Source organism: Streptomyces sp. NPDC045955, from assembly GCF_056430805.1.
This window is the reverse complement of record NZ_JBWKKY010000022.1, coordinates 1-55,135: the sequence shown is the minus strand read 5'-3', so window position 1 is coordinate 55,135 and position 55,135 is coordinate 1. Positions and strand designations below refer to the sequence as shown.

53 protein-coding genes, 2 tRNA genes, 1 other RNA gene and 3 pseudogenes (1 of these 59 cut by a window edge) are annotated in these 55,135 nt (G+C 71.7%); 29 read left to right on the top strand and 30 right to left on the bottom strand.

Features of this window, described 5'->3' with window-relative positions:
- On the bottom strand, positions 1–2,206 hold the 5' portion of the coding sequence (locus AC07F0_RS33105; protein ID WP_478983646.1) for a DNA polymerase III subunit gamma and tau. Its footprint begins 287 nt before the window's first position; only the first 2,206 of its 2,493 coding nucleotides appear in the window; its start codon is at positions 2,204–2,206; its stop codon lies off the left edge, out of view.
- Positions 2,207–2,294: 88 nt separating this feature from the next.
- Positions 2,295–2,389, bottom strand: an RNA gene (ffs, locus tag AC07F0_RS33100) — signal recognition particle sRNA small type.
- Positions 2,390–2,462: 73 nt separating this feature from the next.
- On the opposite strand from ffs, the gene AC07F0_RS33095 reads away from it, so the two are divergent.
- A tRNA-Ser gene (locus tag AC07F0_RS33095) sits at positions 2,463–2,550 on the top strand.
- Between the two features lie 63 nt (positions 2,551–2,613).
- Here AC07F0_RS33095 and AC07F0_RS33090 read toward each other — a convergent pair.
- Positions 2,614–3,271, bottom strand: a pseudogene (locus AC07F0_RS33090) (tyrosine-type recombinase/integrase); the annotation flags it as partial.
- Positions 3,222–3,365 (bottom strand): annotated as a pseudogene (locus AC07F0_RS33085) (replication initiator); the annotation flags it as partial. The pseudogenes AC07F0_RS33090 and AC07F0_RS33085, both read right to left, overlap by 50 nt.
- A gap of 507 nt (positions 3,366–3,872) precedes the next feature.
- On the opposite strand from AC07F0_RS33085, the gene AC07F0_RS33080 reads away from it, so the two are divergent.
- Together AC07F0_RS33080 and AC07F0_RS33075 are read left to right on the top strand one after the other, a co-directional pair.
- Positions 3,873–4,682 carry a hypothetical protein gene (locus AC07F0_RS33080; RefSeq protein WP_478983645.1) on the top strand — a complete coding sequence of 270 codons (810 nt, stop codon included), beginning with the start codon at positions 3,873–3,875 and terminating at the stop codon, positions 4,680–4,682.
- A gap of 301 nt (positions 4,683–4,983) precedes the next feature.
- Positions 4,984–6,405 carry an ATP-binding protein gene (locus AC07F0_RS33075; protein WP_478983644.1) on the top strand — a complete coding sequence of 474 codons (1,422 nt, stop codon included), beginning with the start codon at positions 4,984–4,986 and terminating at the stop codon, positions 6,403–6,405.
- A gap of 40 nt (positions 6,406–6,445) precedes the next feature.
- On the opposite strand, the gene AC07F0_RS33070 is transcribed toward AC07F0_RS33075, so the two are convergent.
- A complete protein-coding gene (locus tag AC07F0_RS33070) occupies positions 6,446–7,078 on the bottom strand; it encodes a TetR/AcrR family transcriptional regulator (protein ID WP_478983643.1) in 633 nt (210 codons plus the stop codon).
- A 102-nt stretch (positions 7,079–7,180) separates the two neighbouring features.
- On the opposite strand from AC07F0_RS33070, the gene AC07F0_RS33065 reads away from it, so the two are divergent.
- Positions 7,181–8,119: an alpha/beta fold hydrolase gene (locus AC07F0_RS33065; protein WP_478983642.1), complete on the top strand. Its 939-nt coding sequence runs from the start codon at positions 7,181–7,183 to the stop codon at positions 8,117–8,119.
- Between the two features lie 202 nt (positions 8,120–8,321).
- Here AC07F0_RS33065 and AC07F0_RS33060 read toward each other — a convergent pair whose 3' ends face one another.
- On the bottom strand, positions 8,322–8,753 hold the full coding sequence (locus AC07F0_RS33060) for an arsenate reductase ArsC (protein WP_478983641.1): 432 nt from the start codon (positions 8,751–8,753) through the stop codon (positions 8,322–8,324).
- A gap of 46 nt (positions 8,754–8,799) precedes the next feature.
- Here AC07F0_RS33060 and AC07F0_RS33055 point away from each other — a divergent pair, with 46 nt between their 5' ends.
- Together AC07F0_RS33055 and arsB are read left to right on the top strand one after the other, a co-directional pair.
- A complete protein-coding gene (locus AC07F0_RS33055; RefSeq protein WP_478983640.1) occupies positions 8,800–9,108 on the top strand; it encodes an ArsR/SmtB family transcription factor in 309 nt (102 codons plus the stop codon).
- Positions 9,105–10,193, top strand: a complete 1,089-nt coding sequence (gene arsB / locus AC07F0_RS33050) for an ACR3 family arsenite efflux transporter (protein WP_478983639.1) — start codon at positions 9,105–9,107, stop codon at positions 10,191–10,193. Before AC07F0_RS33055 ends, arsB begins: the two co-directional genes overlap by 4 nt.
- A 19-nt stretch (positions 10,194–10,212) precedes the next feature.
- Here arsB and AC07F0_RS33045 read toward each other — a convergent pair whose 3' ends face one another.
- On the bottom strand, positions 10,213–10,608 hold the full coding sequence (locus AC07F0_RS33045) for an ArsR/SmtB family transcription factor (protein WP_478983638.1): 396 nt from the start codon (positions 10,606–10,608) through the stop codon (positions 10,213–10,215).
- 135 nt (positions 10,609–10,743) lie between these two features.
- Here AC07F0_RS33045 and AC07F0_RS33040 point away from each other — a divergent pair, with 135 nt between their 5' ends.
- Positions 10,744–12,120: an NAD(P)-binding domain-containing protein gene (locus tag AC07F0_RS33040; RefSeq protein ID WP_478983637.1), complete on the top strand. Its 1,377-nt coding sequence runs from the start codon at positions 10,744–10,746 to the stop codon at positions 12,118–12,120.
- A 28-nt stretch (positions 12,121–12,148) separates the two neighbouring features.
- Entirely contained in the window at positions 12,149–12,616 is a 468-nt protein-coding gene (locus tag AC07F0_RS33035) for an ArsI/CadI family heavy metal resistance metalloenzyme (RefSeq protein ID WP_478983636.1), read from the top strand.
- 27 nt (positions 12,617–12,643) lie between these two features.
- Here the strand turns inward: AC07F0_RS33035 and AC07F0_RS33030 are convergent, their stop codons facing one another.
- The 3 genes from AC07F0_RS33030 to AC07F0_RS33020 all read right to left on the bottom strand — a co-directional run bounded on the left by AC07F0_RS33030 (position 12,644) and on the right by AC07F0_RS33020 (position 14,235).
- The gene (locus AC07F0_RS33030; RefSeq protein ID WP_478983635.1) at positions 12,644–13,381 is read right to left on the bottom strand and encodes a cation efflux transmembrane domain-containing protein; all 738 of its coding nucleotides are present in this window, start codon (positions 13,379–13,381) and stop codon (positions 12,644–12,646) included.
- On the bottom strand, positions 13,381–13,716 hold the full coding sequence (locus tag AC07F0_RS33025) for an ArsR/SmtB family transcription factor (protein WP_274817472.1): 336 nt from the start codon (positions 13,714–13,716) through the stop codon (positions 13,381–13,383). The genes AC07F0_RS33030 and AC07F0_RS33025 overlap by 1 nt, the downstream gene beginning before the upstream one ends.
- A 93-nt stretch (positions 13,717–13,809) precedes the next feature.
- Positions 13,810–14,235, bottom strand: a complete 426-nt coding sequence (locus AC07F0_RS33020) for a DUF1707 SHOCT-like domain-containing protein (RefSeq protein WP_478983634.1) — start codon at positions 14,233–14,235, stop codon at positions 13,810–13,812.
- 82 nt (positions 14,236–14,317) lie between these two features.
- On the opposite strand from AC07F0_RS33020, the gene AC07F0_RS33015 reads away from it, so the two are divergent.
- The gene (locus AC07F0_RS33015; RefSeq protein WP_436728172.1) at positions 14,318–14,911 is read left to right on the top strand and encodes a TetR/AcrR family transcriptional regulator; all 594 of its coding nucleotides are present in this window, start codon (positions 14,318–14,320) and stop codon (positions 14,909–14,911) included.
- Positions 14,912–14,955: 44 nt separating this feature from the next.
- Here the strand turns inward: AC07F0_RS33015 and AC07F0_RS33010 are convergent, their stop codons facing one another.
- The 5 genes and pseudogenes from AC07F0_RS33010 to AC07F0_RS32990 all read right to left on the bottom strand — a co-directional run bounded on the left by AC07F0_RS33010 (position 14,956) and on the right by AC07F0_RS32990 (position 22,850).
- Entirely contained in the window at positions 14,956–16,575 is a 1,620-nt protein-coding gene (locus AC07F0_RS33010) for an ABC transporter substrate-binding protein (RefSeq protein ID WP_478983633.1), read from the bottom strand.
- Between the two features lie 5 nt (positions 16,576–16,580).
- On the bottom strand, positions 16,581–19,193 hold the full coding sequence (locus tag AC07F0_RS33005; RefSeq protein ID WP_478983632.1) for a hypothetical protein: 2,613 nt from the start codon (positions 19,191–19,193) through the stop codon (positions 16,581–16,583).
- Positions 19,194–19,364: 171 nt separating this feature from the next.
- Positions 19,365–19,830 (bottom strand): annotated as a pseudogene (locus AC07F0_RS33000) (MSMEG_6728 family protein).
- Between the two features lie 19 nt (positions 19,831–19,849).
- Positions 19,850–20,317, bottom strand: a complete 468-nt coding sequence (locus tag AC07F0_RS32995) for a DUF4383 domain-containing protein (protein WP_478983631.1) — start codon at positions 20,315–20,317, stop codon at positions 19,850–19,852.
- Between the two features lie 13 nt (positions 20,318–20,330).
- The gene (locus AC07F0_RS32990; RefSeq protein ID WP_478983630.1) at positions 20,331–22,850 is read right to left on the bottom strand and encodes a SpoIIE family protein phosphatase; all 2,520 of its coding nucleotides are present in this window, start codon (positions 22,848–22,850) and stop codon (positions 20,331–20,333) included.
- A 187-nt stretch (positions 22,851–23,037) separates the two neighbouring features.
- Here AC07F0_RS32990 and AC07F0_RS32985 point away from each other — a divergent pair, with 187 nt between their 5' ends.
- On the top strand, positions 23,038–24,009 hold the full coding sequence (locus tag AC07F0_RS32985; RefSeq protein ID WP_478983629.1) for a DUF72 domain-containing protein: 972 nt from the start codon (positions 23,038–23,040) through the stop codon (positions 24,007–24,009).
- Here the strand turns inward: AC07F0_RS32985 and AC07F0_RS32980 are convergent.
- The 4 genes from AC07F0_RS32980 to AC07F0_RS32965 all read right to left on the bottom strand — a co-directional run bounded on the left by AC07F0_RS32980 (position 23,909) and on the right by AC07F0_RS32965 (position 29,158).
- Positions 23,909–25,759 (bottom strand): copper resistance CopC/CopD family protein, encoded by a 1,851-nt coding sequence (locus tag AC07F0_RS32980; protein WP_478983694.1) that lies wholly within the window; start codon positions 25,757–25,759, stop codon positions 23,909–23,911. The two genes, AC07F0_RS32985 and AC07F0_RS32980, sit on opposite strands and share 101 nt — an antisense overlap.
- A gap of 222 nt (positions 25,760–25,981) precedes the next feature.
- Positions 25,982–26,467, bottom strand: coding sequence for a cupin domain-containing protein (locus AC07F0_RS32975; protein ID WP_478983628.1), 486 nt, complete (start codon positions 26,465–26,467; stop codon positions 25,982–25,984).
- Positions 26,464–27,072, bottom strand: a complete 609-nt coding sequence (locus AC07F0_RS32970) for a GNAT family N-acetyltransferase (protein WP_478983627.1) — start codon at positions 27,070–27,072, stop codon at positions 26,464–26,466. Before AC07F0_RS32970 ends, AC07F0_RS32975 begins: the two co-directional genes overlap by 4 nt.
- Positions 27,065–29,158 carry a penicillin acylase family protein gene (locus AC07F0_RS32965; RefSeq protein WP_478983626.1) on the bottom strand — a complete coding sequence of 698 codons (2,094 nt, stop codon included), beginning with the start codon at positions 29,156–29,158 and terminating at the stop codon, positions 27,065–27,067. Before AC07F0_RS32965 ends, AC07F0_RS32970 begins: the two co-directional genes overlap by 8 nt.
- 80 nt (positions 29,159–29,238) lie before the next feature.
- Here AC07F0_RS32965 and AC07F0_RS32960 point away from each other — a divergent pair, with 80 nt between their 5' ends.
- The 6 genes from AC07F0_RS32960 to AC07F0_RS32935 all read left to right on the top strand — a co-directional run bounded on the left by AC07F0_RS32960 (position 29,239) and on the right by AC07F0_RS32935 (position 32,835).
- Positions 29,239–29,961 carry a siderophore-interacting protein gene (locus tag AC07F0_RS32960; protein WP_478983693.1) on the top strand — a complete coding sequence of 241 codons (723 nt, stop codon included), beginning with the start codon at positions 29,239–29,241 and terminating at the stop codon, positions 29,959–29,961.
- A gap of 56 nt (positions 29,962–30,017) precedes the next feature.
- The gene (locus AC07F0_RS32955) at positions 30,018–30,611 is read left to right on the top strand and encodes an HhH-GPD-type base excision DNA repair protein (RefSeq protein ID WP_478983625.1); all 594 of its coding nucleotides are present in this window, start codon (positions 30,018–30,020) and stop codon (positions 30,609–30,611) included.
- A gap of 283 nt (positions 30,612–30,894) precedes the next feature.
- On the top strand, positions 30,895–31,233 hold the full coding sequence (locus AC07F0_RS32950; protein ID WP_478983624.1) for a hypothetical protein: 339 nt from the start codon (positions 30,895–30,897) through the stop codon (positions 31,231–31,233).
- A 69-nt stretch (positions 31,234–31,302) separates the two neighbouring features.
- The gene (locus AC07F0_RS32945; protein ID WP_478983623.1) at positions 31,303–31,455 is read left to right on the top strand and encodes a hypothetical protein; all 153 of its coding nucleotides are present in this window, start codon (positions 31,303–31,305) and stop codon (positions 31,453–31,455) included.
- A 344-nt stretch (positions 31,456–31,799) separates the two neighbouring features.
- Complete coding sequence (locus AC07F0_RS32940; protein WP_003991361.1) at positions 31,800–32,096, top strand: type II toxin-antitoxin system VapB family antitoxin; 297 nt, start codon at positions 31,800–31,802, stop codon at positions 32,094–32,096.
- Positions 32,097–32,214: 118 nt separating this feature from the next.
- Positions 32,215–32,835, top strand: coding sequence for a LytR C-terminal domain-containing protein (locus AC07F0_RS32935; RefSeq protein ID WP_478983692.1), 621 nt, complete (start codon positions 32,215–32,217; stop codon positions 32,833–32,835).
- A 19-nt stretch (positions 32,836–32,854) separates the two neighbouring features.
- Here AC07F0_RS32935 and upp read toward each other — a convergent pair whose 3' ends face one another.
- Complete coding sequence (gene upp / locus AC07F0_RS32930) at positions 32,855–33,490, bottom strand: uracil phosphoribosyltransferase (protein ID WP_436728159.1); 636 nt, start codon at positions 33,488–33,490, stop codon at positions 32,855–32,857.
- A 132-nt stretch (positions 33,491–33,622) separates the two neighbouring features.
- On the opposite strand from upp, the gene AC07F0_RS32925 reads away from it, so the two are divergent.
- The 8 genes from AC07F0_RS32925 (at position 33,623) to AC07F0_RS32890 (ending at position 38,320) form a co-directional block, all read left to right on the top strand.
- A complete protein-coding gene (locus AC07F0_RS32925; protein ID WP_478983699.1) occupies positions 33,623–34,078 on the top strand; it encodes a hypothetical protein in 456 nt (151 codons plus the stop codon).
- Between the two features lie 288 nt (positions 34,079–34,366).
- Positions 34,367–34,903, top strand: a complete 537-nt coding sequence (locus tag AC07F0_RS32920; protein ID WP_356928273.1) for a tRNA adenosine deaminase-associated protein — start codon at positions 34,367–34,369, stop codon at positions 34,901–34,903.
- A 56-nt stretch (positions 34,904–34,959) separates the two neighbouring features.
- Entirely contained in the window at positions 34,960–35,391 is a 432-nt protein-coding gene (gene tadA / locus AC07F0_RS32915; RefSeq protein WP_478983622.1) for a tRNA adenosine(34) deaminase TadA, read from the top strand.
- 55 nt (positions 35,392–35,446) lie between these two features.
- A tRNA-Ser gene (locus AC07F0_RS32910) sits at positions 35,447–35,531 on the top strand.
- An 83-nt stretch (positions 35,532–35,614) separates the two neighbouring features.
- On the top strand, positions 35,615–35,791 hold the full coding sequence (locus AC07F0_RS32905) for a hypothetical protein (protein WP_478983621.1): 177 nt from the start codon (positions 35,615–35,617) through the stop codon (positions 35,789–35,791).
- Positions 35,791–36,084 (top strand): Dabb family protein, encoded by a 294-nt coding sequence (locus AC07F0_RS32900; RefSeq protein ID WP_478983620.1) that lies wholly within the window; start codon positions 35,791–35,793, stop codon positions 36,082–36,084. The genes AC07F0_RS32905 and AC07F0_RS32900 overlap by 1 nt, the downstream gene beginning before the upstream one ends.
- Before the next feature lie 197 nt (positions 36,085–36,281).
- The gene (locus tag AC07F0_RS32895) at positions 36,282–37,100 is read left to right on the top strand and encodes an RNA polymerase sigma factor SigF (protein WP_478983619.1); all 819 of its coding nucleotides are present in this window, start codon (positions 36,282–36,284) and stop codon (positions 37,098–37,100) included.
- Positions 37,101–37,414: 314 nt separating this feature from the next.
- Positions 37,415–38,320 (top strand): RNA polymerase sigma factor SigF, encoded by a 906-nt coding sequence (locus AC07F0_RS32890; RefSeq protein WP_478983618.1) that lies wholly within the window; start codon positions 37,415–37,417, stop codon positions 38,318–38,320.
- Between the two features lie 168 nt (positions 38,321–38,488).
- Here AC07F0_RS32890 and AC07F0_RS32885 read toward each other — a convergent pair whose 3' ends face one another.
- Entirely contained in the window at positions 38,489–38,686 is a 198-nt protein-coding gene (locus tag AC07F0_RS32885; RefSeq protein ID WP_356928199.1) for a hypothetical protein, read from the bottom strand.
- Between the two features lie 214 nt (positions 38,687–38,900).
- Between AC07F0_RS32885 and AC07F0_RS32880 the strand changes: the two genes are divergently transcribed.
- The 3 genes from AC07F0_RS32880 to AC07F0_RS32870 all read left to right on the top strand — a co-directional run bounded on the left by AC07F0_RS32880 (position 38,901) and on the right by AC07F0_RS32870 (position 42,872).
- A complete protein-coding gene (locus AC07F0_RS32880; protein ID WP_478983617.1) occupies positions 38,901–39,389 on the top strand; it encodes a MarR family winged helix-turn-helix transcriptional regulator in 489 nt (162 codons plus the stop codon).
- Positions 39,390–39,486: 97 nt separating this feature from the next.
- Complete coding sequence (locus AC07F0_RS32875) at positions 39,487–41,949, top strand: MFS transporter (RefSeq protein WP_478983691.1); 2,463 nt, start codon at positions 39,487–39,489, stop codon at positions 41,947–41,949.
- A gap of 101 nt (positions 41,950–42,050) precedes the next feature.
- The gene (locus AC07F0_RS32870) at positions 42,051–42,872 is read left to right on the top strand and encodes a YceI family protein (protein ID WP_478983616.1); all 822 of its coding nucleotides are present in this window, start codon (positions 42,051–42,053) and stop codon (positions 42,870–42,872) included.
- Here the strand turns inward: AC07F0_RS32870 and AC07F0_RS32865 are convergent.
- Positions 42,855–43,556, bottom strand: coding sequence for a GAF and ANTAR domain-containing protein (locus AC07F0_RS32865; protein WP_478983615.1), 702 nt, complete (start codon positions 43,554–43,556; stop codon positions 42,855–42,857). The two genes, AC07F0_RS32870 and AC07F0_RS32865, sit on opposite strands and share 18 nt — an antisense overlap.
- A gap of 57 nt (positions 43,557–43,613) precedes the next feature.
- Positions 43,614–44,336 (bottom strand): ANTAR domain-containing protein, encoded by a 723-nt coding sequence (locus AC07F0_RS32860; protein ID WP_478983614.1) that lies wholly within the window; start codon positions 44,334–44,336, stop codon positions 43,614–43,616.
- A 216-nt stretch (positions 44,337–44,552) separates the two neighbouring features.
- On the opposite strand from AC07F0_RS32860, the gene AC07F0_RS32855 reads away from it, so the two are divergent.
- On the top strand, positions 44,553–44,906 hold the full coding sequence (locus AC07F0_RS32855) for an STAS domain-containing protein (RefSeq protein ID WP_478983690.1): 354 nt from the start codon (positions 44,553–44,555) through the stop codon (positions 44,904–44,906).
- Between the two features lie 10 nt (positions 44,907–44,916).
- Positions 44,917–45,387, top strand: a complete 471-nt coding sequence (locus AC07F0_RS32850) for a PPOX class F420-dependent oxidoreductase (protein ID WP_306965611.1) — start codon at positions 44,917–44,919, stop codon at positions 45,385–45,387.
- A gap of 13 nt (positions 45,388–45,400) precedes the next feature.
- On the opposite strand, the gene AC07F0_RS32845 is transcribed toward AC07F0_RS32850, so the two are convergent.
- From AC07F0_RS32845 to AC07F0_RS32815, 7 genes are all read right to left on the bottom strand, one after another.
- Positions 45,401–46,168, bottom strand: a complete 768-nt coding sequence (locus AC07F0_RS32845) for a TetR/AcrR family transcriptional regulator (protein ID WP_478983613.1) — start codon at positions 46,166–46,168, stop codon at positions 45,401–45,403.
- A 135-nt stretch (positions 46,169–46,303) separates the two neighbouring features.
- Positions 46,304–47,800: an MFS transporter gene (locus AC07F0_RS32840; protein WP_478983612.1), complete on the bottom strand. Its 1,497-nt coding sequence runs from the start codon at positions 47,798–47,800 to the stop codon at positions 46,304–46,306.
- A 107-nt stretch (positions 47,801–47,907) separates the two neighbouring features.
- Positions 47,908–50,115: an ArnT family glycosyltransferase gene (locus tag AC07F0_RS32835; protein WP_478983611.1), complete on the bottom strand. Its 2,208-nt coding sequence runs from the start codon at positions 50,113–50,115 to the stop codon at positions 47,908–47,910.
- The gene (locus AC07F0_RS32830; RefSeq protein ID WP_478983610.1) at positions 50,112–51,536 is read right to left on the bottom strand and encodes a bifunctional glycosyltransferase family 2/GtrA family protein; all 1,425 of its coding nucleotides are present in this window, start codon (positions 51,534–51,536) and stop codon (positions 50,112–50,114) included. The genes AC07F0_RS32835 and AC07F0_RS32830 overlap by 4 nt, the downstream gene beginning before the upstream one ends.
- 14 nt (positions 51,537–51,550) lie before the next feature.
- Positions 51,551–53,227 carry a sensor histidine kinase gene (locus AC07F0_RS32825; RefSeq protein ID WP_478983609.1) on the bottom strand — a complete coding sequence of 559 codons (1,677 nt, stop codon included), beginning with the start codon at positions 53,225–53,227 and terminating at the stop codon, positions 51,551–51,553.
- Positions 53,224–53,964, bottom strand: coding sequence for a response regulator transcription factor (locus AC07F0_RS32820; RefSeq protein WP_399415800.1), 741 nt, complete (start codon positions 53,962–53,964; stop codon positions 53,224–53,226). Before AC07F0_RS32820 ends, AC07F0_RS32825 begins: the two co-directional genes overlap by 4 nt.
- Positions 53,965–54,146: 182 nt before the next feature.
- Positions 54,147–55,019, bottom strand: coding sequence for a DUF2797 domain-containing protein (locus tag AC07F0_RS32815; protein WP_478983608.1), 873 nt, complete (start codon positions 55,017–55,019; stop codon positions 54,147–54,149).
- Between the last annotated feature and the right edge of the window lie 116 nt (positions 55,020–55,135).

The following is a 55,135-nucleotide window of genomic DNA, read 5'->3' as shown; positions in this document are numbered from 1 at the left end:
CGTTGTAGCCGCCGCCTCCACCGCCGGTGCTGTAACCGCCACCGCCGCCACCGCCGTAACCACCGGTGCCGCCGCTGTGACCGCCCTGGCCGCCTCCGAATCCGGAAGGGCCGCCCGGTGCCTGCGGCGCGGAGCCGCCGGACGGGTCGACGATCGCCTCGATCTTCCACTGGACGTTGAACTGCTCGCCCAGCGCCTGCCGCAGCACGTCCTCGCTGCCGCTGCTCAGGAAGTTGTCGCGCGCACCGGCGTTGACGAAGCCGAGCTGGAGGGTGGTGCCGTCGAAGCCGGTCACCTGGGCGTTCTGGCTGAGCAGGATCCAGGTGAAGCGACGGCGGTTCTTGACCGCTTCCAGGATGTTCGGCCAGAGCATGCGGGGGTCGAGACCGCCGGGTGCCGGGGCGGGCGCGGCCGGTGCCGGGGCTGTGGGCGCCGGTGGGGGGCTGCTGGGTGTGGGCGCGCTCGGGGCAGGGGGGCTCGCTGCCGGGGGAGTCGAAGCGGGTGGGGGCGGGGATGCGGGTGCGGGTGCGGGTGCGCTCGAGGCCGCCGTGGGCCAGCCGCCGGGGCGACGGCCGCTGCCGGCGGAGGCCGCGGTGGGCCAGGCGCCGGGAGCCGGGGCGGAGGCGGCCGCGGGGGCGGGCGTCTGAGCGGGCGGCGTCTGGGGCGGCTGGGCAGGCTGGGCGTGGGCGGGCTGGGCGTGCCCGCCGTCGGCCGGGCTGCCGGTGGACGCGGGCTCGGCGGGAGCGGCAGGCCCGCTGGGAGAGGGCGTGCCCGTGGCCGCCGGCCGCTGCGCTTCCTGGCCCGCCGCAGCGGGGGTATACGCAGGCCCGCCCGCGGCCGCCGCATGACCGCCACTGCCGCTGCCACCACCGGGGCCCCCGGAGCCGACACCACCCGGCGCTCCCGAGGCCCGGACCGCCGCCCGGGCCGCGGCCGGACCGCCACCCGGCGGAACGGGAGCGGCCGGAGCGGCCGCCGCCCCATGCCCCTCGGGCCCCGGCGCGTACCCCATGGCGGGCATGCCGGCCGGGCCCTGGGAGGAGAAGTTCACACCGCGCTCGATCCGGTCCAGCCGGGCCATGACGGACCGCTCGTCGCCATAGGCGGCGGGGAGCAGGACGCGGGCGCAGATCAGCTCCAGCTGGAGGCGGGGCGAATGGGCTCCGCGCATCTCGGTCAGGCCCTGGTTGACGAGGTCGGCGGCCCGGCTCAGCTCGGCGGCGCCGAAGGTGCCGGCCTGGGCCTGCATGCGTTCGACGACGTCGGCGGGGGCGTCGATGAGCCCCTTCTCGGCCGCGTCCGGGACGGCGGCGAGGATCACCAGGTCGCGCAGCCGCTCCAGCAGGTCGGCGACGAACCGGCGGGGATCGTTCCCGCCCTCGATGACACGGTCGACGACCTCGAAGGCCGCGGCCCCGCCACCCGTGGCGAAGGCCTCGACGACGGAGTCGAGGAGGGAGCCGTCGGTGTATCCGAGCAGGGCGGTCGCCATGGCGTACGTCACACCGTCCGCGGCGGCGCCGGCCAGCAGCTGGTCCATGACGGACATGGAGTCACGCACGGACCCGCCACCGGCGCGCACGACGAGCGGGAGGACGCCGTCCTCGACCGGGATGGCCTCCTTCTGGCACACCTCGGCGAGGTACTCCCGCAAGGTCCCGGGCGGGACGAGCCGGAACGGATAGTGATGGGTCCGCGACCGGATGGTCCCGATGACCTTCTCGGGCTCCGTGGTCGCGAAGATGAACTTGAGATGCTCCGGCGGCTCCTCGACGACCTTCAGCAGCGCGTTGAAGCCGGCCGACGTGACCATGTGGGCCTCGTCGATGATGTAGATCTTGTACCGACTGCGCGCAGGCCCGAAGAAGGCCTTTTCGCGCAGGTCACGGGCGTCGTCCACGCCACCGTGGGAAGCCGCGTCGATCTCGATGACGTCGATGGAACCGGGGCCGTTGCGCGCGAGGTCCTGGCACGACTGGCACTCGCCGCAGGGCGTGGGCGTAGGGCCCTGCTCGCAGTTCAGACACCGCGCCAGGATGCGCGCACTGGTCGTCTTGCCGCAGCCGCGCGGCCCGCTGAACAGGTACGCGTGGTTGACCCGGTTGTTGCGCAGCGCCTGCTGCAAAGGGTCGGTGACGTGCTGCTGCCCGATGACCTCGGCGAAGGTCTCCGGGCGATAGCGGCGGTACAGAGCGAGAGACGACACGCATACGAGGTTATAGGCGCCCACTGACAACCGACCCCGCCACAGGAACCCCAGAACCCCGGACCCTGGAACCCCGGCCCCCTGGAACGCAGACGCCCCCCACGCACCCGCCAGAGCCAACCTACCCTTGCTGCCTTCCGGCCCTGGGGGAGTTCAGTCAGATAGCGCCGCGTGAGGGGCTGCGCCAAGGCTACCTGATGACCGGGGCAGGGAACGAGTTCGCGAGCACTCCTCTCGGTCATGTAATGTTTCCGGCGGAGGATTCGCCTAGAGGCCTAGGGCGCACGCTTGGAAAGCGTGTTGGGGGCAACCCCTCACGAGTTCGAATCTCGTATCCTCCGCCAGTGCCTCACCGGGCACGATGTCGAAGGGCCCCACCGTTCGCGGTGGGGCCCTTCGGCGTTGTCCCGAGCGCGCATACGGGCCGCTCCTCCAGGCTCCCAACCCGTGGTCGCGTCGACCACGACGTCCGGGGCGCCGAGGATGAGGAGGACGGTCGCGGCAGTGTGACGGGCGTCATGGAGGCGGCCGTCGCGCACTCCCGCGTCCCTCAGGAGCCGTTTCCAGGTGTGGAAGTCGGTGTTCGGGCTGAGGGGGCCGCCGGTCGGGGAGGCGAAGACGTAGCCCTTGTCCTCCCAGTCGGCTCCGGCCGCCACCCGTTCCTGGTCCTGCGCCTCCTGGTGCTGGCGGAGCCCGCGTCGCTTGGCCTCTCCGAGGGCGATCCGGATCATGCGGTGCGCGTGGTGGGCGGTGCCGGCGGAGCTTCCGGCTCCTGCATCTTCCGGTAGAAGCGCCCAAGTGCTCCGGCTCCAGCTTGTCGAGCTTGTGAGCGCCCAGGCCGGGCACGAGGTGTACGCGTACGTCGACCTCGTAGCCGTCGTACGTGTTCTCAGAGACGTACGGCTTCGCGATGTTCTCGACCCAGTGCTCAAGCCAGGTCTGGACGGGGTTCCAGTGAGGCTGCGAGCCGCTTCTCAGCGGCGCTGAGGTCCGCTCCGGCGAACACCCGGTGGGCGAGGACGAGCGTGGTTTCGCCGTCCTGCGGGACGGGTGGGGAGGTCTGGGCACGGCGCCATTCGGCGCGGGCGTAGCGGAGGGCGCCGAGGGTGGTGGAGTAGCGGCGGGACTTGGTGGAGAAGTGGCCGCGGAAGCCGAGCATGTGGGCCCAGGCCCGCAGGCGGAGGTCTGCCAGCGGTGCGAACGGCCTTCGATCTCAAGGCCGTTGACGCGCGCGGCGGTGGCGGCCCTGACGGTGTCGGACAGCAGCTCGGCGGACGCCCAAGGCGGGGGCATGGCGCCTCCACCCTCGGGGCCGTCAAGGCGGCTACCTGGCCTTTCCGTTGAGTTTTCGATGGAATGCAACAACTCAACGGAAAGGCCAGTAGGACCTCTTAGCGGAGAACCAAACGAGGGTGCTCAGTACGTGGCTCGCCGTGTGCACTGATCCAGATGCGCAGTCCTAACTGGCGTGGTTTCCTGATATCAGACGCGCCAGCGCTGCAGATGCGGCGAGCGAGCGCGCTTCCGCGACCATACGGCTGAGATATCGCCGTTAGCGGCACCTTCAACAGGCTGGCCAATGGCGATACTGCAACTCTGAATGCCTGCAAGGGGTTCAGATGGAGAGCTCTCACCGTTCAAGTGCTTCGGAAGATGAGGTCATTCCGTGCCAGTAATCCCTAACTTCCCGTCAGACCTGCTCAACCGGCATCATGCCTGGCATGTAGCAGGTGCGCATCCAGGCCTGCCGACGCGGACCATCCAGCCAGGGCTTCCTGGCTCCGGGATAGAGTTCCTGACGTTCCACGAGGGTTACGTCCGCGATTTCCGCAATTGGTATTTCCGTCAACCGTTCGCCGACGAGGCATTGGTGAGGCCCTGGACGGAGATCCCACCTGAGCTCAAGCGGTTTGATGGTGCGGAGGAAGCCTCGCAGGACGTCGAGCGCATCACCAACCAGCCTTTGTCGTTCGCTACGGCCGATGAGCTGGGCATCTTCATCGAGAACGGTGTGCACGCCTTCATGCACAACGCAGCGGCTGACGCGTTCAACGAGCCAGAACTCGCTACTTTCCACTCACCGCACCTCACAGAGTTTTACCAGATTCACGGGCTGGTGCAGCGATGGTGGGACGACTGGAAGCGGGTCACTGGCCAATGGCATCACAATGTGCCGGGCAACGTCTCCGACGTGGCCGTAGCTCCCGGCACCAGCCCCACCAGCTGGTACACCACGCCGGAAAACGTGCAGCACATCGCCTACGTCGGCACCGACCAGAAGATCCACGAACTCTTCTTCTTCATCGGCGGCGACGGCCAATGGCACCACAACGTGCCGGGCAACGTCTCCGACGTGGCAGTAGCCCCCGGCACCAGCCCCACCAGCTGGTACACCACACCAGAAAACGTGCAGCACGCCGCCTACGTCGGCACCGACCAGAAGATCCACGAACTGTTCTTCTTCATCCGGGCGTAACAACGGCTACCAGGCCTGCCGGCGGTGACCGAGTTCGAATCTCGCATCCTCCGCGGCCGCCTGAACAGGCGAAACGAAGGGCCGAGCCACAACTGTGGCTCGGCTCTTCGGAATGGACCGGTTGCGACGGTTGCCGGTGGCCAGGATCCACAAGTTGGGCCTCCTCACCGCAGGCTCGCCGCCTCATGACCCGCCCTACCTCGAAGCGTCATGAGCCGCATGCCCGAATGACAGGGATACGGATAGATGGTATCGATAGCGATAGTATCGCCGTCGATACTATCGCCGTCGGGAGCTTGCCATGCGTCGTTTCATCGGGCGGGACCGCGAGCTGAACGTGCTCGGCAATGCCTTGCAGGGGGTTCGCGATGCCGTCGGGTCAGCGCGACCGGGGCAGTGCATCCTCATGCGGGGAAGACGGCGGGTCGGCAAGTCCAGCCTCGTCGAGGAGTTCCTCCGGCGCACCGAGACGCCGTACCTCTTCTTCACCGCGGCGGGTGGCACAGCGGAGGACGAGCTGCCGGAGCTGCTCGACGCCGTCGCCAGATCCACCCTGCCGGAGCGGGGACTGTTCTCGGAGGAGACCCCAGCGCAGTGGAACGCGGCGTTCAGGCTGCTTGCGGAGATCCTGCCCGACGACAGCCCGAGCGTGGTCGTCATCGACGAGGTTCCGTACCTCATGCACCGTATCGACGCCTTCGAGGGCATGCTCCAGCGAGCATGGGACCGCCTGCTCAGTCGCAAGCCGGTCCTGCTCCTCCTGGTCGGGTCCGACCTGTCGATGATGGAGGCGCTGAACAGCTACGACCGCCCCTTCCACCAGCGCGGCCGCGAGATGACCGTGGGGCCCCTGAACCCGGCCGACATCGCCGAGATGCTCGACCTGCCTCCGGCGGCCGCGTTCGACGCCGCCCTGATCACGGGCGGCCTTCCACTGATCTGCGCCGAGTGGCGGGCCGGAGCCGATGTCTGGGAGTTCCTCCGCGACTCGCTGGACAACCCGATCTCGGCGCTGCTCGTCTCCGCCGAGCGCTCACTGGCAGCGGAGTTTCCACCGCAGGCGATGAGCAGGGAGGTCCTGCGGGCCATCGGGTCCGGGGAGCGAACCTTCACCAACATCGCTCGCGCGGCGGGCGGCATCGCCCACACCACGCTCACCCGAGCCACTGACGTCCTCACCGAGAAAAGGGTCGTGGCCGCCGAACTGCCGCTCTCGCTGAGGCCGTCGAAGGAACGCCGCTACCGGGTGGCCGACCCCTACCTGCGGTTCTGGCTCGCGTTTCTGGATCCGCACATGGCGGAGATCGAGCGGATGCGGGGAGACCTCACCCTGAGCCGGATCAAGGAGCAGTGGACGAGCTGGCGGGGCCGCGCGATCGAGCCCCTGGTCCGGGAATCCCTCGCCCGCCTCCTCCCGGACGGGCCCCTGCCCGCCGCCCCGGCGATCGGCGGGTACTGGACCCGCAACAACGACATCGAAATCGACTTGGTGGGCGCCGACCGGCAGCCGGTGGCCAAGGAGTTGCTCTTTCTCGGCTCGGTCAAGTGGCTGGAGAACTCCGCGTTCGACAGCCACGACCTGGCCGCACTGCAGAAGCACCGGGCAGCGATCACCGACGAGCCGGTACCGCTCGTGGCGGTCTCCCGCAGCGGGGTCGGCTGTTCCGGCCTTCAGGCGGCGTACGGCCCCGAGGCGCTCCTCGGCGCTTGGCCCAGAGCATGAGCAGGAACTGAGCCCTGGTTGCAGTTCCGGGCGACATCCGTCACCCGGGCTGCATCGAGGCACCGTCCCCATGCGTGCGGAAGATCCGGTCGAGGTGATGGCCCAGGACGGTGGCGGCGTACTCCGGGCTGCGCTGACCGACGAGGATGCTCGTGCCCAGTCCCGCGGACATGGCGAGCAGGCTGACTGCCTCCATCCGCGCGTCGAGACCGGGTTCGAGCACATCCGCTTCTTGCGCTTGCCGGAGGAGCTCGGTGACGGCATCTTCGGCGGCGTCGGGCTTCTTGATGAAGGGCTGGGCGGCGAGGGCCTGGTCGTTCACGGACAGGACGGCGTACGAGGTGTAGAGGTAGTGGAAGGTACGACTCTGTTCGTCGGTCGGCAGGGCAGCCATCAGCAGTGCCTCGACCACCGCGCGCGGGCTCGGGTCGCTTCCGGCGACGCGAACGCGGGCGGAGACCCGCTCCCCGAATCTCTCCGCCAGATGCTCCAGACCGAAGAGCAGCAGCTTCTCCTTCGTCTCGAAGTAGTACTGCACGAGCCGCAGTGACACGCCCGCCTCCGCCGCCACGTCGCGCATCCCCACGGTATGCAAACCGCGCCGGCCGGCGACCCGGACGAGCGCCTCGGCGATCTCGGTGCGCCGTTTCGCGTGATCCACCCGCTTGGGCATCGTCCGGTCCTCCACTCGTCCGGCCCCACTGGCGCTTTGATGATACAGCCGTACCAGACTACGTGGTACGTTCGTATCACGAAAACGAACCTGGAGGTGGCCATGCCCGAGACCACTGCCCGCGCCCAGGCCGACGTCGGCCGCTATGTGAGCGGCACCTGGCGTGACCGTTACTTCGCGGCCTGCGACGCCGTCTACGCACTGGGCGCACCAGCCCTCGCGGAACAGGACGTGGAGAGCTCCTTCGGGACGACCTACGTGTACCGTTACGGTCCCGCCGAGCCGTCGGCCCAGTCCCGCACCCCCATCGTCCTGGTCCATGGGGCGGGCTCCTGCTCGGCCATGTGGTACCCGAACACCCCCGACCTCAGCGCCGAGCGCCCTGTCTACGCCCTCGACACGCCCGGGGACCCCGGACGCAGCGTCCAACGAGCCCCGATCCATCAGCCTGAGCACGCCGCCCAGTGGCTCGAGGAAACACTCGCCGGCCTCGGCCTCGACCGGGTCCACCTCGTCGGCACGTCCTACGGCGGCTGGCTTGCCCTGAACCACGCGTACCGCAGTCCGGGCCGCCTCGCCTCGGTCACGCTGCTCGATCCCGGCGGCCTGGAGAAGGTGGGGCTGCGCTTCTTCGTCTGGATCTTCGCCAGCCTCTTTGCGACCTTCGCGCCCAAGGCGCTGCGCCCGCGCCTCGCGGCCTGGCTGGAACAACCGGTCCTCGTCGTGCCGGAACTGCGCACCATGATCAGGACGGCCGTCCGCGCCTACCGCATCCGCCGCCCGGCCCCCCTCCCTCTGTCCGAGGACGAACTGTCCGCCATCCGCACCCCGCTCTACCTGATACTCGGCAAGCGCAGCCTCCTGCTGCACCCCCGACGGCAGGTGGAGCGCGTGCCCCGCCTCGTACCCGGCGCCCGCGCCGAGATCATCTCCGGCACCGGCCACGGCCCGCAGATCGACCACGCGAAGGAGACCAACCGCCGGATGCTGGACTTCATGACCTCCGTGGACACCACCTGCGATTCTCCTGCTCATGAGTGACTCCAGCGGTCTGTGCTTGGGGTCAGGGTTTCGCCTCACCACGCTGCTGGACTCGGCCGCCTACCGCGAAACCGGCGGCACGGCATCGGGGCGGCGGTTCAGCCCCGGCACCGCCCGCCGGGCCCTGGACCGCCGACCGCTTCGACTCACCCGGCATTCGCCACCTTCGCGGTGGGGCCCTTCGGCATATGCGGATGTGGTCTCAGCTGCCGTGAGAGGGTCGGGGCCCGGCGTCGATCTCCGCGATCAGGGCATCGATGCGGGTTTTGATCTCGTCGCGGATGGGGCGGACGGCCTCGACGCCCTTGCCCGCAGGGTCCTCCAGGGCCCAGTCGAGGTATTTCTTGCCGGGGAAGATCGGGCAGGCGTCGCCGCAGCCCATGGTGATGACGTAGTCGGACGCCTGGACGGCCTCGGTGGTGAGGATCTTCGGCTTGGCGGCGGCGATGTCGATGCCGACCTCCCGCATGGCCTCGACCGCGGCGGGGTTGACCCGGTCGCCCGGGACGGAGCCTGCGGAGCGGACCTCGATCCGGTCGCCCGCGAGGTGGTCGAGGAAGCCGGCGGCCATCTGCGAACGCCCGGCGTTGTGGACGCAGACGAACAGTACGGAGGCGAGCGGGCTGGAGGACATCGGTTCTTCCTTCGTCAGCGGATCACTGGCGTGAAAGTATCAGCCTATGCTGACATCAGCCGAAACTGATCTGATCCGGGCCCTGGCCGATCCGCTCAGGCTGCGGATCGTGACCTTGCTCGCGGAAGAGACGCTGTGCACCACCCACCTGGTGGAGGAGACCGGTGCCCGGCAGACCAACCTGTCCAACCATCTGAGAGTGCTGCGCGAGGCCGGGGTCGTCGAGACGGAGCCGTGCGGGCGGTACATGTACTACAAGCTGCGCCCGGACGTCATCGCCCGCCTCGCCGGGCAGTTCGCCGACCTGGCCGAGTCCGCCCGCTCCGCCGCCGGCAAGAAGAGGGCCTGCCCGTGACCCGCACCGACACAGCGGCGACCGTCGAGGAGCCCTCGGTCGTCGCGAAGCTCTCGACGCTCGACCGTTTTCTCGCCGTGTGGATCCTCGCCGCGATGGCCGTCGGCCTGGGGCTGGGGCGCGCCATCCCCGGCCTCGACGACGCTCTGGCCAAGGTCGAGATCGGCGGCGTCTCCCTGCCGATCGCCATCGGCCTGCTGGTCATGATGTACCCGGTCCTGGCCAAGGTCCGCTACGACAAGCTCGACGCCGTCACCGGCGACAAGAGGCTCATGGCCTCTTCGCTCGTCATCAACTGGCTCGTCGGGCCGGCGGTGATGTTCGCGCTGGCCTGGATCTTCCTGCCGGACCTGCCCGAGTACCGCACCGGCCTGATCATCGTCGGGCTCGCCCGCTGCATCGCGATGGTCATCATCTGGAACGACCTCGCCTGCGGTGACCGCGAGGCCGCCGCCGTGCTCGTCGCGCTGAACTCGGTCTTCCAGGTGGTGGCGTTCGGCCTGCTGGGCTGGCTCTACCTCGATCTGCTGCCCGGCTGGCTGGGCCTGGGCGACGGGGACCGGCTGGACATCTCCATGGGGAAGATCGCCCTGAACGTCGTCATCTTCCTCGGCGTCCCGCTGCTGGCCGGCTTCCTCACCCGTCGCGTCGGTGAGCGGAAGCTCGGCCGGGCGAAGTACGAGAACAGCTTCCTCCCCGCGATCGGGCCGTGGGCGCTGTACGGGCTGCTCTTCACGATCGTCATCCTCTTCGCCCTCCAGGGGAAGACGATCACCTCGCAGCCGCTCGACGTGGCCCGTATCGCGCTGCCGCTACTGATGTACTTCGCGGTGATGTGGTGCGGCACCTTCGCCCTCGGCAAGGTCATCGGCCTCCCCTACGACCGCACCGCGACCCTCGCCTTCACCGCGGCCGGCAACAACTTCGAGCTGGCCATCGCGGTCGCCATCGCCACCTTCGGCGTGACCTCCGGTCAGGCGCTGTCGGGCGTGGTCGGGCCGCTGATCGAGGTGCCGGTCCTGGTGGCGCTCGTGTACGTGTCGCTGGCCTGGAGGCGGAACTTCGGCGCCAGGCGTTCCGTCTGATCCCGTTTCCGGTGGTGGGTCAGGCTGCGGCCGCAGGGATGGTCAGCAGCTTGCCCATCGCGGACAGCACGGACGGCTCGACGCGGTAGTAGACCCAGGTTCCGCGCCGCTCGGAGGTCAGCAGGCCGGCCTCCTTCAGCTTCTTCAGGTGGTGCGAGACGGTCGGCTGCGAGACGCCGACGTCGGAGATGTCGCACACGCACGCCTCGCCGCCCGCGTGCGAGGCCACCGCCGAGAACAGCCGCAGCCGCACCGGGTCCCCCAGGGCCTTGAACATCCGCGCGGCCGTTTCCGCCTCCTCCGCGGTGAACGGACGCTCGGTGAGGGGCGGGCAGCACGGCGCCACGGCCTCGGGGGCCTGGGCGACCTCGGCGACCTCGGGGGCCAGCAGCGGCAGCACTCGCGTGTTCGACATGCATCTATGTTGACATGCGTCGAACCAAAGAGGCCAGAGCCTTGATTCGATATATGTCTATGTTGACGGCCGTCGAATCAGGTGGGACGCTGGCAGCACAAGCCATCGACAGACGTCGAATCAAAGGGGAATCTCGTGTCCGTGCCGAGCGACAGCGTGCCCACTGGCCAGCTGCCCGTCGTGGTCATCGGAGCCGGGCCGGTCGGCCTTGCCGCCGCCGCCCGTCTCATCGAGCGGGACATCGAACCGCTGGTCCTGGAAGCCGGGCCGTCGGCCGGCACGGCCGTGCGCGAGTGGGCGCACGTGCGGCTGTTCTCGACCTGGCCGGAGGTCATCGACCCGGCCGCGGAGAAGCTCCTCGCCCCGACCGGCTGGACCCGTCCTGACAGCTCCACGTATCCCACCGGCGGAGACTGGGCCGAGCACTACCTCCAGCCCCTCGCCGACGTCCTCGGCGACAAGGTCCGCTACGGCGCCACCGTCACCGGCGTCGCCCGCGCCGGACGCGACCTCATCGTCGACTCCGGCCGCGACGAGCAGCCCTTCGCCGTGCACATCCTGTCGGCCGGCGGCCGCGAGGAACGGATCAGCGCCCGCGCGGTCGTCGACGCCTCGGGCACGTGGTCCACCCCCGGCCCGCTGGGCGCCGACGGGCTGCCCGCCCTCGGCGAGAGGGCAGCCGCCGGCCACGTCTCCTACCGCGTCCCCGACCTGGGCGACCCGGTCGTCCGCGCCCGGTACGCGGGCAGGCGCACCGCCGTCGTCGGCTCCGGAGCCTCCGCCTTCACCGCGCTCGCCGCCCTCGCCGACCTGGCGCAGCAGGAGCCGGGCACCCACGCGGTGTGGGTCCTGCGCCGCGGTATCACCGGCTCCACGTTCGGCGGCGGCGAGGCCGACGAGTTGCCCGCTCGTGGCGCCCTCGGCCTGCGTGCCAAGGCCGCGGTGGAGGAAGGCCACGCGAGCGCGGTCACCGGGTTCCGTACGCAGGCCGTCGAGCGGGACGGTGACCGGCTGGTCCTGGTCGCCGAGGACGGGCGCCGCCTGGATCCGGTCGACGAGGTGATCGTCCTGACCGGTCTCCGCCCGGACCTGTCCTTCCTCTCCGAGCTCCGCCTGGGCCTGGACGACCGTCTCCAGGCGCCCACCGCCCTGGCCCCGCTCATCGACCCCAACGTCCACTCCTGCGGCACCGTCTACCCGCACGGCGTGAACGAGCTCTCCCACCCGGAGGATGGCGTCTACCTGGTCGGCATGAAGTCCTACGGCCGCGCCCCCACGTTCCTCGCGATGACCGGCTACGAGCAGGTCCGCTCCGTCACCGCCGCGCTCGCCGGTGACCGTGAGGCCGCCGAGCGGGTCGAGCTGACCGTGCCCGAGACGGGTGTGTGCGGCGGGGCCGGGTTGTTCGACGAGCCCGGCACGGCCGCCGCCGAGGACGGAGGCTGCTGCGCCGCCCCGGCCACGTTGCAGATCGGCACCGGCGCCCCGGCCACCCCTTCCGGCGGCTGCTGAACTCCCCCATCCCTTCAGGAGGTTCGTCATGACGTCCCGTGTCCAACTCGCCCTCTGTGTCCCCGATCTCGCCGAGTCCGTGGCCTTCTACACGAAGCTCTTCGGCACCGAGCCCGCCAAACTCCGCGACGGCTACGCCAACTTCGCCATCGCCGAGCCCCCGCTGAAGCTCGTTCTCCTCGAAGGCGCCGCGGGTGAGACGACCCGCCTGGACCATCTCGGCGTCGAGGTCGGGACGGCCGAGGCGGTGCACGCCGCCACCGCACGTCTGGGCGAGGCGGGCCTGACCACCGACGTGGAGAACGACACGACCTGTTGCTACGCCGTCCAGGACAAGGTCTGGGTCCACGGCCCCGGCCGGGAACCCTGGGAGGTGTACGTCGTCAAGGCCGACGCCGACTCCCTGGCCAAGCAGCGGGGCAGTGCCCGCTGCACCGATCCGGCCCCGGCCGGAACCGGCGCCGGGGAACCGGCCGCCGCGGGCGGCTGCTGCTGATCCGCCGGCGCCGTGATCGGGGCGGGGTCAGGTGCAGCAAGCGCAGCCCGGGCGGCAGTCGCACGCTCCGTCCGCGTCCGCGTCCGCGTCCGTGTCAGCGCCGGCGACCGGGGTCGTCGTCGCCGAGGGCGCACAGCAGCCCTTGCCCTGCCAGGCGTCGCGGCCCTCCTTGACGGCGATGGCCGCGATGACGAGGGCGGCGATGGGGTCGGCCCACGACCAGCCCAGGGTGGCGTTGAGGACCAGGCCGGCCAGCAGCACGGCCGAGAGGTACGTACACAGCAGCGTCTGCTGGGAGTCGGCGACCGCGCTGGCCGAGCCGAGTTCACGGCCCGCGCGGCGTTGCGCCGCCGACAGGAACGGCATGACCGCGAGGGAGAGAGCGGCGAGCACGATGCCGGGAACGGAACGCTCCGCCTCCCCCGCCCCCGCCCCGGTCAGCGCGCGGACGGCGTCGAGACCGACGTAGGCGGCGAGTGCGAAGAACGACACGGCGATGATCCGCAGGGTCGCCTTCTCCCGGGCCTCGCGCACGGCGTGCTCGCGGGCGGAGAACTGCCAGGCCACCGCGGCGGCGGAGGAGACCTCGATGACCGAGTCCAGGCCGAAGCCGATCAGGGCGGTGGAGGAGGCGAGGGTGCCGGCGGTGATCGCGACGACCGCCTCGACGAGGTTGTAGGTGATCGTCGCGGCGACCAGCAGCCGTATCCGGCGGGCGAGCACGTCTCGGCGGGCCGGGGAGGGACCGAGGGACAGCGCGGTCATCAGCAGCAGCCCTTGTCGTCGGCCTCGGCGCAGGTGCGGTCGGTCTCGACGGCCACCACGGCCGCGCGCAGGTCGTCCAGCGCGTGACCGAGACGCTCGTCGGCCAGTTCGTAGCGGGTGCGGCGGCCGTCGGGCACGGTGACGACCAGTCCGCAGTCGCGCAGGCACGCGAGGTGGTTGGAGAGCCGGGTGCGCGAGATGCCGAGGGTGTCGGCGAGATCGGCCGGATAGGCCGGGGCCTCGCGCAGCGCGAGCAGGATGCGGCAGCGGATCGGATCGGCGAGCGCGCGGCCGAACCGGGCCAGCACTTCGATGTCGGGGGCAACAGTCAGCACGGCGCGAGAGTACATCGATTCCTGAATTCAGGAAACCTTGGATCATTGACCGGCCGGGTCCCGTGACAGCCGGTGCGTCGGCTCGCGGCCGGGTCAGTCCTCGGTGCCGTCCGACCCGCGCGGCCAGATCGCGAGGGCGATCAGGACCGCCGCCCACACCGCCAGCGGCGTGACCGGCCAGTAGCGGGTCAGTTCGCCCCGCTGGGCGCAGCGGGCGGCCCAGACGGCGGAGAGGATCACCGCTCCCCCCAGCCAGTAGCGCCATTCGGTCAGCCAGTCGTGGAGGTCTGTGCGGTTCCGGTCGGCGCGGGTGGGCGCGAGGGTGGGCAAGTCGGCTGTCAGGGCGGCCAGTTCGGTGGTCGTGCGGGCCTGGAGGGCCCGTTGGGCGCGGACCTCGTGTTCGGGGGGATCGAGCCTGCCCTCGGCCAGCGCCGCGGCCAGTACGGCGAGCGCCTTGTCCCTGTCGCTGTCCGAGACCCGCAGCGCGGGCGGGGCGGCGGGCTCGTGCCGGTCGTCCATCATTGTCCCCTCTCGGGCACCGTGGGGCACCCGACCTGACGGCGCTTTAGAATACGACTGTATCTTAAAAGGGGGCGTGACGATGCCCAAGACCGTCGACCGGGAGGAACAGCGGCGCCAGATCGGTGCCGCCCTGCTCCGGTTGGTCTCCGACGGCGGCCTGGACGAGGTCAGCGTGCGCACCGTGGCCGCCGCGTCCGGCCGCTCCGCGGGAGCCGTGCAGAAGTACTTCCGCACCAAGGACGAGATGCTCGCCTTCGCGGCCGAACTCGTCGGCGAGCGGGTGGAGCGCCGGATGGCCGGGGTGGACACCTCCCTGCCGTTGCGGCGCGCGCTGCGGGAGCTGATTCTGACCACGCTTCCCGTGGACGTGGAGCGGCGGGCCGAGGCCACGACGCAGCTCGCCTTCGCCGTGCACGCGGCGCACCACCCCCGCCTCGCCGAGATCCGGCAGCAGGTCGACCGGGACATCCGTCAGGCACTGGCCGCCTGGCTGGAGACCGCCGGGCACGGGGGCGGGGCGGCCGTCCTCGCCGATGCCGTGATCGCGGTGTCCGACGGGCTGGCCCTGCGCATGCTCTACACCCCGCAGGAGCGCGAGCATCTGCTCACCGTCCTGGACCGGGCCTTGGACGCTCTGATTCCGGAACGGGCGGACGGGCCGGCGGACCGCTGAGCCGTCAGGTCCTCAGGTCCTCAGGTCCTCAAGTCCTCAGGTCCTCATGAAGTGCTGCTGGGGATGACGCAGTTCTGTGGTTGCGGCTTGCCCGTCGGCCAGCCCAGGCCGACGAACCTCAGTGTGCCGCGGCCCTTGCGGCCCGGGTCCAGTTCGACGATCGAGGCCGGCTTGTCGTAGGCGTTGCCACCCGTGGTGAGGCAGATCAGACCGCTGGTGCCCTGGACGCGGTGGCGGGACTGCAGGAGGGGCCACTGGCGGCCGACGTCCTCGCGGGTGGGGACCGATTCCGGATCGTTCTTCTGGGCCTGGTGGAGGGCCTTGCCGATGGTGATGAGGCCGTCGTGGACGAGCATCGTCCGGGAGTCCTCCAAGTGGGGAGTGGAGCCCAGCTTTATCCCCTCCTTCTCGGTCGCGCTGATCTGCTGCCTGAGGGCGTCCAGGGCCGCCTTCGGTTCGGTCAGGTACTGGGGGAGGTCCTGGTCGGCCGGCTCGCGGTCGTGGGTCGCCGTGTACTTCTTCGTCCAGGCCGTCAGTTCCGTCGTCCAGGCGTCGGGGTGGGCGGGGGCCGCGTACTGCACCGTCACCTTCGGCCTGCCGTCGTCACCGCGCAGTCTGGCCCAGTCCCGCTCCGTCATGTCCTGCCGCAGCGAGGCCGCGTCCGAGCCGCTGACGATGGTGTAGTGGCGGTCCTTGCAGCCCACCTCGGCGAGCTTCAGCGCGAAGATACGCAGGTGGAGGGTGCGGCCCGCGAAGTAGACCGTGTCGGCCCGGGAGTCGCAGATGTTGTTGGCCGTCTGGGTGAACTGGTTGCCGGTCGAGCCCGCCTCGTCGATCGACGGGGACTCGAACGACATCGCGGCGGGGCCGGCCGGGCCCTTCTCCTCGATCCTGCTGAAGGCCTTCGCCAGCGACTCGTTGTAGCCGTCCGGGCGTTTGTCGTAGACCAGGACCGTCCTGAGGTTCTGGCGGCCGCGTTCGCCGTTGAAGTTGGCCAGGGCCTGGGCCGCGTCGTGGTTGGTGGGGAGGATGCGGGCCAGGCCCGGGAAGCGGAGCTTCGCCATCCCGTCCGGCCGGTCCTCGTTGGCGATCCGGTCTCCGCTGATCCGGGCGGCGAGCACCGGGATCTTGTTCTCCGTCAGCCGGGCCACGGCCGCCTCGGTGGCGGCGAGACTCAGGTTGAAGCCGGTGACCGCACGCAGCCGGTCCTCGGGCGAGGCGGCCATCCGCAGCAGGGTGTCGACGACCTTCGCCTGACGGCCGTAGTCCTGCCCGGGGTTGGCCAGCACCAGGCGGATCTTCGGGGGTTCGCCCTCGCCCGCGTTGGCCTGGCGCTGCCCCAGATACGCGCCCTGGAGGTCACTGCGCATCTGCCGGCGCAGGGCCTCCCGGTCCGACTGGAGCGGCAGCATCATCGCGACCGTGACGTACGGCTGCTTCTCGATCCTCTGGTTCTCGCGTGCGATGGCCCGGGCCACGTCGGTGATCTCCGGGGTGCCGAAGTCGTAGCCCTCGCCGTTGACGCCGATGCACTCGCCGTCGATCCGCTCCACGCCGTCCGCGCAGGTGTCCGGCCTGGTGACGAGCAGGTAGACGAGCACGAGGCCTGCCGCGAGCGCCGCCGCGCCCAGGAGTGAGAACAGGATCTTCCGCCATCTGGGCATGCCCGTTATCTCCTTCTCCGGAGCTGTTCGGTGCAGGTGCAGCGCAACAGGGGCTGTTCGTTCTCCGCGAGTCCGCTCCAGTCCGTGGCCGTCCTGCTGAGCAGGCCCGCGCCCTCGAAGTCCATGATCGACAGGAGGTCCAGCAACTTGGCGAGGGTGCGGGCGGTCTCCTTGCCGGTCGGCCTGGTCCGCTCCTCGCACAGCCAGACCGCGTGCAGCAGCTGGTCGACGGTGCGGCGCAGCGGTGGGCCGTCCACGGGCACCAGGCCCTGGGCGCGTTCCCGCCGGGCGTCCGCCCCGCCCGGGTACGGCGCCTGGGCGATCTCCAGGAGTTCCGCGCACCACTCGCGGGGGCGGCCGGGGAGGGTGGCGGCAAGGTGGCTGACGACATCGTCCACGCCGCCGGAGACCAAGTGGTGGTTCATGCGGTGGGCGGTGAGCGAGCGGAAGGCACCGCCGCCGGGGGCCCCGCTTCCCCAGGCCCCGTTGCCGGCCCGGGCCGCACCGCCGCCCCACGCTCCGCTGCCGCCCCACGCCGCGCCGGGTGAGGCTCCGGCGCGCCGGCCTCCGGCGCCCGGCGCCCCCTCGCCCGGCGCCCCCTGGGGCGAGGCCTCGCCGTCCGACGCCCCTCCGCGCAACGCCCCGCCGTCCGGCACCCCTCCGCGCAACGCCCCGCCGTCCGGCTCCGCGCCGCGCAAGGCCCCGCCGTCCGGCACCCCTCCGCGCAAGGCCGCACCGCCGAGCACCCCGCCCCTCGGCGACCCGTCACCCAGCGCTCCACCACCCGGCTGCCCACCACCTGCCGACCCGCCACCCGGCACTCCACCACCCGGCGACCCACCGCCCGGCACCCCGCCACCCGAAGCCGCGCCACCCGAGGCCGCGCCACCCGAGGCCGCGCTCCCCCGGCCCCCCGCCTCCCCCACCGCACGCCGCGCATAGTGGTCGCGCAGCAGGTGATGGTCGGCGTACCAGGCGGCCCCGCCGGGGCGTAATCCGTACAGGCGGTGCACCAGCAGCTGGCGGAGGCCGAAGTCGCCTATGAAGTGGCGTTCGCAGCCGGGCCAGCCCGTGTCGGTGAGGAGCCGGGCGACGTGATGGGCGGTCAGATGGTGGACGTGGCCCTGCTGGTGATGGCGGAGCAGGACGTCCGCGCACTCCGTGTCGTGCGCCACCGACAGGTGGGTGAGGAGGTCGAGCCAGTGGTCGTGGTGCTCGGTCGGGAGCCGTACGGGTAACTGGTCGAGGATCAGTTCCCGCAGGAGGACGTCCGCGACGGGGCGTTCGAGGGTGTCGTCGCCGGGGAGCCGTAACGGGGCGTCCAGGATGTCCCGGTCGTTGGCGTCCGCCGGCATGCGGAAGGCGGCGGCGGCTTCGGCCAGGCGGATCACGGTGTGTGGCCGGCCGCCGCTCAGCCGGGCCACGGCGGCGTCGATACGGCGGCGGTTCGTGCCGCCCTCCGGCTCGGCGCGCTGCTGTCTTCGTACGGTCTCCCGGCGGAGCTGGTCGCCGGTGAGCAGCGGCATCCGCAGCAGGAGCACGCCGTCGGCCAGGGGCGCCCGGTCCGCGCCCCCGTCCGTACGGCGGGACCAGGCGGGCGGGGCGCCGTCGGCGGGGCGGTACTCCGCCGGGGGCGTCGCCTCCTCGGGCGGCAGGCCGCCGTGCAGGAAGGCGCCGCCGTCCGGCCGGCGTGCCGTGCCGACGATGACCACGCGGTCGCGCTGTCCGCCCCGCCGGTCTGTGAGCACGGCGCGCAGCAACTGCTCGCCCAGGGGCGACTCGGCGTGGTCCAGCAGCAGGCACGGGCGGCCGACCCGGCGCAGCCAGCCCGCGGGTGAGGCGTACGCCGCCTCCAGGTCCTCGCGCAGGGCCCGGAAGAGAAAGCTCTCCGCGACCTCACGTGCCTCGCCGCCGGCCCGGAAGTCGGCGGCGAGGATGCGCAGCCCGATCCTGGGCTGCCCGGCGGCGCCGGGATACGCGCCGTAGATCCGCCCCAGCTCCGCCCTGCCCCGGGGCGCGAGGCCCTCGAACAGGGCGTCCAGGAGGGCGTTGCTCACGGCCGCCGAGTACGGGTCGAGAGCCTGCCCGAGGGTGGTCAGGAGGTTGCGGATGGTGCCGCGCAGGACACCGCGCCAGAAGTCGCCGACGCCCAGCCCGCGCAGGCGCTGCTTCTGGGCCAGGTCCTCGTAGCGTTCGGCCTCCGTCGCGACCGCCTCGGGCGTGCCCTCCGCGACGCCGGTCGCGATCATGGCCAGGCCCGTGAAGAGACGCGGGAAGGCGAACGAGCCGCCGGTCCCCTGCCAGGTGCACAGCCGCCGGGCCACCTCGACCAGGGCCTCGGTCGCGGCCGAGCGGGCGCCGGGCTCCGGGTCCGCGCGGTCCGCGTACACCGGGGAGGCGCAGTCCAGGTGGATCACCGGCACCTTGGCGGCGAAACGGTCCCGGACGGCGCGCAGCAGCCGGCCCTTGCCCATGCCCGGGCCGCCGGTGAGCAGGACGACGGGCAGGTCGGGGCCGTACAGCAGGTCCCGGCCGGCTCCCGACGGCGCCCGCCCCAGCAGCCGCGCGAAGAAGCCCTCCTCGCCGAGGAGTTTCTCGAACCCCAGTTCTTCACACACGGACCCCCCATGGAGTGCCTGCCCGCCCGGGAGCGGGTGACCGGTGACCGATGTGCCAGAAAAGATCCAGTGGAACACGGAACGGTCTGATCGGACAACGGGGGCGGCGCGGAAGGAAGTTGCCGAGCGGGTGTCCGCGAACCCCGCCTGCCCCGCGACGCCCCCCGGTGCCTAACCGGCCCGGTCCGACGCCGGCCACACAAGGCAGGTCGTCCGGGACGCCGGGGAAGAGGTCGGCGTAGGTGGCGGGGTCCTTGCGGACGAGGGCCGAGCGGTGGCTGTGGTGGAAGGGGGTTTCGCCCAGCCACGGGGGCAGTTCGCCCTCGGCCGCCAGGACGTGCTGGTCGCGGACCGGGGCGGGCGGGCGGATCGCCCCGAGGTCGGCGACCAGGGTGGCCGCGCAGCTGTCCTGGTGGCCCTGTGCGCGCCAGACGCGGCAGATCTCCAGGCCGTAGCGGACGAGTGCCTCCTCGTATCCGGCCCACATCCGGACCGCCGGGTGGTGGCGCCAGCCGTACCCCGGTACGACCAGGCCGCGCAGCACCTGCCAGGCCTCGACCCGCTGTTTGCCGAGCCGGCGGCGGTCCAGGACCAGGGCCGACTCCCGGAAACCGGAGTAGGGGAGGAAGGTCTGCACGCCGTCGCGTGCGGGATGCCTACCGGTCCGCGCCGGTGCGGGAGGTGCGGGCCGGGCGGCGGCGCCCGAACGCCAGAGCCAGGCCGATCATCACGATGCCCAGGGCGAAGTGCAGCCAGTCGTCCGCCGTGTTGAGGGGGACGAAGTTGGCGTCGCTGTCGTGGCCGACGGACAGGCCGTAGACCCAGAGCACCAGGTATACGGCGCCGCCGACCAGCAGGTACGAGTACGCTCCACCGGCCGTGCGGGCGAGGGCCAGGCCGACGAGACCGTAGGCCAGGTGCACGAGGTTGTGCAGGATCGAGACCTGGAACAGGCCCAGCAGCTCGGCGCCCGACTCATGGGAGGCGAACTCCATCGAGTCGTAGTCGGTGGTGATGCCGGGGATGAACCCCAGCACGCCGACCAGGAGGAAGACGACGCCTACCAACTGGGCGGCCCGCTGCACGGGTGCCGCGGCGGCCCGGTGGGAAGTGTGTGTGGTCATGGCCGGTGGATCCTCACTGCAGAGAGATGGTCTGTTCCGCCCAGATGGTCTTGCCCCAGGCGCCCTGGCGCGTGCCCCAGCGCTCGGTCAGCTGGGCCACGAGGAGCAGGCCGCGCCCGCCCTCGTCGTAGGTCCGGGCACGCCGCAGGTGGGGAGCGGTGTTGCCGCCGTCGGAGACCTCGCAGATCAGGGTGTTGTCGTGGATCAGACGGAGCTGGATCGGCGGCTGAGCGTGCCGGATGGCGTTGGTGACGAGTTCGCTGACGACCAGCTCGGTGACGAAGACCGCGTCGGACAGCCCCCACCTCTCCAGCTGCGCCACCACGTCCTTGCGGGTCTGGGCGACCGCGGACGGGTCGTCCGGCACCGCCCAGGTGGCGACCTGACTCGCGTCGAGCGCGCGGGTGCGGGCGACCAGCAGGGCCACGTCGTCGGCCGGGCGCTGCGGCAGCAGGTCGGCCAGCACGCTGTCGCACAGGGCGTCCAGCGAGGGCGCCGGGCGGGCGAGGGCCTCCCGCAGCCGGTGGACGCCGGCGTCGGGGTCCCGGTCCCGGTTCTCGATCAGGCCGTTGGTGTAGAGGGCGAGCAGGCTGCCCTCGGGCAGGACCACCTCGGTGGCCTCGTGGGGCAGGCTGCCCATGCCGAGCGGGGGTGCGGCCGGAAGTTCGATCAGCTCGGCCCTCCCGTCGGGGCTCACCACGGCCGGCATCGGATGTCCGGCCCCGGCGAAGCAGCAGCGTCGCGACACGGGGTCGTACACGGCGTACAGGCAGGTCGCGCCCACGTCCCCGGAGGTCTCGCCGTCCTCCCCGTCCTCCGCCTCCACGCTCAGCCGGGCGACCAGGTCGTCCAGGTGCGTGAGGAGTTCGTCGCACGGCAGGTCGATGTCGGCCAGGGTGCGTACGGCCGTCCGCAGCCGGCCCATGGTCGCGGAGGCGTGCAGGCCGTGGCCGACGACGTCGCCGACGACCAGGGCAACCCGCGCCCCGGACAGGGGGATGACGTCGAACCAGTCCCCGCCGACGCCGGCGTGCCCGCCCGCCGGCAGGTAGCGGGAGGCGACCTCGACCGCCGCCTGCCGGGGCAGCCGCTGCGGCAGCAGGCTGCGCTGGAGCGTGACGGCCGTGGCGCGCTCCCGGGTGTAGCGGCGGGCGTTGTCGATGCTGACCGCGGCCCTGGCCACCAGTTCCCCGGCCAGGAGCAGGTCGTCGTGCCGGAAGGTCTCGGGGTTGCGGTACCGGACGAGCCACGCGACTCCCAGCGTGGTGCCGCGGGCGGTGAGCGGCACGGTCATCACCGAGTGGATGCCGAACGCCCGGATCCTCGCGGCCCGCTCCGGGTCGTGCGCGAGCCACGCCGCGAACGCCGGGTCGGTCACCTCGTGCAGGGTGGGGCGTCCCGCGCGCAGGCTCTCGTAGGGCGCCGAACCCTCGGGGTAGGCGTCCACCTGGCCGGCCGCCACGACCGCCTCCGGGGCCCCCGGGGTCACGGACCGCAGCGCCACCCGCCGCAGCAGCAGCGGCCCGTCCGCCGGAAGGACCCGGGCGGGCGGTTCGGGCACGTCGTCCAGCGCGGCGAGCAGATCGACGCTGACGAAGTCGGCCAGGGCCGGGACGATCACGTCCGTCAGCTCCTCGGCCGTGCGCCGCACGTCGAGCGTGCCGCCGATGCGCCGGCCGGCCTCGGCGATCAGCTGGAGCCGCTTGCGCGCCCAGAACTGTTCCGTCATGTCGTGCGCGGAGATGCAGACGCCCTGGATGGTGCCCTCGGCGTCCCGCAGCGCGGACTCGAACACCGACCAGGCGTGCTCGAAGGTCTCGCCCGGGGCGCGCAGGTAGTTCTCCTCGTACTGCGGCTCGCCGGTCCGCAGCACCCGGACCATGCTGCGTTCCGCCCGCTCACCGGCCTCGTCGTCGACGATCTCGGACACGCGCAGGCCCAGCATCTCCTCCTCGGTGAGCCCCATGGCCCCCTGCATTTCTTCGTTGGCCCGCCTGAGCCGGAGCCGGGTGTCGTAGAGCGCCAGGGCACAGCACGGGGACTGGGTGAAGCTCCAGCTCACGAGGGATTCGTCGAGGCTGGGGCGGGGCTGCCGGCGGGTCAGGGCGGACAGGAGGAGCCAGGCGGGGGCGCCGGTGCCGGGCGTCGTCCTGTGGTGGGCGAGGACCCGGACGGTCAGCTTCCTGCCGTCGTGGTGCCGGAGCCTGACCTCGCCGTTCCACCGGGGCAGTCCGGCGAGCGCGGGCAGGCCGCGGGCCGGGATCGGCTCGGCCAGCAGCTCGGCGGCGGGGCGGCCGGTCATCTGCCGGGCCGAGTACCCGAGGAGCCGCTCGGCGCCCGTGTTCCAGCCGGTCACCCTGCCCTGCTCGTCGAGGGTGACGCGGGCGGTGAGGGACTCGCCGACGAGCTCCGCGAGGGCCTCCGGCGTCTCGGGGACGTCGGGGGCTTCGGGAGCTTGGGGGACTCGGGGTTCCGCTCCGCGCGCCCGGTCGGCCCGGTGGCCGGCCCGGCCGACGGTGACGGGCTGCTCCATGATCGGTCATCTCGCTCTGGCGGGGAATCTGCGCTGGCAGGCAATCTGCGGTGATCCGGACACTGCGGAAGGCAGTCATCCGATATGCGACCTATCCCCTGATTACCCCTATTGTGACGGCCCTCACCCTGCTGCCGCGGCCCGCCCGAGGAGTCTGTCGCCGCCCCGCCCGGGTAACCGGTGCCCCATGGGCGAGATCCTGGTGGGCACGTGTTCCTGGACCGACCGGGCCCTGGTCGGCAGCGGCTGGTATCCGGCGGGGCGGCGGGACGCGGAGGGGCGGTTACGGCACTACGCCGAGCGCTTCCCGGTCGTCGAGGTCGACGCCTCGTACTACGCGCTGCCGAGCGAGCGGAACAGCCGGCTGTGGGCCGAGCGGACACCGGACGGGTTCGTCTTCGACGTGAAGGCGTTCTCGCTGCTGACCGGGCACCCCACCCGGGATACGGCGATGCCGGCCGGGCTGCCGGCCGACCACCGCGATCCTGCCGTGCTCGACGAGGTGTGGGCCCGGTTCACGGCCGGGATCGAGCCGCTGCGGCGGGCCGCGCGGCTCGGGAGCGTGCTGTTCCAGTTCCCGCCGTGGTTCCGGCCCGGGGAACGGGCGGAGTCCTTCCTGCACGAGTGCGCCGAGCGGACCCGCGGGTGGACCGTCGCCGTGGAGTTCCGGCATCCCTCGTGGTGGGAGCCGGCCCGGGCGGAGGCGACGTGCACGCTGCTCACCCGGCTCGGCTTGGCCGCGGTCGCCGTCGACATGACGCAGACGCTGCCCTCCTCGATGCCGCCCGTCACCCCCGTCACCTCGCCCCGGCTGTCCGTCGTACGGTTCCACGGACGCAGCACCGCCTGGGGGACCGGCAGCAAGGAGGACCGGTTCCGGTACGCGTACGGCGAGGACGAACTCGCCGAGTGGCTGCCCCGCGTGCGCCGACTGGCCGAGCGGACCGGACAGATCCACGTCCTGTTCAACAACTGTTGCGGCGACGCCGCCGTCCGGGCCGCCGAGTGCATGACGCGGCTCTTGGCCGGCGAAACGCCGACGGCGGCACCGAGGGTCCCTAGGGCACGATCCGCACCTGCTTCTCCACCGTCACCTGGTCCACGTCCGACACCCGCACGGTCGTCTTCATCGTCCACGTCCCGGCGAGGGGCAGATTGACGGAGTTGGTGCTCCAGTAGCCGCCGACGTCGGTGAGTCCGGCGTCGATCGGGCCGACCTTCCTGGACGGGAGGGTGAAGGTGATGCGGACCTCGGGGACGACGATCAGACCCTTGTCGGCGCCGTAGACCACGGCCTGGACGCCGTTCTCGCCGACCCGGGCCGGGTCCAGGGTGACCTGTACCGTGCCGCGGCCGGACAGGGTGCCGGAGCTGCCGCCCGTGTCGAAGGGCACCGAGGCGAAGGCCGTGGGCGGCAGCGCACCCACCGGGGGCCGCTGCGCGGCCTCGGCCTGCGCGCGGCCCGGCAGTGTGGCCGTGAGCAGTGTCGTGATCAGCAGCACCACGGCGGCGACGGCGACCTCGACGAGGACGGACCGGCGCAGACCGCGACGGCGGATGTCCGGGTCGCCGGACTCGGGGGCCGACGCCGGCGCCCTCTCCGGTTTCTCCGTTGCATCCGGCTTCTCCGACTCCTCTGCCGGGCTGGATTCGCCGGGCTCGCCCGGTCCCTCCGGCTGGGCCGGGGCCCCGGCTCCGACCGGCTGTGCGACCCGTTCCGGTACGGCCGTCCGCGTGGCGGCGGCCGACGGTGCCGCGAGACGGGCCGTCCACCGGCGCGAGTATCCGGCCGCCAGCAACAGCGCGGTCACCGCGACCAGTTTGGCCAGCAGCAGCCGGCCGTACGACGTGCCGGTCAGTGCCGCGAGGGAGCCGAGGCCGCGCCAGGACTGGTAGAGCCCGGTGACGGCAAGGACGGTCACCGAGGCGAAGGCGATCCGGGAGAACCGGGGCACGACCTCCGCCAGCTCGTCGACGGAGGCCCGGCGCAGGGTCAGCAGCAGCGCCACGAGGCCGCCGAGCCAGACACCCGTCGCGATCAGGTGCAGCACGGACGACGTCATCGCCAGCGGCACCTGGATCCCGGCGGAGGCGTGCTCGGCCACCGCCCAGGTCAGGGCCAGGGCGACGGCCAGGGTCGCGCCCATCGCCCGCAGCACGGGTTCCCGGCGGTCACGGTGCCGGGACAGCCGCAGCAGGAAGGCGGCGGTCAGCAGGAGGACGGCCAGCCTGGCGAGCAGGGCCAGGCCCGGGCGGCTGGTCACCGTGCGTTCGAGGGCGGAGAGGTCCAAGACCGCGGCCGGGCCCGCGCCCGTCTCGTACGGGGCCCGCAGCAACAGCAGGGCGACCGTCGAGCCGAGCAGGGTCCACCAGGCGGCCACCAGCGGTCGGCGCAGCGGGGACGTGTCCGCGGGCCGGCACAGCAGCGCGAACGCCACCGTGCCGACGAACAGAGCGGCGGCGAGGTAGGCGAGATAGCGGGCGGCGTCATGGAGGCCGCCGGTCAGCGGGTCCTCGTCCGGGCCGGTGTCGACCTGCGCGGATGTCGCGGACCGTTTGCCGACGGAGAAGGTGAAGGCGCCGGAGACCGGGTGGCTGTCGGCGGACACCACCCGCCAGGCCACCGTGTAGGTGCCCTGGGCGAGTTTGCCGGGCAGTCCGATCCGGGCCGTGTCGGAACGGCCGTCCGCGTGCTGCGGCTCGCCGGTGTGCACGCGGCGCTGGTCCGGGCCGAAGACCCGGAAGGAGTCGTCGAGCAGGCCGACGGACTCGGTGAAGGTCAGGGTGAGGTGGCGGGGGGCACGCTGGACGACGGAACCGTCGTCGGGGTCGGTGCTGCGGAGGGCGGCGTGGGCGGAAGCTGGGGCTCCGCTGAAGAGGAGCAGGACCAGCACGGTGCCGAGCAGCACCAGGGCTTGAAGTCGCCGGGGGTGTCCGCCATTGCGCTCCTCGTTCCGCCGTTGGTGCACGTGGTTCTCCGGGGTCGGGCTGTACGGCTCCCGGTTATGTACGGAAGGGAGTCGTCTCGCGCTCAGCGGGGGAGGCCGGTGGCCGTGGGTGGGCGGCTGCGGGTGCGTCGGGGTTGTTCGCGCCCGCGCGGCGGAGCCGCACATCGACACAGCCCCTCGGCCCTAAAAGGCAGGTCGGCACAGCCCGGGGATGCGGTCAGCCTCTGACGGATAGCGTGCCGTCAGCTCCGCCGCGTCCCCGTGCTCATAGCCCTCGAACGTGAAGCCGGGGGCCATCGTGCAGCCGAACAGGGTCCACTGCCCGCCCTCGCGCACCCTGCCGCCCATCCACGTGCCCGCCGGGATCGTGTACTGGACGTGCTGGCCGCCGAGGACGTCCGGTCCGATCACCGCCGTCCGCGTGCCGCCGTCCGGGGCGAGCAGGAGGAGCTCCAGGGGATCGCCGAGGTAGAAGTGCCAGATCTCGTCGGTCGGCAGGCGGTGGAGGGCGGAGAAGTCGTCCGGGCCCGCTGTCAGCAGGGCGACGATCGCCGTGCCCTCGGGCCTGCCGTCGGGGCGTTCGGGACCTGCCCAGGTCTGGCGGAACAGGCCGCCCTCGCGGGGGATCGGCTCGAGGCCGTAGTGAGCGATGAGGTCGTCGGGCGTCACCCGGGGAAGAGTATCTCCCGGTCGAGGAAGGCGAGCTGGGCCTTCTTCTCGGGCAGGTACACGTCCGGCAGGTCGATCTCCGGCAGGACGACCACCGGGCCCGCCGCGAAGCCCAGCTTGAGGAAACGGGCGACCGCCTTCTCGTTGCGGACGTCCGGGTCGACCACGATCCGCCGGCGGTCCAGGCCGAGCAGGACGTACCGGGCGATGGCGGTCACCAGCCGCGTGGTCCAGCCGGAGCGCGCGCCGCCCGGGCCGGCGGGGGCGACCAGCAGGTGGACGCCGATGTCGCGGGGGCGGACGTCGTAGCACTCGCTGACGCGGTCCGCCTCGGGCTCGTAGGTCTGGAGGAGGGCGACCGGCTCGCCGTCGCGGACGACGAGGAAGGCGTGGTGGGTGGCGAGGGTGTCCATGTGGGCGTAGATCTCGGCGACCTGACGCTCGGTGAGGCCGATCATGCCCCAGAAGGCGGCCCGGTCCTCGCTCACCCAGCGGTGGACCGTCCCGGCGTCGGCCTCCGGCTCCAGCGGCAGGACGCGGACGGTGCCGAAATCGTCGGTCACCTGCTCGTGGACGGCCGTGCGGGAGGCGTACGGGTCAGACATCGGTCTCCTTCTTCAGCAGGGTCCAGTCGGTGACGACCGGGACGAGGTCGCCGGCGAGCCACAGGGGGAGCTGGTCGCGGTGGTGGGGTGAGCCGGGGACGCCCGAGGCGCCGAGCGGGACGACCCAGCGGCTGTCCTCGCGCCGGGCCAGGTCCCAGACGTACCGGGCCGCCGGGCCGCGCGCGGCGCGGTCGGTGAGGCCGGGCACGCCCGAGGTGCACAGCACGCAGTCGTGGTCGCCGGACAGCCCCGGTTCGTCGTACGGCATCTCTGGCTCCAGCGCCCGCCAGGGGGCGAGCCGGTGGGTGCCGCCCCAGACGCCGGCGGGCGGCCGGGCGGCCACCTCCTCGACCGCCGCGCGCACGGCCGACGGGCGGTCGATTCCGTACAGCTCCTCGGTCCGCAGCAGGTGTTCGAGGGCGAAGCCGACACGCGGGAGGAGAGCGAGCCAGGGCTGGAACACCTCCGGATACGGCGGCGGTGTGGCGAGTGCGGCGAAGGCGGGGTGCGCCGCCAGTCGCCGTACGACCGCACCGCGCACGGCCGAGTAGAGGGCCGCGTCGGCGCTGCCGGCGTCCATGCGGCGGTTCCAGGCGAGGAGGCGGTCCCGGAGGGCGGTTGCCTCGGGGGTGAGGGCCCCCAGGGCCCGGAGGCGGTCCAGGAGGGCGGACGCGGAGGCGAGGTGGGTGTCCGTGTGGATCGCGGGCATGTCGGCGGCGGACCAGCGGTCCTTGCCGGCGAGCAGCGCGGTGATGCGGTCGTGGCGGTGGGGCGGGGCGAACTCGACGCCCAGGGGTGCGGCCGGGCCGCGCTGGTTGGCCATGACGGCGACGCCGTCGGTGAGCCCGGCGCGGGGCGTCTCCTGCCAGCCCCGCCACTCGTGGCCGGGCTCCCAGGCGGGCACCAGGCGCAGGCGGTTGGCCTCGGCGCGCTGTGGCACCCGCCCGGCGACGCGGTGCAGGACGCCGCCCTCGGTGTCGGCGGCCTGGACGACGTTGACCGGCTCGGCCCACCGGTCGAACGCCCGGTCCACGTCGGCGACCCGGCGGGCCCGCAGCAGCGGCAGCAGGGCGCCGAAGCCGAGGTCGCCGGTGACGCGGGGCGGGTAGCGCAGGCTGATCGCGACGGGCGGTGCGCCCGGGTCCCACGGGTCGCCGTCGAGTCCCTCGGGGCCGCCGATGACCACCGGGCCCCGCTCGGTCTCGATCACCTCCACCTCGACCGGCTCCTCGCCCGCCACCTCGACGACCTCCGTGTGCCGGGCCGCGCGGTGCCAGCCCCCGTCCGGGCCGAGGGCCTCCACCCCGGCGCCGGTGCGCCGCAGCCGCTCCCGGTACAGGTCCTGGTAGTCGGCCATGGCGTTGGTGATGGCCCAGGCGACCGTGCCGGTGTGCCCGAAGTGGGCGATGCCGGGGACACCGGGGACGGCCAGGCCGACGACGTCGAACTCCGGGCAGGACAGGCGGATCTGCTGGTAGACGCCCGGGTCCTCGATCCAGCGGTGGGGATCACCGGCGATGACCGCCCGCCCGGTGACGGTCCGCTCCCCGCTCACCAGCCAGCCGTTGCTGCCGGAGGTGCCGGGGCCGTCGGTGGCGAAGAGGCCGATGGCGTCGGCGCCCAGATGGGCCGCCACCTGCTCACGCCAGAGCTTGGCCGGGAACCCGGCGAAGAGGATGTGGGTGGCGAGCCAGACGCCGAGGGGGGTCCAGGGGTGCCAGGTGCCGGGGGTGAGGTGGGCGCGGGCGAACTCGGGGGCCGCGTCGGCGCCCGCCGCCAGCCCGCCGTTGACCCCCTCCACGTACGCCCGCAGCCAGTCCGCCGTCTCGGGGTCCCGTCTCTCCAGGTCCGTGAAGCAGCGTCTGGCGGTGTCGTCGAGTCTGGCGCGTCTGGCGAACCGGTCCCAGGGCAGGGCGCTCTCGCCGAGGAAGGACGCCGAGGTGCCCTGGGCCCGGTGCCGCTCGATCTCCAGCTGCCAGGCCCGGTCGCGGGCGGTGACGAGGCCCTGGGCGTGGGCGAGTCCGGCCGCGCTGTCCGCGCGCAGATGCGGAATTCCCCAGGCGTCGCGGTAGATCTCGGTGGCCACGCTGTCCCCCCGCTTTCCTTTAGGTTAGCCTTGCCTAAGTAATGCTGTGGCGGGAATCGTACGCGAAGGGTGAATACGGGATGGGGCAGGGGCGGGGTTGGGAGGGCGCGGTCCTCAAGCTGCTGCGCGCCAAGGATTTCGTGTTCACCCTGACCGACGCGGAGGACGTCACCCCGGACTACCGGCGGCTGCGCTTCACCGACGGCGGTCTCCTCGCGGCGACCGGCGTGCACCCGACCATGTGGGTACGGCTGTGGTTCGACAACGCGGGCAAGCCCCACCAGCGGGCCTACACCCTGGTCGACCCGGACCCGGCGGCCGGGACGTTCAGCCTGGAGTTCGCCCTGCACGAGGGCTGCGCCAGCGACTGGGCCAGGGCGGCGAAGCCCGGCGACACCATCGAGGCCACCGTCCAGGGCACCGGCTTCGAGCACCCCGACCCCGCTCCCTCCCACGTCTTCGCCGTCGGCGACCCGGCCTCACTTCCGGCCATCAACTCCCTGCTGGACACGCTGGGTTCCGCGAGGGCCACCGTCTGGTTCGAGGGCGGCGACGACGATCTGCCGTTCCGCACCGACCCGGCCCGGCACGAGCTGCGCAAGGTGCCGCGCCAGGACTCCGGCGCGCACCTGGTCGAGCAGGTGAAGGCGGACCTGCCCGGCCTGCTCCAGGACACGTCCGACCCGTACGTCTGGATCGCCTGCGACACGACGACGACCCGCGCCCTGTCGGCCTACGTCCGCAGGGAACTGGCCCTGCCCAAGCAGCGGGTGCACGCGCTGGGCTACTGGCGGGCGACGTAGGCCGGGCGGGCCCGGCTCCGGACGCGGCCGGGCCCGCGCCGAGGGATGATCGGGGCATGGACGTCACTCTTCACCTCGCCCAGGACCCCGAGGCCGACGCGCTGCTCGGGCGCAGTCCGCTCGCCGCGCTGGTCGGGATGCTGCTCGACCAGCAGATCCCGATGGAGTGGGCGTTCAAGGGTCCGGCGACCATCGCCCAGCGGCTCGGCACGGACGACCTGGACGCGCACGAGATCGCCGCACACGACCCCGAGGCCTTCGCCGGGCTGCTCTCCCAGAAGCCGGCGGTGCACCGCTACCCGGGCTCCATGGCCAAGCGGATCCAGCAGCTGTGCCAGTACCTCGTCGAGCACTACGACGGTGACGCCGAGGCCGTCTGGAAGGACGCCCCCACCGGCAAGGAACTCCTGAAGCGGCTGGCCGAGCTGCCCGGCTTCGGCAAGCAGAAGGCCCAGATCTTCCTGGCCCTGCTCGGCAAGCAGCTCGGAGTGCGGCCGCCGGGCTGGCAGGAGGCCGCGGGCTCCTACGGCGAACCGAAGTCCTTCCGCTCGGTGGCCGACATCACCGGCCCCGAGTCACTGGCGAAGGTCCGAGCCCACAAACAGGAAATGAAGGCAGCGGCCAAGGCGGCGAAGACAACGGGCAAGTAGCGGACTGCGGGGGCCCACCCCCCGGCCCCTGGCCATCAGCCGCGCGGCCCGTCCCAGGTGGCGGGAGTCTCCCGGGCGGGCCAAGCATGGATCATGAGCGAGCCATCGAGCGGCTCCCCCCGGGGACCGGAGCGCGGCCCCTCCCACCGGCACGCGCCCGGCCGACCCCGGAGCTTGGGGCCCGACGTCATCGCCCTGCGTAACCAGGGTCGTCGTACGCCGAGCGAGCGGAACTCGCACCCGGTGAGATGAACCGCGTGCCCACGACGGGGAACCACCTCCCGTGAACCCCGCACCGCAGCCGGCCCCCCGCGCCACCCGTCGAAGCACGTGGCCGCGGGTACTCGTCCTGCTGCTCGCCCTGCTCGTGCCCGGCGCGCACGCCGAGGCGCACGCGGCGCCGACGGCCGCCGTCTCCGCGGAGAGCACGGCCGTCGAGTGCGACGTCCTCGACACGGCCCTGCGCCCACCGGCCCGGGGCGCCCGGCGCACCGCCGTCCCCCTGCGCCCCACTCCGCTCCCGAGTTCCGGGTCCGCGTACACCGCGCCGCATCCCGCACCCATGCCGCCGGGGCCGCGGCACGACCCTCGGCCCCTGCGTTCCGAGGTCCTGCGCTGCTGACGGGACCGGGCACCTGCCCGTCAGCCCGTACGCAGCCATGCGCAGCAACACGGAACGAGGAACACAGCCATGCTCGAAGACCCGTACGCGGTCCTGCGCGCCCTCCTGCGCGCCGAGGCCGTCCGCAACACCCCCAAGCCGTCCCAGCCCCAGCCTCAGCCCCCGTCCGGGACGCGGACGCGGGAACGGCAGCAGACCCCGAAGGAGAGGGAACACGGCTGACCGAGCGGCGGAGGCGGTGGCGGTGACGGCCAGGCCAGCGCCTCCGCCGCCCCCGGTCGCCGGGCCGTCCCTAAGCGACGGCGCGATCTCCCACCCGGTCCCCGCCGACCCCTTTCGGGCGAATCAGGCGCACGGATTGCGCGATCCACTCCAGGAACGCCTCGGCGGCGCGGGGCCCGGAGCCGGTCGGCCTGCCTCGGGCGGGTGGGGCCGCCGGCACGGTCTCGCGGTCCGGCATATTCACGCCGCCGTTCCCGGTTCGTACCGCCTTGTGGGGTTTTTTTCAGCGTCGCACTCCGTCGCCACGGCTGCGCCCGGAAGGTCCTGCCCGGTAGGCTTTCCGTGTGATCTTCAAGCGCATCGGAAACGGCCGGCCGTACCCCGACCACGGCCGGGACAGCACCCGGCAGTGGGCGGACGTCGCGCCGCGCCCGGTCCGCCTCGATCAGCTCGTGACGACCAAGCAGCAGCTCGATCTCGAGACGCTCCTCGCCGAGGACTCCACGTTCTACGGCGACCTCTTCGCGCACGTCGTGAAGTGGCAGGGCGACCTGTACCTGGAGGACGGCCTGCACCGCGCGGTGCGGGCGGCACTCCAGCAGCGTCAGGTGCTGCACGCGCGCGTGCTCGAGCTCGACTGACCCCGCCGTCACGGGTTGACCCTTTCGGGTCCGCTGGGCGACGTCGAATGATCATCTAGTAGGCATCGTCGCCCGGGCGCACTACGCTGCGCTCATGAGCATGCTGACTCCCCCCGGCATGGGCGGCAAATACCGCATCAAGGGAAACAAGTACCCGCGGATGCGCCGGCCCCGGCGGCGCGGCAGGCTCGTCGGGCTGGTCGTCGCCGCCGCCGCCGTGCTCGGCGTGGGCGGCTGGGGCACATGGCAGCTCATCGACGTCTTCACCGGCGGCGGCGAAAAGGCCTCGGCGGCCGGCAGCGGGACGACGGACTGCGCCCCGAAGACCAAGGCGAGCCCCTCGCCCCGCGCCAAGCCCCTGCCCGAACCGCGTGCCATCACGGTCAACGTGTTCAACGCCACCACCCGCAGCGGTCTGGCGAAGAAGACCGCCGACGAGCTGAAGAAGCGCGGCTTCAAGATCGGCGACGTCGGCAACGCGACCAAGCAGTACGACAAGAAGGTCAAGGGCACCGGCGTGCTGCTCGGCCCCGCCTCCGCACTCGACACCTCGCTGCCGGTGCTCGGCGCCCAGCTCCCGGGCGCCGAACGGCGTACCGAGGCGACCCGCAAGGGCACCGCCCTCGACCTCGTCATCGGCGACGGCTTCAAGGAGCTGGCCAAGAAGCCGGACGCCGACCGGGCCCTGACCAAGCTGGCCACGCCCGAGCCGGCGCCGTCGGCGAAGAAGGGCTGCTGAGCAGCCCGGGACACCGGACCTACTCGGCCGCCCCGTACATCCGGTCCCCCGCGTCGCCGAGGCCCGGCACGATGTAGCCGTGCTCGTTCAGGCGCTCGTCGACCGACGCGGTCACGACCGTCACCGGAGTGCCCGCCAGCTCGCGCTCCATGACCTCGACACCTTCCGGCGCGGCCAGCAGCACCACGGCGGTCACGTCGTCGGCGCCGCGCCGGATCAGCTCCTGGATCGCCGCGACCAGCGTGCCGCCGGTGGCGAGCATCGGGTCCAGCACATACACCTGACGGCCCGACAGGTCCTCCGGCATCCGCGTGGCGTACGTGGAGGCCTGGAGCGTCTCCTCGTTGCGGATCATGCCGAGGAAACCCACCTCGGCGGTGGGCAGCAGCCGGACCATGCCGTCCAGCATGCCGAGGCCGGCCCGCAGGATCGGCACCACCAGCGGACGCGGGTGGGACAGCTTGACGCCCGTGGTCGCGGCCACCGGCGTCTTGATGTCGACCTGTTCGGTGCGCACGTCGCGCGTGGCCTCATAGGCGAGCAGGGTGACCAGCTCGTCGGCGAGACGGCGGAAGGTCGCGGAGTCGGTGCGCTGGTCGCGCAGCGTGGTGAGCTTGTGGGCGACCAGGGGGTGGTCGACGACGTGGAGACGCATGCCGACAACAGTAACCGGGCCCGTTGACCCCGGCGGCACGGCAAGCCCGCCGTCCACCCGTCACCCGTGCGCCGGCGTCAAACCGCCCGTCCGGGGGAAAGCGGTAGAGACGGACTGGGGGTGGTGAGCCTGATGCCCGAACGGGATTCCCGAGACGATCCGTCGCCGCGCGCACGGCCCGCGCCGGCCACGGAGACATACGAGACCGGGGCCTACGAGACCGGCAGGACCGGTAAGACCCGTGGGCCCGGCAGGACCGGTGCGGTCGGCAGGACCGGTGCGGCCGGCAGGACCGGTGCGGCCGGTGCCGCCGGTGAGACCCGTAGCTCCGGTGCGACCCGTAGCTCCGGTGCGACCGGGGCCGCCGGTGCCGCCGGTGAGACCCGCAGGTCCGGTGCGCCTGCCCGGACCGTCCAGGCCGAGCCGGTGGACGGGGCGGACGAGACCGACGCCGAGCGCCGGCGGCGGCGCGCCCGGTTCCTGCGCGATCTGGCCGAGGCCCGGGAGCTGCGCGACCGTGTCCAGCCGCGCCGCGTCAAGGTGGCCCGGCTGCGGCACGCGATGCGCATGCGCACGTTCCGCTGGTAGGAAACGCCCGACGAAACCCACGATGACACCTCCGGGGAAGATCACGAACCGCGCGGATGTTGTCGAGGTGGCCCGTGCGTGGAGCGGGGGAAAGACGCGTACGATCCGCAGGTGGCGGCAACGAGCGTGCGAGCAGAACTGCCGGACACAGGGAGCCGAAGACGTCCCCTGAACGCCTTGTTTCTGCCACGATTCCGAGTGGGCGGGGCTCGGACGAGCCCTCCCCGCCCGCAACCTCCGCCGGGGGGATCCCCAACCGGCACGCCTATGACCAGTGGGAGAGTCACGGTGTACTTCGCCGCACTGCTCGCGCGCACCGAAGACGGGTGGGAAGCGAGCGACACGGAGCTCGACGATGTGGAAACCCTGTCGGATCTGGCCGACCTGGCCCGTGAAGCCTCCCCCGACGAGGACACGGTGCTCGTGCTCATCGAGCAGGAGGACGCCTGGTTCGGCGTCGTCCGCGTGGACGGCGAGGACGACCCTCGCATCTACGTCTCGGACGCCGCCGCCGCTGCCCGCAGCAGCTACGGCGAGATCCTGCTCACCGACGAGCTGCTCGGACGCGATCCGGACGACGGGGACGACCTGGACGCCCTCGACCTCGACGGCACGGAGGACGGTGATTCCGACGACGACGAGGCCGGCGACGGCGACCCGGTCGCCGGAACCGGCGAGGCCGTGCCGCACGGCCCGGTCGGCGACGCCCAGATCCTGGACGATCTCGGTGTGAGCGAGAAAGAGCTGCGCTCGCTGGCGACGGACGCCGTCACGGAGATCGCCGAGGCCCTGGGCGCCTCGGAGACCCTGGAGACGGTCCGCTGACCGCACGCACCACCCCGGGACCACCGGATCCCGTACGGGACCCCTGGCGGCCCGCGATGCGGCTCGCCCTGGATGAGGCCGCCGAGGCCGTCCGGGGCGGGGACGTACCCGTCGGCGCCGTCGTCCTGGCCCCGGACGGCACGACCGTGCTCGCGGCCGGGCACAACGAACGCGAGGCCGGCGGCGACCCGACGGCCCACGCGGAGGTCCTCGCCCTCCGGCGGGCCGCGGCCGCACTCGGCCGGTGGCGGCTCGCCGGGTGCACCCTCGTGGTGACGCTGGAGCCCTGCACGATGTGCGCGGGCGCGATCCAGCAGTCCCGCGTCGACCGGCTCGTCTACGGCGCCCGCGACGAGAAGGCCGGCGCGGCCGGCTCCCTCTGGGACCTCGTCCGCGACCGGCGGCTCAACCACCGGCCCGAGGTGATCGAGGGCGTGCTCGCCGAGGAGTGCGCCGGGCTGCTCACCGAGTTTTTCCGCGGCCGCTGACCGTCGCCGCTTACCGATTTCAAAGCACGCCGCACCTTGCTGTAAGGTCTCCCTCGGTAGCGTGTCCGAGCGGCCGAAGGAGCTCGCCTCGAAAGCGAGTGTGGCGCAAGTCACCGAGGGTTCAAATCCCTCCGCTACCGCTGGAGAAGGGCCCCGTCGTCAGACGGGGCCCTTCGTGCGATCATGTGCGCTGCATGGGACACCAGTGACTGGGGAGGCCGCGATGGCGGTGAACGCGAAGAAGGTCGCCGTCTACGTCGTCGTGGTCTTCGTGTTGTACGTGATCATTACGGACCCGAAGAAGGCCGCCGACTACATGCAGATAGGGTTCCAGGGCATATCGGACGCCGCCCGCGCCCTCGGCGACTTCGCCACGTGGGTCGCCAACGGAGGAAAGTGATGATCCGCCACCTGGTCCTCTTCAAGCTCCACGAGGGCGTCGAGCGCGACGACCCGCGGGTCGTGAAGGGCGTCGAGGCCTTCCGCGCCCTCGACGGCACGATCCCCGAGATCCGCTTCTGGGAGCTCGGCTGGAACGTCAGCGACCGTCCCATCGCCCATGACTTCGCCATCAACTCGGCCTTCGACGACGCGGACGCGCTGCGCCGGTACCTGGAGCATCCCGACCACCAGGCGGGTGTCGCGCTGTGGCGCGAGTTCGCCACGTGGGTGATCGCCGACTACGAGTTCTGAGCCCGCCGCTTCGAGCCCCCCGTCGCTCCGACGGGGGGCTCTTCTGCCGTGGGCGCACATTTATGCCGTATTTCATCCCTCAACACGTAGTTATGGGGTCCTTGCACACAGTGCACATGTCTTGTGATGCTATGACCGCTTTTTGATGGAAGAGAGAGTTGACGGATGGGTTGACGGATGACGAGGTGGAGTTGACCGTGCTGGCCAGTACCACACCTCAGGCGCCATCCTCGGAACCGGCTCCGCAGCGGAGCCGCGGCGCGGACACCCGCGCCCTCACACAGGTCCTCTTCGCGCAGCTCAAGGAGCTCCAGCCCGGCACGCCGGAGCACGACCGGGTGCGCGGGGCGCTCATCGAGGCCAACCTCCCCCTCGTGCGCTACGCGGCCGCCCGGTTCCGCTCCCGCAACGAGCCGATGGAGGACGTCGTCCAGGTGGGCACCATCGGACTCATCAACGCCATCGACCGCTTCGACCCGGACCGGGGCGTGCAGTTCCCGACGTTCGCGATGCCGACGGTGATCGGCGAGATCAAGCGCTACTTCCGCGACAACGTCCGGACGATCCATGTGCCGCGCCGGCTGCACGAGCTGTGGGTGCAGGTCAACAGCGCGACCGAGGACCTGACGACCGCCTTCGGGCGTACCCCGACGACCGCGGAGATCGCCGAGCGGCTGCGCATCACCGAGGACGAGGTGCTGTCCTGCATCGAGGCCGGACGGTCCTATCACGCGACCTCCCTGGAGGCCGCGCAGGAGGGCGACGGGCTGCCGGGGCTGCTGGACCGGCTCGGCTACGAGGATCCCGCACTGGACGGGGTCGAGCACCGGGATCTCGTACGGCATCTGCTCGTACAACTGCCCGAGAGGGAGCAGCGGATCCTGCTGCTGCGGTACTACAGCAACCTCACGCAGTCTCAGATCAGTGCGGAACTCGGCGTCTCGCAGATGCACGTCTCGCGGCTACTCGCGCGTAGCTTCCAGCGGTTGCGGTCTGCGAACCGGATCGACACGTAGCCGCGAACCGGCGTGGTGGGCGGCTGTGAGCCCCCTCGACTCGTAATCGCAAACAGTTGCGAGTGGTAACCGTGGAGAGGGAATCGCTCATCAGGGCCGTTGCCGACGGTTGCGGGCCGAAAAGACGTCAGACCCCTTGCTTGCAGGGCGGATTGGCGTCTCAGATGTCGACATGTCACTACAGCGTGTTGCCGACATGTGACATTCTGCGGGAAGCGCGTTTGCCGGGGCTTCGGCTCCGGTATTCAGGTGAAGGCTGCGTTCCTCAGACGGGAGCGTTCGCCGCGACCGTCCCGCGACCCAAAGGGGGTGGCATGTCCGCAGAACAGGGCAGCTCGAAGGTGCTCACGCTCGCGGAGAGCGACACAGCTCCCCATGCTCTCGACTCACTTGGCCCCATCGACGACGTTCCGGCCGGGCTCGCGACCGAGCCCGCCCCGGCGCTTGTGGCCACGGGGGCCATCGACACCCGCACCCTGTCCCGCTCCCTGTTCCTGCGGCTGGCCGCGCTCGACGAGGACAGCCCCGAGCGTGCGTACGTCCGTGACACGCTGATCGAGCTCAACCTGCCGCTGGTGCGGTACGCGGCGGCGCGGTTCCGCTCCCGCAACGAGCCGATGGAGGACATCGTCCAGGTCGGCACGATCGGGCTGATCAAGGCGATCGACCGGTTCGACTGCGAACGGGGCGTCGAGTTCCCGACGTTCGCGATGCCGACCGTCGTGGGTGAGATCAAGCGGTTCTTCCGCGACACCTCGTGGTCGGTGCGGGTGCCCCGCCGGCTTCAGGAGCTGCGGCTGGCCCTGACGAAGGCCAGTGACGAGCTCTCGCAGAAGCTGGACCGCTCGCCGACGGTCCCGGAACTCGCGTCCGTGCTCGGAGTGTCCGAGGAGGACGTCGTCGACGGGCTGGCGGTGGGGAACGCGTACACGGCGTCCTCGCTGGACTCCCCGGCGCCGGAGGACGACGGCGGCGAGGGCTCGCTGGCGGATCGGCTGGGGTACGAGGACAGCGCCTTGGAGGGCGTCGAGTACCGGGAGTCGCTGAAGCCGCTGCTGGCCAAGCTGCCGCCCCGAGAGCGGCGGATCATCATGCTGCGGTTCTTCGCGAACATGACCCAGTCGCAGATCGGCGAGGAGGTCGGCATCTCGCAGATGCACGTGTCCCGCCTGCTGACGAGGACCCTGGCGCAGCTGCGGGAAGGCCTCATCTCGGACTGACCGCGCGCGCCCCGACGCCCACCCGGAGGTGGTGGGTCAGGGCCGCGCCGGGGGGTGTCCGTCCTCGGAACGGCGCGATGGCGGGCACCAACCACCTGTCCGTTGACGCGCCCACGGCTGCGGGCGGACACCCCCCGACACGTCCCCTTCTCGCCATAGGCGGCTGCGTCAGCCCAGCGCCAGCCACGCCACCGCCGCGATCACCGCGACGGCGACGACGACGCCGAGGATGAGACCGATACGCGGCCCGCCACCGCTCGTCGCCGCGGCCTGCCGCCCCTGCGGCGCCTCGTCGACGAACGCGCGGAACATCTGGGTGCTGCCGGCGGGGTCGTGATTGCCCTGCGGGGCCTGGTTGTTAGCCATGGCCCGAGACCCTAGCGAAAACGCCGGGGCTCCCCAAGTGGGGGTTGGCATTCCGTTCAGTCCCACCCGACCCCTCCCCCCAGCCTCACGACCTGCACATTTACTGCCGCGATACTTGCCTTTGCCAACTTTTTATGCCGCACCCACCTCTTTTATTTGCCTGTAGCAACCAACCGCTCCTATGGTTGCCCTAAGCAACGAAAGGGGAGGTGTCATGGCCGAGAGGGCGCAGTACGCAGAGCTGGTCCGCCAGTTCAGTGCCTTCGGCGCCGTGAAGCGGGAGCTCGGCCGGATCATGCCGGCCGACTGCCCCGGCGGGTCGGCGACCGTACTGACCATCCTCGGTCGCCACGGCGACATGCGCATGAGCAAGCTCGCGGAGCTGCTCGCGGTGGACATGTCGGTCACCAGCCGCCATGTCGCGCACGTCGTGGACCGGGGCTGGATCGAACGCTCCCCCGACCCCGCGGACAAGCGCTCCCGGATCCTGCGCCTCACCCCGGCGGGCCACGCACAGCTCGACGAGCTGTCCCGGCGGACCACCGAGGTCCTCGCCGAGCGCCTGAGCGACTGGACCGACGAGGACGTCGGCCGGCTCACGGACCTGATGGCGCGGCTGAGGGAGAGCTTCGACTGCCGCCCCGCGCACCGGGCGGCACCACCCGCTGTCGAACAGACCACCCGTACACCCGCAAGCACGTAAGAAAAGGAAGCCCATGGCAACGACCACACCAGCCGGTGTGCGGGCTCATGCCAAGCACGGGGGAGGCTCCCACGGCTCCCCCGGCGGCGGCGCTCCGATGACGCACCGGCAGATCATGGAGGCCCTCACCGGCCTTCTGCTCGGCATGTTCGTCGCGATCCTGTCGTCGACGATCGTCTCCAACGCCCTGCCCCGGATCATCGGCGACCTCGGCGGCGGCCAGAGCGCCTACACCTGGGTCGTGACCGCGTCCCTGCTGACGATGACCGCGTCGACGCCGCTGTGGGGCAAGCTCGCCGACCTGTTCTCCAAGAAGCTGCTGATCCAGCTCGCGCTGGTGATCTTCGTCCTGGGGTCGGCGGCGGCCGGCATGTCGCAGAACCCCGGCATGCTCATCGCGTTCCGCGCGGTCCAGGGCATCGGCATGGGCGGTCTGTCCGCGCTGGCCCAGATCATCATGGCGGCGATGATCTCGCCGCGTGAGCGCGGGCGTTACAACGGCTACCTGGGTGCCGTCTTCGCCACGGCCATGGTCGGCGGTCCGCTGGTCGGCGGTGTCATCACCGACACCGACTGGCTCGGCTGGCGCTGGTGCTTCTACGTCGGCGTGCCCTTCGCGGTGATCGCCCTGATCGTGCTGCAGAAGACCCTGCACCTGCCCGTGGTGAAGCGGAAGGTCAAGGTCGACTGGGCCGGTGCCTTCTTCATCACCGCGGCCGTCTGCCTGCTGCTGGTCTGGGTGACCTTCGCCGGTGACAAGTACGACTGGCTGTCGTGGCAGACGTACGCGATGGTCGGCGGCTCGGTCGTGCTGCTGGCGCTGTTCGTCCTGGTCGAGGCCAAGGCGAGCGAGCCGATCATCCCGCTGCGGCTGTTCCGCAACCGCACCATCACGCTGGCCTCCGTGGCCTCGCTGTTCGTCGGTGTCGCGATGTTCTCGGGGACCGTGTTCTTCAGCCAGTACTTCCAGCTGGCGCGGGACAAGTCGCCGACGATGTCCGGCGTCATGACCATCCCGATGATCGCGGGCCTGTTCGTCTCCTCCACCGTCTCCGGCCAGGTCATCACCCGGACCGGGCGCTGGAAGGGGTGGCTGCTCGGCGGCGGTGTGCTGGTGACGGCCGGGCTCGGGCTGCTGGGCACGATCCGGTACGACACCGAGTACTGGCATATAGCGATCTTCATGGCGCTGATGGGCCTCGGCATCGGCATGATGATGCAGAACCTGGTGCTGTGCACGCAGAACCAGGTGGAGCCGGGTGATCTCGGTGCCGCGAGCTCCACGGTGACCTTCTTCCGGTCCCTGGGCGGCGCCGTGGGTGTCTCGGCGCTGGGCGCGGTCCTGGGCAACAAGATCACCGACTACGTCAGGGACGGCCTCGCCGGCCTCGGCGCCAAGGGCGAGGCCCTCGGCCACGCCGGTACGGGCGGGGGCGGCATCCCCGACCTCAACGCGATGCTCGCGCCGATCCGCACCGTCGTGGAGAGCGCCTACGGCCACGGTGTCGCGGACGTGTTCCTCTACTCCGCCCCGCTGGCGCTGCTCGCGCTGCTGGTGTCGCTGTTCATCAAGGAGGTCCCGCTGAAGACGAAGGGCGGACTGGCGCAGGCGGCGGACACCGACGCCCGCGCGGAGGCTCCCGCCGAGGCGGCCGCCGAGGCCCCCGCCGCGGAGAAGTCCGTGCCGAGCTGGGCCGTGGCGGACACCGAGGCCGCCGACGGCACCGGGCCCGAGGGCACGCAGCGGCTCGCCGCCGTCGCCACGGCGACCCGGGCCGAGGAGCCCGCGTCCGGCGGTAACGGTGTGCCGGTGCGCGGTTTCGTCCGCGGCAACGAGAGCGCGCCCGTGCCACGGGCCGCCGTCACGCTGATCTCGCTGGCCGGGCGTCAGCTGGGCCGGTCCGTGGCGCAGGCCGACGGCTCCTACGCCGTCGACGCGCCGGGCGCCGGGTCGTACGTGCTGATCGCCTCCGCCGACGGCTACCAGCCGCAGGCGTCCACGGTCGTGGTGAACGGCGAGCCGGTCGCCTACGACATCCTGCTCAGTGGCACCAGCGGGCTGACCGGCCTGGTGCGGGCCGCCGAGGGCGGGCAGCCGGTGAAGGACGCGATGGTGATCGTGACCGACGTGCGCGGGGACCTGCTGGCCACCGGGAGCACCGGTGAGCAGGGGGAGTTCTCCTTCGCCGAGTTGGTGCCCGGGGCGGTGACCGTCGCGGTGAACGCCGCCGGGTACCGGCCGCGCGCCCTGCCCGTCGAGGTGGGCGGCGCCGGGGTCACCCGGGTCGAGATCGACCTGGACTCGGGCGCCCGCGTCCAGGGTGTCGTCCGCGCCCCGCACGGGCCGCTGGCCGACGCCCGGGTGACGCTGGTCGACCAGGCGGGCAACGTCGTCGGCTCGGCCACGACCGGCTCGGACGGGGCGTACGCCTTCACCGACCTGGACGGCGGCGAGTACACCGTCATCGCCACGGGCTACCCGCCGGTGGCCACCGCCCTGACGGTCACGGGCCGCGGCACCGACGCCCACGACATCGAACTCGCCCACCCCGGCGAGTAGGACAAGCCCCGGCCCGTGGTGGTGGTCGCGCTCCGAGCGGAGGCGCGCCCCTGCCACGGGCCGGATTCATTTTCGAGTTTCCGTTAGGGGAGTCAGCTGAGATGGGACTGACCGCGAGGATCCGTACCCGGGACGGTTGGGCCGTGTCGCACGCGGTCGTCACCGTGGCCGACATGACCGGTGCGCAGGCGCTGCGTGCCGAGGCGGACGCGGAGGGCCTCGTCCGGGACGCGACGCCGCTGGAGCCGGGGGCGTACACCGTCATCGTCACCGCCGTCGGCTACGCGCCCGCCGCTTCCAGTGTGATCGTCACGGCGAGCCGCCGGGCCGAGGTCGGCACCGTGACGCTGGCACGGCAGGGCGGCACCGAGCTGCCGCCGCCGGGGCCGTGGACGGTCGACCCGGTGCACTCGAGTGTGGCCGCCGTGGCACAGCACCTGGGCATCTCCAGCGTGCACGGCCGGTTCACGCAGTTCTCCGGCTCGATCGAGATCGCCCCGGACGACGTCACCAAGTCGCGGGTGGAGGCGGTGATCCGGGCCGCGTCCATCGACACCGGCAACGGCATGCGCGACGGGCACCTGAAGTCGCCGGACTTCCTGGACGTCGAGCGGTTCCCCGAGATCACCTACCGCTCGGCCGGGCTCACGGCGACCGGGTCCGACCGGTGGACCGTGCACGGCGAGCTGGGCATGCACGGGGTCGTACGGGCCGTGGACCTGGACCTGGCCTACCTCGGCACGGGCCCGGACCCGTGGGGCGGCACCCGGGCGGCGTTCCGCGCCACGACCGAGCTGCACCGCGAGGACTTCGCGATGAACTACAACCAGGTGCTCCAGGCCGGCATCGCCGCCATCGGTACGACGCTCAAGGTGGAGCTGGACATCCAGGCCGTGCAGGGCGAGTCACTTCCGGCCGTCTGAGGCCGGCCCTGAGACCTTCGCCACCAACTGGTCGCACAGGTCCCGGAGTTTGACGTTCCGGTGTTGCGAGGCGCGCCGCAGCCGCTCCAGCGCGTCCCGGGCGTCGATCCGCTCCCGGGCCATGAGGATGCCGATCGCCTGGTCGATGACGCTGCGGGAGAGCAGCGCGGTGCGCACGTCGGCCGCCGACTGGCGCTGGTGCTCGATACGCAGCGCGACGTCGATCGCGCCCCCCGCCCGGGCCGCGAAGGTCCGGGCCGTGTCCCGGGCCGCGCCGAGCGCCCCGGGCCGCAGGCCGTAGTAGTTGATCGCCGCCCACGTCTCGCCCTCGACGGCGAGCGGCACCGCCAGGGCGCACCGGACGCCCTTGTCCAGCGCGTACGGCGTGTACGCCGGCCAGCGGGACTCCTCGGCCAGGTCGGGTGCGTACTGCTCGACGCCGGTCTCGGCGGCGTCGACGCAGGGGCCCGAGCCGTTCTCGTACTGCCTCTGGTCCAGGCCGCTGGGCAGGCCGTCGCTGCCGGCCAGAGTGAGCAGCCGGCCGCCCCGGCGCACCGTGATGCTGCACGCGGCGGCGCCCGGCACCTCCTGCACCGCACGGTCGGTCAGATCGCGCAGCAGGGTGTCGAGACCGCTGCTGCGCACCATCGCCTGGTCCAGCGTGTCGGACGTCTCGGAACTCATGAACGTACGGGTATCCCGTCGGCGTCCCTTAACGCCCCGGCCCTAACTCACGGTGCCTCATGCGGAGTTGTGAGAACCGACGATCCCACGGGCCAGATCGCGCAGTTTCACGTTCTCCCGCTGGGAGGCCCGCACCAGGCTCTCGAAGGCGGCGGCCGCGTCGATGCCCTGGCGCTCCATGAGGATGCCGGTGGCCTGGCCGATCAGGTCCCGGGTGTGCATGGCCTCGGTGAGCTGCTCGCGCACGGTGGCGGACTCCAGGGCGATGCTGACGTGCGTGGTGAACAGCCGGCCGATGCGCGCCGCGTCCTCGTCGAAGGCGCCCGGTTTGCGCGCGTAGGCGGTGAGCACGGTCAGCCGGCGGCGGTCCGCGCGCAGCCGCAGCGACAGCGCCGAGCGCAGTCCCAGGGCGGACAGCACGTCCCAGCCCTCGCCGGCCTCGCTGTCCGTCACCCGCGCCACCGGGCTGTGCCACAACTGGTCCCAGTGCCCCTGCGGTTCGCGGCCGCCGTGCCGGGCCTCGGCGGAGCGTACGACGTCGTCGCTCCAGGCGAGCGTGCGGAACTTGTTGCCGCGCTCGATCTCGGAGATGCCGGCGTGCTCGGCCCCGGGCATGAGGTGCACGGCCAGCCGGACCGCCGTGCGCAGGGTGTTGTGCGGCGAGGTCTTCTCGTGCAGTTGCTGAGCCGCCACCGTCAGGGCCTCGGCCAGCTCCAAGCCGACCGGAAAACGGGGCAAATCAGGAAACTCGGACGCAGCCACCACGAACCTCTTCGGCATGCACGACCATGGCCGTGCGCAGGAGAGCTCCGCAGCACATTCCCGACTGCGAGCACAGGACGGACAGCACTCTAGCTGCTCGGTTGCGTCCAGGTGACGTCCGGCCGACGGCCGCCACGTGCGCTTCCGCAGGCGCGCCCCGGCGTGGTGGAATGGGCCCGAGGGTCAGGAAGCGGCCTTACCGGAACACGGACGAACGTCTGCCAGGTGAGTGCTGTGACTTTCTTCCCGAATCCCATCGAACCGCCGGACCTGCCCGGCCGCGTTCGTCTCACCCTGCCCGCCGAGATCGACTTCGGCAACGCGGAGCAGCTGCTTCCGCTCATCGTGTCCGAGACCCGGGCCCGTGGTGACCGGCTGGAGGTACTCGTCCTCGACCTCACCGCGACCCGCTTCATGGACTCCCAGGGCATCCGCCTCATCAACGACGTACGCCACCGGCTGCGCCCCGGGGCCCGGATGCGGCTGGTGGCCCGGCCGGACGGTGTCGCGAGCCGCGTACTGGAGCTGACCGGCCTGCGCCGGGACGTGCCCGTGTACGACAACCTCGCCGAGGCCATGGCGTCGTAGGCTGCCTGGCATGGCACCGAACATCGCGACGAACACCCGCGTCTCCCTCGACGAGTTGCTCGACTTCGTACGGCCCCGGCACCACGCGATCCTGCTGACCCGGCGCTCCGACGGCGGCCCCCAGGGCTCGCCGCTGACCTGCGGGGTCGACGACTCCGGCCGGATCGTCGTGTCGACGTACCCGGAGCGGGCCAAGACCCGCAACGCCAAGCGGGACCCGCGCGTGAGCCTGCTCGTCCTCAGCGACGACTGGAACGGCCCCTGGGTCCAGATCGACGGCACGGCCGAGGTCCTCGACACCCCCGACTCCGTCGAACCGCTCGTGGAGTACTACCGGAACATCGCCGGGGAGCACCCCGACTGGGACGAGTACCGCGCGGCGATGGTCAAGCAGGGCAAGTCGATCATCCGCATCACGCCGGAGCGGTGGGGGCCGGTGGCGACCGGCGGGTTCCCGGCACGGCTGGTCGAGGGGGAGTAGCGGGAACTCCCGCTCAGTCCTCCCGCTCCCGGGCGACCATCGCCTCGATGCCTGCGATCAGCAGTTCCAGCGCGAACTCGAAGTCCCGCTCCAGCATCTCGGCGACGGTGTCACCGCCGCGCGCCGCCATGATCTCCTGGGACTCCTGCATGACGTCGGCGGCCTGCGGGGCCGCGGTGACCGTGCTCAGGGCCTGCTGGAAGTACTCGTCCACGGTCATGCCGCCGGCCGCGGCCCGGGCGGAGAGATGGCCCTCCAGCGTGCCGTAGCCGTAGACGAACTGGAAGACGGCCGAGATCGTGCTCGTCAGACGCCTCGCGGGCAGTCCGGTCCGGCGCACGACGCGCTGTACGGTCCGCGAGAAGGCCAGGTTGTTGGGGCCGATGTTGAGGAAGACGCCGACCAGCGCGGACACCCAGGGGTGACGCACCAGCAGGGTCCGGTACTCCCTGGCGAGCGCCCGCACCTGGTCCCGCCAGTCCTCGCCGGCGGCCGGATCGGGCAGCCGCATCTCGCCCATGACCTCGTCCAGGGCGAGTTCGAGGAGGTCGTCCTTGGTGTCGACGTACCAGTAGACGGACATCGCGGTGACGTTCAGCTCACCGGCCAGCCGCCGCATCGAGAACTTGGCCAGCCCCTCGGCGTCGAGCAGCCGCACGGTGACCTCGACGATGCGGGCCCGGTCCAGACCCGAGGGCTGCCCTCCGCCACCGCTCCGCCGGCGCGCTTTGCTTTCCAGCCAGACGCTGGTCCGCGGGGCCTTCTCGGACGCCTTCGCCATGGCGCACCTTCCTCGACTTGCCAACGCCGATCATGCTTTCAGGGGCGCGGGGCTGTGTCGACCTGCGGCTCCGCCGCGGGGCGCGACCAGCCACAACGGCCCCGCACCCGCGGGACGGCCGTACGCCCCGAGCTCTCAGGCGGATTCTGCCCGCTCAGCCCGCCGCAACAACGCCGCCGCGACCAACCCCCCGGCCAGCACAGCCACCGCCCCCACCAACTGACTGGTCTCCAGCCCGGACGCGAACGCGTCGGAGATACGCGCCTTCTCCTCCGCGCTGTCCGCCGCGGCCAGCGCCGCCGGCAACGACGCCGCCGACACGGCGACCAGCGACGCGAACCGCGCATTGAGCACCGCACCGAGGACCGCCACCCCGAGCCCGTTGCCGAACTCCGCGAGCGTCCCGTTGATCCCCGCTCCCACCCCCGCCTTCTCCGGCGGTATCGCACTCATGATCGCGTTGGCCATGGCCGGCATGGACAACGCCACACCCGCACCCATCACGACCAGGCCGAGCAGCATCCCGCCGTATCCGTGCCCGCCGAGCAGCGCGATCGCCGCCAGCCCGGCCGACACCAGGGTCATGCCGAGCGCGATGGCCGCCGGCGTACCGGCCTTGAGCACGAGCTTCGCGCCGACCCCCGTGAAGTTGAGCGCCACCACGGTCAACGCCAGCGGCGCCGTCCGCAGACCGGCGTCCAGCGGCTCGTAGCCGAGCACGAACTGGAGGTGCTGGGTGAGCAGGAACAGCGAGCCCGTCATGCCGAACGCCACGAGGATCGCGCCCGCGACCGCGCCGACGAACTTCTGGTTGCGGAAGAAGTGCATGTCGAGCATCGGGTTCTCGGTCCGCAGCTCCCACAGCACGAAGATCCCGAGTACGGCCACGCCGATCAGCGCGGAGACCAGCACCTGGCCGGACGTCCAGCCGTGTTCGGGGCCGGTGATGATCGCGTACACGACGGACGTCATGCCGATCGTCGAGAGCACCGCGCCGACCAGGTCGGGCCGGTCACCCGTCTTGTGCTTGGACTCCGGCACGAGGGCCGCGACCGCGATCAGGCCGAGCACGGCGACCGGGATGTTGATCAGGAAGATCGCGCCCCACCAGAAGTGGTTCAGCATCACTCCGCCGATCAGCGGCCCGGCCGCGAAACCGAGCGAACTGACCGTGGACCACAGCGCGATGGCCTTCACCCGCTCCTTGTCGTCGAAGATCTGCACGACGACGGCGAGGATCGTGGTCATCAGCAGCGCGCCGCCGACACCCATGCCGGCGCGGGCCGCGATCAGCTGGACCGGGCTCTGGGACAGCCCGGCCACCAGCGAGCCCACGCCGAAGATCACCAGGCCCGCCATCAGCAGCAGCTTGCGGCCGTAGCGGTCGGCGGCGTTGCCCGCCGTGAGCAGCAGGCCGGACTGCACCAGTGAGTAGGCGTTCATCATCCACTGGACGTCGGCGGTCGTAGCGTCCAGCTCGCGGGTGAGCGAGGGGATCGCCACGTTCAGGATCGTGTTGTCGAGCAGCACGGTGAGCTGCGCGAGGCAGATGACACCGAGGATCAGCCAGCGCTGGGGGTGGCCACCGGATGCCGTCTGCGGCTGGGCCTCTTCCTGGGGGGACGTCGTCATACTGTACACCGTAGAATAATTCCCATACGGCGTACAGCCGAGCAATCGAGCCACGGGAGAAGGGCGGTGGCTTTCGGCCACCGCCCTTCTCCTGTGTCAGGCAACGGTCAGCTGCTCGCCTTCTGCGTGAGGTCGTAGAAGGTGGCCGAACCGGCCGTGACCTTCTTGAAGTTGGCCTCGACCCAGGAGGTGATCCGGGAGGACGTGCCGTCGCTGCCGCCGCGCATGCCGCCGCCCGCGCCGGACGCGATGAAGTAGTGGATCTTTCCTTCCGCCACGTACTCCTTGAACTGGGCCAGGGTCGGGGACGGGTCCGTGCCGTTGAAGCCACCGATGGCCATCACCGGCTCGCCGGTGGACAGCTGGTAACTCGCGGCGTTCTGGGCGCCGATGGCCGCCGCGGCCCAGGTGTACCGGTCGGCGTCGGTCGTCAGCAGCTTCTTGGCCTCGGAGCCGACGCTGGCGCCATTGAGCAGACCGCCGATGCCGCCACCCATGCCGCCCATCCGGCCGCCGTCGCCGGTCCGGCCTCCAGGGGTGGTGTTCTGCCCCTGCTGGTTCTGCCCCTGCTGGTTCTGGCCCCCGCCCGGGAGCCCTCCGCCGGGGAAGCCGTTGCCCTGCCCGCCCTGGGCGTTGCCGTTGCCGTTGCCGTTCTGCTGGTTCTGGCCGCCGCCGCCCGGGAAGCCGCCACCGCCGGGACCGCCGTCACCGGGACCGCCACCGCCACCGGGACCGCCCCGGCCACCCGCGACCGCCGGACCCGCCGTGACGATCGAGCCCGTGTGCCCCTCGTTCACCGTGGTGAGCGTGTACGCCGCCGGCCCGGCCAGCGCCGCGACCAGGCCCAGCCCGGCCGCTCCCAGAGCCAGTCCACGTCCCAGCCGGCCCGCGAAGATCAGGCCGAGCGCCGCCGTCAGGCCGCCGACCAGGACGAGCCACTTCAGCCAGGGCAGGTAGTCGGAGGAGCGGTTGAGCAGGACGTAGCCCCAGGCCGCGGTGGCCGTCATCGCCACCGCCAGGGTCAGCGACGCCCACGCCTTGTCACGCTTCTCCCAGAGCAGCACCGAGCCCATGCCGATCAGCGGCGCGATGTAGGGGGCGAGCGCCACCGTGTAGTACTCGTGGAAGATGCCCTGCATGTAGCTGAAGACCAGCATGGTCGTCAGCAGCGCGCCGCCCCAGACGAGGAACGAACCGCGCGTCACCGACGTACGCCGTGCCCTGCGGGTGGCCACGAGGGCCGCGACGAGCAGGATCAGCGCGGCCGGGATCAGCCAGGAGATCTGGCCGCCGATGCTGGAGCCGAACAGGCGGTCCCAGCCGGTCTCGCCCCAGTTGCCGCCGCCGTTGCCCCCGCCGCCTCCGCCTCCGCCTCCGACGCTGCCGGTCTCGTCGCCGTTGAGGCGGCCCAGGCCGTTGTAGCCGAAGGTCAGCTCCAGGAAGCTGTTGTTCTGCGAGCCGCCGATGTACGGGCGCAAGGACGCGGGCCACAGCTCGACGATCGCGACCCACCAGCCACCGGAGACGACCAACGCGACCGTGGCGATGGCAAGTTGCCCGAGGCGCTTCTTCACCGGGACCGGTGCGCACACCCCGTGGACCAGGGCCAGCGGCGGCAGGATGAGGAAGGCCTGGAGGGTCTTGGCGAGGAACGCGAAGCCGATGGCGACCCCGGCCCACACCAGCCACTTCGTACGGCCGTCCTCCAGGGCCCGGATGACGAAGTAGCAGGCCACTGCCATCAGCAGGGCCAGCATCGCGTCCGGGTTGTTGAAGCGGAACATCAGCGCCGCGACGGGGGTGAGCGCCAGCACCGCGCCGGCGATCAGTCCGGCCGCGGGACCGAACCGGCGGCGTACGGAGGCGTACACGACGGCCACCGTGCCGACGGCCATGAGGACCTCGGGGAACAGGATCGCCCAGGAGCTGAGGCCGAACAGTCGCACGGACAGGGCCATCGGCCACAGCGCGGCCGGGGGCTTGTCGACGGTGATGGCGTTCGCCGCGTCCAGCGAGCCGAAGAAGAAGGCCTTCCAGGACTGACTGCCCGCCTGGACGGCCGCCGAGTAGAAGGAGTTGGCGTAACCGGAGGCGCTCAGGTTGTAGAGGTAGAGCACCGCGGTCGCCAGGAGCAGGGTGAGGAAGGCCGGGCGGGCCCAGCGGGGATCCTCGGGCCGGCCGCGCCACAGCCGTTGGGGCAGCGGCCGCTTGGGCTCACCGGCGTCCGGGGCCGGTGCGGGGGCAGGGGGGTGATGGGGCCCGGCGTCGGGACTCTGGCCTCTGTCGGTGATCTGCTGGTCGTAGTGGACGGTCATCGGAAGTCCCTCGCATCGGTGTCGTGGGGGCGCACCGGCAGCAGCTGCACGGTGGCGTCCTGCCGGGTGGTGTCCTGCCAGGGGGCGTCCCGCCAGGTGCCCTCCTGCCAGGTGTGGTCCGCGGCTTCACCGGCGCGGAACCTGTCGGTGGGGTATGAGGCGGCCACCGTCGTCTCGCTGTCGTGCCGGTCCGGGAACACCCACGCCCGGAAGAGCAGGAAGCGCAGCACGGTCGCCGCGAGGTTGGCGGCGATGAGGACCGCCAGTTCGGTGGAGTGCGCGGGCTCGGACGTGGCCGCGTTGAGGGCGGCGAGCGAGCCGCTGGTCAGGGCCAGCCCGATACCGAAGACGACCAGGCCCTGCGCCTGGTGCCGTACGGCCCCGCCGCGCCCGCGCACCCCGAAGGTGAGCCGCCGGTTCGCGGCGGTGTTGGCGACCGCCGAGACCAGCAGGGCGAGGGCGTTGGCGACCTGGGAGCCGGTGAAGACCCGGAAGCCGCTGTAGAGGAGCAGGTAGAAGAGGGTGGAGAGACCGCCGACCACGCAGAAACCGACCAACTGACGGGCCAGGCCCCGTGGTACGTCCTTGATCTCACGGTCGCGCGGGTCGTCGCCGAACGGCCGGACGAGCCGGTCCAGCGGCAGCGAACCGGTGGCCAGGGCCCTGCCGACCCGCCACACGCCCTTGAGGTCGTCGGTCGCGGTCTTGACGATGTGCACGGTCGAGTCGGGATCGTCGACCCAGTCGACCGGCACCTCGTGGATCCTGAGGCCCGCGCGCTCGGCGAGCACCAGCATCTCCGTGTCGAAGAACCAGCCGGTGTCCTCGATCAGGGGCAGCAGCACCTGCGCCACGTCACGGCGGATCGCCTTGAAGCCGCACTGGGCGTCCGAGAAGCGGGCCTGGAGCGAGCCGCGCAGGATGAGGTTGTAGACCCGGCTGATGAACTCCCGCTTGGGGCCGCGCACCACGCGGGAGCTGGGCGCCAGCCGGGAGCCGATCGCGAGGTCGGAGTGGCCGGAGATCAGCGGAGCCACCAGCGGGAGCAGGGCGTTGAGGTCGGTGGACAGGTCCACGTCCATGTAGGCGAGGACGGGGGCGTCCGAGGCCGACCAGACGGCCCGCAGGGCCCGGCCGCGGCCCTTCTGCTCCAGGCGGAAGGTGCTGACCTCGGGAATCTCCGCCGCCAGCCGGGCCGCGACCTGCGGGGTGGTGTCCGTGGAGGCGTTGTCCGCGATCGTGATGCGGAACGCGTACGGGAACGTGCGGGCGAGGTGCTCGTGCAGTCTGCGCACGCACGGCTGGAGGTCCTTCTCCTCGTTGTAGACGGGGATCACTACGTCCAGGACAGGCGTACCGGCTGGTGCGGCCGGGAGGTGCTCCCGCGCCGGCAGGGTGCCGGGAGAAGAGTCGGTTCGCATGGAACCGACTTTCGTCAGGCGCCCTGTCGCGCCCATGTGGCGACGCTGTGGCGTGCCTGTGAGTGCTGCGGCCGGCTCGTGTCCGGCTGCAGTCGGCTCACGTATGGCTGCGGCCGGCTCATGTCCGGTTGCGGCCGGCTCATGTCCGGTTGCGGCCGGCTCATGTCCGGTTGCGGCAGCGCGGGCAGGTGCACCGTGAACACGGTCCGCCCGGGCACGCTGTCGACGGTCACGGCACCGCCGTGCGCGCTCGCCACGGCCTGCACGATGGCGAGGCCGAGACCGGTCGAGCCGGTGGCGCGGGTCCGCGCGGAGTCGCCGCGCGCGAACCGTTCGAAGACATGCGGGAGCAACTCGGTCGGAATGCCCTGCCCGTTGTCCTCGACGTCCACGCACAGCCAGGGGCCGCGCCGCTGGACGCGGGCGGTGACGGTCGTACCGGGCGGGGTGTGGGTGCGGGCGTTGCCGAGCAGGTTGACGAGGACCTGCTGGAGCCGGGCCGCGTCCGCCGACACGAGCGCGGGCTCGTCGGGCAGGTCGAGACGCCAGTTGTGGTCCTGGCCGGCCGCACGGGCGTCGCTGACGGTGTCCACGACGAGCGGTACGAGGTCGGTCTGCTCGAACTGCAGCGGCCGCCCGGCGTCCAGCCGGGCGAGCAGCAGCAGGTCCTCGACGAGCAGCGTCATGCGCCCGGCCTCGGACTCGATCCGCCGGAGGGCGTGCCGGGTGTCGGGCCCGACGTCCTCTCTGCCGCGGCGGGTCAGCTCGGCGTACCCGCGGATGGAGGCGAGGGGGGTCCGCAGCTCGTGACTGGCGTCGGCGACGAACTGCCTGACCCGTGTCTCGCTCTGCTGCCGGGCGTGCAGGGCGCCGTGGACGTGGTCGAGCATCCGGTTGAGCGCGGCACCGACCTGACCGACCTCGGTGTGCGGATCGGTCTCGGACTCGGGCACGCGCTCGCTGAGGTTCACCTCGCCGGTGTGCAGGGGGAGTTCGGAGACGCGGGTGGCGGTCGCGGCCACGCGGCGGAGGGGGCGGGTGGCTACGCCGATGAGGACGGAACCGGCGATGGCGGCGGCGACCAGGCCGGCCCCGGTGACGCTCACCTCGACGAGGATGAGGGTGTTGATCGTGGTGGTGACCGACTCGGTGGGCAGGGCGACGTAGTAGAGGCCTCCGTCCTTCCCCTCGACGTACTGCACGCGGTACTCGCCGAGGCCGGGGATGTCGACGGTGTGCATACCCGTGGTCGGCACCTCGGCGAGGGCGGACTTCTGCTCGTCGGTGAGGTCGACGGCCACGTTCTGCCGGAATGGGACGTTCTCCTCGGAGTCCTCGGCGATGAACGCCCGGGTGACCCTGCCGTCGGCGCCGACCACGGCGGCGATGGTGTCAGGCTGCGCCGGTCCCTCGAGGAAGCCTGTGATCCTGTCCGTCGAGTCGAGGTCGACTCCGCCACCGGGCTTCATGGGTCCCGACAGCCGTTTACCGACGTCCTCGACCTGTCCGTTCAACTGCTCGTACAGATGCGACCGCAGGGCGAGGGTCGTCACCGTCCCGATCACCGCACACACGACGGCGATCAGCACTACGGACGCGACGACGAGCCGCGTCCGCAGAGTGCGAGGCTTGCCCGCTCGCGCCGGCTTGCCCGCTCTCTGCTGGGTACGCGGCCGTCGTCGCCCGCTCATGACACCGCGGGCTTGATCAGGTAACCGGCACCACGCCGGGTGTGGATCATCGGCTCGCGCCCCGCGTCGATCTTCCGCCGCAGATACGAGATGTACAGCTCGACCACGTTGGCCTGCCCGCCGAAGTCGTACGACCACACACGGTCGAGGATCTGCGCCTTGCTGAGCACGCGCCGCGGATTGCGCATCAGGAACCGCAGCAGCTCGAACTCGGTCGCGGTCAGGTGAATGTTCTCACCGCCCCTGGTCACCTCGTGACTGTCCTCGTCGAGGGTGAGGTCGCCCACGACCAGCGTGGAGTCGGAGCGCCGGTCGGCTGCACCGGACCGCCGTATCAGCCCGCGCAGCCGCGCGACGACCTCTTCCAGGCTGAACGGCTTGGTGACGTAGTCGTCCCCGCCGGCCGTCAGCCCGGCGATCCGGTCCTCGACGGCGTCCTTGGCGGTGAGGAAGAGCACCGGCACGTCGGGCAGCTCACGGCGCAGCCGTCCGAGCACCGCCAGCCCGTCCATGTCGGGCAGCATCATGTCGAGCACGACGGCGTCGGGCCGGAAGTCCCGCGCGGTCTGGAGGGCGCCGGTGCCGTCACCGGCGCTCCGGATCTGCCATCCCTCGTAGCGCAGGGCCATGGACAGCAGCTCGGTGATCGACATCTCGTCGTCCACCACGAGCACTCGGACGGGGCTCCCGTCCGGCCTCAGCAGTTCGGTGCGCCCCTGGGGCGAGGTCGTGGTCATGGTGAACACGATGTCGGCGCGCTCTGAGAGCGGCCTTTCGACAACCTGTGATTTCCCTGAGAAACACACAGGCGCTTCTCAGGGAACGCCTGGGAAAAAGTCCTCAGCGGGCGGGGTTCATCAGGGGGCGGAGTTCAGCAGGAGGCGGAGTTCAGCAGCAGGCAGGGTTCATCAGCGGCGAGTCAGAACAACCCGTCCTGTACCCCCACCTCCTCCTTGAACCCCCGCACCGGTACGGTCACTTCCCCACCCCCGGCAGGGACCAGCCCCCACCCGCTCATCAACCGCGTGTCCAGCACGACGACCCCGCCCCCGGTCGCCAGATGCAGATCGGGCCCGGCGGCAGCCACGAGCTCCCCGCCCACCACCCCGCCGGCGACGAGCTCGCCCACCTCCCCGACGGCGACGGGCAGCCCGGCGAGCCCGAACACCTCCACGTGATCGACGACCCGCAGGGGCTTGCGCACGAGCGACTCCGGCCACGCGGGAAGCGCCACGGCCCGCGCATGCAACTCGGCGACCTCGACGGCCCGGTCAGCCGCCGCCTCCGGCAGCACGGCCCGTACGGCCCGCTTGTCGACGTAGGGAATCCGGTCGGGCACCCGCAGCGCGGCCCGCAACAACTCCTCCGTACGCCGCGCGGCCATGAGCGGCCCGACTCCGAGCCAGCTGAAGCACACAGCCCCCTGCTCCAGCAGCCGCGCGGAGCCCCGCTCCTCCGCCGTGATCCCGACCTTGACCATGCCGGGACCGAACCACGCCAGATATACGTGATACGGCCGCGGGTCGTCCGCGATCGTGTCGGCGGCCACGGAGTGCGCCCGGTCCAGCCGCGCACACTCCTCGCATCGCGCCCCCGTACTCCGCGCCGACACGACCGCCCTCGCCGGACAGGCATGCCCCCGAGCCCCCACGCATGTCCGCACGCCCCCCTCCGCGACCCCGAAGGCCACGCGTTTCCCCCAGGTCAGCGCGCTGCGCCGCCCACCGTCCCACACCAGCACGGGACCGCCGTCGGACCACCGCAGCCCCGAGCACTTCCATGCCTGTGCCATCTCTGTCGAGACTAGAGGCAACCACTGACATTGATATTGGTAGGCAGGTTCCGGTGGTCGTGGCTCGGCCTCTGACTGACGTCCTGCTGGGCTGTCTTCCCGTTGTTCTGTCCGGC

Coding starts and splice junctions, on each gene's coding strand:
- AC07F0_RS33075 (WP_478983644.1), top strand. CDS start 4,984: ATGCGTCGTTTCATCGGGCGGGACCGCGAGCTGAACGTGCTCGGCAAT.
- AC07F0_RS33070 (WP_478983643.1), bottom strand. CDS start 7,078: ATGCCCAAGCGGGTGGATCACGCGAAACGGCGCACCGAGATCGCCGAG.
- AC07F0_RS33065 (WP_478983642.1), top strand. CDS start 7,181: ATGCCCGAGACCACTGCCCGCGCCCAGGCCGACGTCGGCCGCTATGTG.
- AC07F0_RS33060 (WP_478983641.1), bottom strand. CDS start 8,753: ATGTCCTCCAGCCCGCTCGCCTCCGTACTGTTCGTCTGCGTCCACAAC.
- AC07F0_RS33055 (WP_478983640.1), top strand. CDS start 8,800: ATGCTGACATCAGCCGAAACTGATCTGATCCGGGCCCTGGCCGATCCG.
- AC07F0_RS33045 (WP_478983638.1), bottom strand. CDS start 10,608: ATGTCGAACACGCGAGTGCTGCCGCTGCTGGCCCCCGAGGTCGCCGAG.
- AC07F0_RS33035 (WP_478983636.1), top strand. CDS start 12,149: ATGACGTCCCGTGTCCAACTCGCCCTCTGTGTCCCCGATCTCGCCGAG.
- AC07F0_RS33030 (WP_478983635.1), bottom strand. CDS start 13,381: ATGACCGCGCTGTCCCTCGGTCCCTCCCCGGCCCGCCGAGACGTGCTC.
- AC07F0_RS33020 (WP_478983634.1), bottom strand. CDS start 14,235: ATGGACGACCGGCACGAGCCCGCCGCCCCGCCCGCGCTGCGGGTCTCG.
- AC07F0_RS33015 (WP_436728172.1), top strand. CDS start 14,318: ATGCCCAAGACCGTCGACCGGGAGGAACAGCGGCGCCAGATCGGTGCC.
- AC07F0_RS33010 (WP_478983633.1), bottom strand. CDS start 16,575: ATGCCCAGATGGCGGAAGATCCTGTTCTCACTCCTGGGCGCGGCGGCG.
- AC07F0_RS32995 (WP_478983631.1), bottom strand. CDS start 20,317: ATGACCACACACACTTCCCACCGGGCCGCCGCGGCACCCGTGCAGCGG.
- AC07F0_RS32990 (WP_478983630.1), bottom strand. CDS start 22,850: ATGGAGCAGCCCGTCACCGTCGGCCGGGCCGGCCACCGGGCCGACCGG.
- AC07F0_RS32985 (WP_478983629.1), top strand. CDS start 23,038: ATGGGCGAGATCCTGGTGGGCACGTGTTCCTGGACCGACCGGGCCCTG.
- AC07F0_RS32970 (WP_478983627.1), bottom strand. CDS start 27,072: ATGTCTGACCCGTACGCCTCCCGCACGGCCGTCCACGAGCAGGTGACC.
- AC07F0_RS32960 (WP_478983693.1), top strand. CDS start 29,239: ATGGGGCAGGGGCGGGGTTGGGAGGGCGCGGTCCTCAAGCTGCTGCGC.
- AC07F0_RS32955 (WP_478983625.1), top strand. CDS start 30,018: ATGGACGTCACTCTTCACCTCGCCCAGGACCCCGAGGCCGACGCGCTG.
- AC07F0_RS32945 (WP_478983623.1), top strand. CDS start 31,303: ATGCTCGAAGACCCGTACGCGGTCCTGCGCGCCCTCCTGCGCGCCGAG.
- AC07F0_RS32935 (WP_478983692.1), top strand. CDS start 32,215: ATGGGCGGCAAATACCGCATCAAGGGAAACAAGTACCCGCGGATGCGC.
- upp (WP_436728159.1), bottom strand. CDS start 33,490: ATGCGTCTCCACGTCGTCGACCACCCCCTGGTCGCCCACAAGCTCACC.
- AC07F0_RS32925 (WP_478983699.1), top strand. CDS start 33,623: ATGCCCGAACGGGATTCCCGAGACGATCCGTCGCCGCGCGCACGGCCC.
- tadA (WP_478983622.1), top strand. CDS start 34,960: ATGCGGCTCGCCCTGGATGAGGCCGCCGAGGCCGTCCGGGGCGGGGAC.
- AC07F0_RS32905 (WP_478983621.1), top strand. CDS start 35,615: ATGGCGGTGAACGCGAAGAAGGTCGCCGTCTACGTCGTCGTGGTCTTC.
- AC07F0_RS32900 (WP_478983620.1), top strand. CDS start 35,791: ATGATCCGCCACCTGGTCCTCTTCAAGCTCCACGAGGGCGTCGAGCGC.
- AC07F0_RS32890 (WP_478983618.1), top strand. CDS start 37,415: ATGTCCGCAGAACAGGGCAGCTCGAAGGTGCTCACGCTCGCGGAGAGC.
- AC07F0_RS32885 (WP_356928199.1), bottom strand. CDS start 38,686: ATGGCTAACAACCAGGCCCCGCAGGGCAATCACGACCCCGCCGGCAGC.
- AC07F0_RS32880 (WP_478983617.1), top strand. CDS start 38,901: ATGGCCGAGAGGGCGCAGTACGCAGAGCTGGTCCGCCAGTTCAGTGCC.
- AC07F0_RS32875 (WP_478983691.1), top strand. CDS start 39,487: ATGACGCACCGGCAGATCATGGAGGCCCTCACCGGCCTTCTGCTCGGC.
- AC07F0_RS32870 (WP_478983616.1), top strand. CDS start 42,051: ATGGGACTGACCGCGAGGATCCGTACCCGGGACGGTTGGGCCGTGTCG.
- AC07F0_RS32865 (WP_478983615.1), bottom strand. CDS start 43,556: ATGAGTTCCGAGACGTCCGACACGCTGGACCAGGCGATGGTGCGCAGC.
- AC07F0_RS32860 (WP_478983614.1), bottom strand. CDS start 44,336: ATGCCGAAGAGGTTCGTGGTGGCTGCGTCCGAGTTTCCTGATTTGCCC.
- AC07F0_RS32850 (WP_306965611.1), top strand. CDS start 44,917: ATGGCACCGAACATCGCGACGAACACCCGCGTCTCCCTCGACGAGTTG.
- AC07F0_RS32845 (WP_478983613.1), bottom strand. CDS start 46,168: ATGGCGAAGGCGTCCGAGAAGGCCCCGCGGACCAGCGTCTGGCTGGAA.
- AC07F0_RS32840 (WP_478983612.1), bottom strand. CDS start 47,800: ATGACGACGTCCCCCCAGGAAGAGGCCCAGCCGCAGACGGCATCCGGT.
- AC07F0_RS32835 (WP_478983611.1), bottom strand. CDS start 50,115: ATGACCGTCCACTACGACCAGCAGATCACCGACAGAGGCCAGAGTCCC.
- AC07F0_RS32830 (WP_478983610.1), bottom strand. CDS start 51,536: ATGCGAACCGACTCTTCTCCCGGCACCCTGCCGGCGCGGGAGCACCTC.
- AC07F0_RS32825 (WP_478983609.1), bottom strand. CDS start 53,227: ATGAGCGGGCGACGACGGCCGCGTACCCAGCAGAGAGCGGGCAAGCCG.
- AC07F0_RS32820 (WP_399415800.1), bottom strand. CDS start 53,964: ATGACCACGACCTCGCCCCAGGGGCGCACCGAACTGCTGAGGCCGGAC.
- AC07F0_RS32815 (WP_478983608.1), bottom strand. CDS start 55,019: ATGGCACAGGCATGGAAGTGCTCGGGGCTGCGGTGGTCCGACGGCGGT.